The organism is Planctomycetaceae bacterium (assembly GCA_041398785.1).
Lineage (GTDB): Bacteria > Planctomycetota > Planctomycetia > Planctomycetales > Planctomycetaceae > JAWKUA01.
This window is the reverse complement of record JAWKUA010000015.1, coordinates 115,343-173,013: the sequence shown is the minus strand read 5'-3', so window position 1 is coordinate 173,013 and position 57,671 is coordinate 115,343. Positions and strand designations below refer to the sequence as shown.

Annotated in this window: 37 protein-coding genes (1 of these 37 cut by a window edge); 13 read left to right on the top strand and 24 right to left on the bottom strand. The window is 59.5% G+C overall.

Translation table 11 applies throughout. The features are described 5' to 3' along the window. Window positions 1–201 precede the first annotated feature (201 nt). The 17 genes from R3C19_17920 to R3C19_17840 form a co-directional block, all read right to left on the bottom strand. On the bottom strand, window positions 202–666 hold the full coding sequence (locus R3C19_17920) for a hypothetical protein (protein ID MEZ6062221.1): 465 nt from the start codon (window positions 664–666) through the stop codon (window positions 202–204). Between the two features lie 7 nt (window positions 667–673). Continuing rightward, window positions 674–2,305, bottom strand: coding sequence for an NADH-quinone oxidoreductase subunit N (locus R3C19_17915; protein ID MEZ6062220.1), 1,632 nt, complete (start codon window positions 2,303–2,305; stop codon window positions 674–676). Window positions 2,306–2,403: 98 nt separating this feature from the next. Further along, window positions 2,404–4,002, bottom strand: coding sequence for an NADH-quinone oxidoreductase subunit M (locus R3C19_17910; protein MEZ6062219.1), 1,599 nt, complete (start codon window positions 4,000–4,002; stop codon window positions 2,404–2,406). A gap of 133 nt (window positions 4,003–4,135) precedes the next feature. Further along, the gene (gene nuoL / locus R3C19_17905; protein ID MEZ6062218.1) at window positions 4,136–6,604 is read right to left on the bottom strand and encodes an NADH-quinone oxidoreductase subunit L; all 2,469 of its coding nucleotides are present in this window, start codon (window positions 6,602–6,604) and stop codon (window positions 4,136–4,138) included. Window positions 6,605–6,667: 63 nt separating this feature from the next. Next, complete coding sequence (nuoK, locus tag R3C19_17900; GenBank protein ID MEZ6062217.1) at window positions 6,668–6,976, bottom strand: NADH-quinone oxidoreductase subunit NuoK; 309 nt, start codon at window positions 6,974–6,976, stop codon at window positions 6,668–6,670. Between the two features lie 223 nt (window positions 6,977–7,199). Further along, window positions 7,200–7,814 (bottom strand): NADH-quinone oxidoreductase subunit J, encoded by a 615-nt coding sequence (locus R3C19_17895; protein ID MEZ6062216.1) that lies wholly within the window; start codon window positions 7,812–7,814, stop codon window positions 7,200–7,202. Continuing rightward, a complete protein-coding gene (locus R3C19_17890; protein MEZ6062215.1) occupies window positions 7,811–9,205 on the bottom strand; it encodes a complex I subunit 1 family protein in 1,395 nt (464 codons plus the stop codon). The genes R3C19_17895 and R3C19_17890 overlap by 4 nt, the downstream gene beginning before the upstream one ends. 211 nt (window positions 9,206–9,416) lie before the next feature. Continuing rightward, a complete protein-coding gene (locus R3C19_17885) occupies window positions 9,417–9,872 on the bottom strand; it encodes a biopolymer transporter ExbD (protein ID MEZ6062214.1) in 456 nt (151 codons plus the stop codon). Between the two features lie 128 nt (window positions 9,873–10,000). Continuing rightward, window positions 10,001–10,975 carry a DUF3500 domain-containing protein gene (locus R3C19_17880; GenBank protein ID MEZ6062213.1) on the bottom strand — a complete coding sequence of 325 codons (975 nt, stop codon included), beginning with the start codon at window positions 10,973–10,975 and terminating at the stop codon, window positions 10,001–10,003. A gap of 298 nt (window positions 10,976–11,273) precedes the next feature. Continuing rightward, on the bottom strand, window positions 11,274–16,706 hold the full coding sequence (locus R3C19_17875) for a hypothetical protein (GenBank protein MEZ6062212.1): 5,433 nt from the start codon (window positions 16,704–16,706) through the stop codon (window positions 11,274–11,276). 8 nt (window positions 16,707–16,714) lie between these two features. Further along, entirely contained in the window at window positions 16,715–18,256 is a 1,542-nt protein-coding gene (locus tag R3C19_17870) for a VIT domain-containing protein (GenBank protein MEZ6062211.1), read from the bottom strand. 457 nt (window positions 18,257–18,713) lie between these two features. Next, complete coding sequence (locus R3C19_17865; GenBank protein ID MEZ6062210.1) at window positions 18,714–19,331, bottom strand: sigma-70 family RNA polymerase sigma factor; 618 nt, start codon at window positions 19,329–19,331, stop codon at window positions 18,714–18,716. Window positions 19,332–19,507: 176 nt separating this feature from the next. Continuing rightward, the gene (locus R3C19_17860; GenBank protein ID MEZ6062209.1) at window positions 19,508–19,870 is read right to left on the bottom strand and encodes an aspartate 1-decarboxylase; all 363 of its coding nucleotides are present in this window, start codon (window positions 19,868–19,870) and stop codon (window positions 19,508–19,510) included. A 101-nt stretch (window positions 19,871–19,971) separates the two neighbouring features. After that, complete coding sequence (gene pheT, locus R3C19_17855) at window positions 19,972–21,993, bottom strand: phenylalanine--tRNA ligase subunit beta (protein MEZ6062208.1); 2,022 nt, start codon at window positions 21,991–21,993, stop codon at window positions 19,972–19,974. Between the two features lie 118 nt (window positions 21,994–22,111). After that, window positions 22,112–24,124 (bottom strand): DUF4340 domain-containing protein, encoded by a 2,013-nt coding sequence (locus tag R3C19_17850; GenBank protein ID MEZ6062207.1) that lies wholly within the window; start codon window positions 24,122–24,124, stop codon window positions 22,112–22,114. Between the two features lie 170 nt (window positions 24,125–24,294). Beyond that, window positions 24,295–27,051 carry a Gldg family protein gene (locus tag R3C19_17845; GenBank protein MEZ6062206.1) on the bottom strand — a complete coding sequence of 919 codons (2,757 nt, stop codon included), beginning with the start codon at window positions 27,049–27,051 and terminating at the stop codon, window positions 24,295–24,297. 112 nt (window positions 27,052–27,163) lie between these two features. Continuing rightward, a complete protein-coding gene (locus R3C19_17840; protein ID MEZ6062205.1) occupies window positions 27,164–27,904 on the bottom strand; it encodes an ABC transporter ATP-binding protein in 741 nt (246 codons plus the stop codon). A 263-nt stretch (window positions 27,905–28,167) separates the two neighbouring features. Here R3C19_17840 and R3C19_17835 point away from each other — a divergent pair, with 263 nt between their 5' ends. From R3C19_17835 to R3C19_17825, 3 genes are all read left to right on the top strand, one after another. Further along, window positions 28,168–28,890: a pyridoxine 5'-phosphate synthase gene (locus tag R3C19_17835; protein ID MEZ6062204.1), complete on the top strand. Its 723-nt coding sequence runs from the start codon at window positions 28,168–28,170 to the stop codon at window positions 28,888–28,890. 221 nt (window positions 28,891–29,111) lie between these two features. After that, window positions 29,112–30,587 carry a PAS domain S-box protein gene (locus R3C19_17830; GenBank protein ID MEZ6062203.1) on the top strand — a complete coding sequence of 492 codons (1,476 nt, stop codon included), beginning with the start codon at window positions 29,112–29,114 and terminating at the stop codon, window positions 30,585–30,587. Window positions 30,588–30,781: 194 nt separating this feature from the next. Beyond that, window positions 30,782–32,161 carry a sigma-54 dependent transcriptional regulator gene (locus R3C19_17825; GenBank protein ID MEZ6062202.1) on the top strand — a complete coding sequence of 460 codons (1,380 nt, stop codon included), beginning with the start codon at window positions 30,782–30,784 and terminating at the stop codon, window positions 32,159–32,161. Window positions 32,162–32,199: 38 nt separating this feature from the next. Here the strand turns inward: R3C19_17825 and R3C19_17820 are convergent, their stop codons facing one another. The 5 genes from R3C19_17820 to R3C19_17800 form a co-directional block, all read right to left on the bottom strand. Continuing rightward, window positions 32,200–33,972 carry an arylsulfatase gene (locus R3C19_17820; protein ID MEZ6062201.1) on the bottom strand — a complete coding sequence of 591 codons (1,773 nt, stop codon included), beginning with the start codon at window positions 33,970–33,972 and terminating at the stop codon, window positions 32,200–32,202. Between the two features lie 3 nt (window positions 33,973–33,975). Then, complete coding sequence (locus tag R3C19_17815; protein ID MEZ6062200.1) at window positions 33,976–35,136, bottom strand: family 16 glycoside hydrolase; 1,161 nt, start codon at window positions 35,134–35,136, stop codon at window positions 33,976–33,978. A 169-nt stretch (window positions 35,137–35,305) separates the two neighbouring features. Beyond that, window positions 35,306–35,644 (bottom strand): DUF1805 domain-containing protein, encoded by a 339-nt coding sequence (locus R3C19_17810; GenBank protein MEZ6062199.1) that lies wholly within the window; start codon window positions 35,642–35,644, stop codon window positions 35,306–35,308. A gap of 115 nt (window positions 35,645–35,759) precedes the next feature. After that, on the bottom strand, window positions 35,760–37,805 hold the full coding sequence (locus tag R3C19_17805) for a UvrD-helicase domain-containing protein (GenBank protein ID MEZ6062198.1): 2,046 nt from the start codon (window positions 37,803–37,805) through the stop codon (window positions 35,760–35,762). Window positions 37,806–37,990: 185 nt separating this feature from the next. After that, window positions 37,991–39,235 (bottom strand): VCBS repeat-containing protein, encoded by a 1,245-nt coding sequence (locus R3C19_17800; GenBank protein ID MEZ6062197.1) that lies wholly within the window; start codon window positions 39,233–39,235, stop codon window positions 37,991–37,993. A 127-nt stretch (window positions 39,236–39,362) separates the two neighbouring features. On the opposite strand from R3C19_17800, the gene R3C19_17795 reads away from it, so the two are divergent. After that, a complete protein-coding gene (locus R3C19_17795; protein ID MEZ6062196.1) occupies window positions 39,363–43,079 on the top strand; it encodes a glutamine synthetase adenylyltransferase in 3,717 nt (1,238 codons plus the stop codon). 44 nt (window positions 43,080–43,123) lie between these two features. Here the strand turns inward: R3C19_17795 and mazG are convergent, their stop codons facing one another. Next, a complete protein-coding gene (mazG, locus tag R3C19_17790) occupies window positions 43,124–44,071 on the bottom strand; it encodes a nucleoside triphosphate pyrophosphohydrolase (protein MEZ6062195.1) in 948 nt (315 codons plus the stop codon). 316 nt (window positions 44,072–44,387) lie between these two features. On the opposite strand from mazG, the gene R3C19_17785 reads away from it, so the two are divergent. The 9 genes from R3C19_17785 to R3C19_17745 all read left to right on the top strand — a co-directional run bounded on the left by R3C19_17785 (window position 44,388) and on the right by R3C19_17745 (window position 56,746). Continuing rightward, window positions 44,388–45,203: an alpha/beta hydrolase gene (locus tag R3C19_17785; GenBank protein MEZ6062194.1), complete on the top strand. Its 816-nt coding sequence runs from the start codon at window positions 44,388–44,390 to the stop codon at window positions 45,201–45,203. Between the two features lie 270 nt (window positions 45,204–45,473). Further along, window positions 45,474–49,274, top strand: coding sequence for a methionine synthase (gene metH / locus R3C19_17780; protein ID MEZ6062193.1), 3,801 nt, complete (start codon window positions 45,474–45,476; stop codon window positions 49,272–49,274). Between the two features lie 123 nt (window positions 49,275–49,397). Then, entirely contained in the window at window positions 49,398–49,850 is a 453-nt protein-coding gene (locus R3C19_17775) for a hypothetical protein (GenBank protein MEZ6062192.1), read from the top strand. A 378-nt stretch (window positions 49,851–50,228) separates the two neighbouring features. Further along, window positions 50,229–51,668, top strand: a complete 1,440-nt coding sequence (locus R3C19_17770; protein MEZ6062191.1) for a KamA family radical SAM protein — start codon at window positions 50,229–50,231, stop codon at window positions 51,666–51,668. A gap of 3 nt (window positions 51,669–51,671) precedes the next feature. Next, on the top strand, window positions 51,672–52,181 hold the full coding sequence (locus R3C19_17765; protein ID MEZ6062190.1) for a YkgJ family cysteine cluster protein: 510 nt from the start codon (window positions 51,672–51,674) through the stop codon (window positions 52,179–52,181). After that, a complete protein-coding gene (locus R3C19_17760; GenBank protein ID MEZ6062189.1) occupies window positions 52,166–53,188 on the top strand; it encodes a D-alanine--D-alanine ligase in 1,023 nt (340 codons plus the stop codon). Before R3C19_17765 ends, R3C19_17760 begins: the two co-directional genes overlap by 16 nt. 103 nt (window positions 53,189–53,291) lie before the next feature. After that, window positions 53,292–54,455 (top strand): hypothetical protein, encoded by a 1,164-nt coding sequence (locus R3C19_17755; protein ID MEZ6062188.1) that lies wholly within the window; start codon window positions 53,292–53,294, stop codon window positions 54,453–54,455. A 40-nt stretch (window positions 54,456–54,495) separates the two neighbouring features. Beyond that, complete coding sequence (locus tag R3C19_17750) at window positions 54,496–56,238, top strand: histone deacetylase family protein (protein MEZ6062187.1); 1,743 nt, start codon at window positions 54,496–54,498, stop codon at window positions 56,236–56,238. Next, window positions 56,228–56,746 (top strand): GNAT family N-acetyltransferase, encoded by a 519-nt coding sequence (locus R3C19_17745; protein ID MEZ6062186.1) that lies wholly within the window; start codon window positions 56,228–56,230, stop codon window positions 56,744–56,746. Before R3C19_17750 ends, R3C19_17745 begins: the two co-directional genes overlap by 11 nt. Window positions 56,747–56,782: 36 nt before the next feature. Here R3C19_17745 and R3C19_17740 read toward each other — a convergent pair whose 3' ends face one another. Continuing rightward, on the bottom strand, window positions 56,783–57,671 hold the 3' portion of the coding sequence (locus tag R3C19_17740) for a mercuric reductase (protein MEZ6062185.1). It continues 677 nt past the right edge of the window; the window shows 889 of its 1,566 coding nt (coding positions 678–1,566); its start codon lies off the right edge, out of view; its stop codon occupies window positions 56,783–56,785.

The following is a 57,671-nucleotide window of genomic DNA, read 5'->3' as shown; positions in this document are numbered from 1 at the left end:
CCGTCCGGAACCGCTCGTCGCCGATTTTGGGAGATCCAGCAGCTCACGAACGTCCCTGAAGCCGCGATCGGATCTGCCGAACCGGTGCCCATGGCTGACCGATCGGATGGAAGCACGGACCGACCGCGTGTGATGAACGACAGGGCAATCCGACGCTGAATCGCGGAACGGTCTGCGATACGGTCGTCCGCGACACGGTCTCTACGCCGATGCCGACGTTGCCGCTGATGGCGCCGAAAACTGCTGCTGCACGTCGCCGAGGGCTTTCCGGATTTCGCCTTCGTGAATCGCCACCTGGTTCAGGAGTTCTATCGCTTCGGTATCGCCTGCCTCACGCAGCGTCCGCATGGCCGAGTCCAGACGACCCTGAATCACTCCCTGGCTGTGTTTGAGCCCGTCCAGCATCGCCTGCAGCGAAATGAAGTGCATGTCCGTGTATTCTGTCGGGAATGAACCGAAATCCGTCGGCCATTCGCGTTCCAGCAGCAGATTTGCGACCAGGCTGACGTCCTGTCGCTGACGGGCGGCCAGCACTTCGACTTCGTCTCGGACCGCCCCGTGCGCTTCATCGACCCATGGCCAGCTTTCCGCAACATACTGCAGAAACCCGCGCGCCATCTGAATCAGGACGCCGTTCAAGATCGATTCACTGTGCGAGCTTGCCATGTCACCCTCAGAAACCGCGTGCCGTCACGGCCGGAAAGACGGAATTGGCCGCTTCTCCGGCGATTGCGCTAAGACCATCCGGCAGCCACGGTGCCATTCCCAGCAGCAACACAAACAGTGCCAGCAATACCACGTAAGAACCTTCCACCGCCGGCAGCGGAACTCTGCGAGCATCCGCCGGACGTTCATCCAGAAACATCGTCTTCAGGACCCGCAGGTAGTAGAACAGGCTGAACACGGTATTCAGACCGCCGAAGGCCAAAACCACATACATCGACCAGTGCAGTTCCCCCGCCTTGTAGAGCGACGCAAAAATCATCAGTTTTCCGACAAACCCGCCAAACGGTGGCATGCCGACAAGGCTGAACATGCAGATCATCATGCAGATGCAAAGCACCGGACTTTGAGACACAAGCCCCTTATAGCTGTCAATCTCTTCGCTGAACGTGTAGTTGCGGATCAGCGCCACAATCGCAAACGCACCCAGATTCATGAACAGATATACCGCCAGGTAATACAGCAATGCCCCGATACTTTTGTTGATGTCATCACCCAGCGCCGGAGCCTGTTCGCTGTTCTGCATGATCAGCATCGCGGCAACAGCCATCAGCATATAGCCCGCGTGTGCAATCGTTGAATAAGCGAGCAGCCGCTTGACGTTACTCTGCGAATAGGCGGCCAGGTTTCCGAACGTGGTTGTGATGATGGCAATCACTCCCAGGCCGATGCCAAATGCCGTCATCAGATGCGCGGTCGACGGGTTGCCGGACAGCGACACGCAGAATCTCACCAGCAACCCGAATGCGCCTGCTTTTGACGCCACGGAAAGAAAGCCGCCGACTTCCGCAGATGCTCCTTCAAAGGCATCCGGGCACCAGAAATGAAATGGTACCAGTGATAACTTGAAGGCCAGCCCGACCATGACCAGCATGACACCCAGGGTTACGGCTCGCACTTCGGCGTCCGCCAGACCGGCCACGCCACCCTCCGCGACAACGCGAAGTCGGTCGCTCAGAAGGCTCATGTCACCCGTGCCCAGGACACCGGCGACCAGGCTGATTCCATACAGCATGACGCCCGCCGCGCCGGCACCGTAGACGACGTACTTCAGAGCCGCTTCGCTGCTGGGCTTGCGTCCCTTCAGAAAACCGACCATGACATAACTGGGAACGCTGGCCATTTCGACTGCCAGGAACAGCATCAGCAGGTTGTTCGCGCTGGCCATCAGCATCATGCCGATCGTGGCGCCAAACAGCAGCGAATAGAAGTCCGGGCCGTCTTCGTTGTCCGGGATTCCGGTCAGTACCGTCAAGGCGATCGTCAGGATCAGGAACAACGAAAGAAAGATCCTGAAATAGACGCTGAACAGATCCTGCACCAGCAGTCCCGTGAAGAACTGCTGAGAGAATTCCGTCGGCTGGGCGGCAATGTGGCCGGACTGTGAGTACGCCGCCAGGGCAGCGGCCACCGCACCGCCGAGCGCCACGACATACGCAGGCAGAAACCGGTCAATACTGAACAGCCGGAACAAGAGCATCAGCACAATCGTGCCGCTGAGCCAGAGTTCCGTGCTGAAGAAACTCAGCGAGGAATCCGTCGTGTCGTGAATCAGTTGTTCAAGAAGCTGGGAGAACGCCATCGCGTTGTTACCGAGTAAAGGCCTGTGGTTCAGATGCCAGGCAGCGGCACGTCGCATTGTCCGGCATGCACGCCGGTGATGCGGATCCGGAGAAACACCTAACGGGATGCCTGCAACTGAGTGTTCGCCGCTCGTTCATATCCCTGTTGCATGGTTTCGACCAACTGAGCGGTTGACGGTTCCATCACATCGAACATCAGTCGCGGATAGACACCCAGGATGATTGCAAACGCCAGCAACACTGCGGCGACAGTCGCTTCACGACCGTTGATCGGCGTGATGGCTTCCGCATGAGGCCCCCGGTACTCCGGTCCCAGATAGACTCGCTGCAATGCCCACAGAATGTAGCCTGCCGTCAGAATCACACCGCTGGCCGCGACGATGGCCAGCAGTGGACTGTAGTTCCAGGCACTCAGCACAACAAAGATTTCGCCGATGAAACCGCACAGTCCGGGCAGCCCCAGTCCGGCAAAGAACAGGCCGGCCGCCAGTCCGCTGTACAGCGGCATCTTTGCCATCAGCCCGCCGAACTGGTTCAGATCACGATGGTGTACGCGATCGTAGATCACGCCCACCATAAAGAACATGCCGGCGGAGGAGACACCGTGAGCAATCATCTGAAACATCGCTCCGTTGATTCCCATCAGCCACATATTGCTGTTTTGGATGCCTCCCGTTGTTTCACTGATCTTCCAGACGGCAACACCGATCAGCACATAACCCATGTGACTGACCGAACTGTAAGCCACCAGTCTCTTGAAGTCCGTCTGCGCCAGCGCAGCGAAAGCTCCGTAAATGATACTAACGACGCCGATGCCGACCATTGCGTATGCCGCGTACTGGGCTCCATACGGACACAGCGGGAACGCGATGCGAATGATCCCGTAACCACCCATTTTCAGCAGCACACCCGCCAGAATCATGCTGATGGGAGTCGGAGCCTCGACGTGAGCATCCGGAAGCCAGGTATGCACCGGAAACGCGGGCAGCTTGATGGCGAAGCCGATGAACAGCAGCCAGAACGCTGTGACCTGCATTGTGGGACTCAGCAGTGTCCGCACCTCACCGCTTGTGCCCGCTGCAGCTTTCGCCAGTTCGATCAGATTAAAGCTGTGAACACCGCCGCCGCTGCCGAAGTAGAACATCAGCATGGCGATCAGCATCAGCACGCTGCCCGCCAGCGTGTACAGAAAGAACTTGATCGCCGCATATTCCTTGCGTGGTCCGCCCCAGACGCCGATCAGGAAGTACATCGGCAGCAGCATGACTTCCCAGAACACGTAGAACAGGAAGAAGTCCAGCGACAGAAACACGCCCAGCATTCCGCTTTCCAGCAGCAGAAACAGGATGAAATACCCCTTGTGCTGTTTGTTAATGCTCCACGAAGCAACGGCCGCCAGCATGCTGACGAAACTGGTCAGCACAACCAGCGGCAGGCTGATGCCGTCAACGCCAAGTCGGTAGTAGACATTCCACGTCGGAATCCAGTTAGCACTCACTTCGAACGCGATCCCCGACTTGTCCGGCAGTGCGACATACTGAAACCACAGGAAGACCGTCAGCACAAAGGTCGCAACTGTAACGCCCAGCGACCAGCCTCGGATCACTTCCACGTGCCGCTTGTCAAAGAATGCCAAAAGCAGCGCACCTAAGGCGGGCAGAAAGATAATGGCTGAAAGTAGAGTTGCTTGGTTCATTGTTGACCTACAGCCGTAAAGCTGACTCAGATTGAATGTTGTCTTCGGATCTCAGCGGGATTTCATCAAATTGCCGGTGTTGAGCCGGCATTTCACATTGCGTCGAGCGACAGGTGCCGGACACCAGCCGACTCTACCCCGGAAACGTTGTGAACAGGACGGCAAACAATGCAACGACGCCGACAACAATAAACATCACGTATTGACGAAGATTGCCGGTCTGAATGACCTTCAGAGACCGCCCGAACGAAAATGTCGCAGCCGCCAGCATGTTGACGAAACCGTCGATCAGCTTTTCGTCAAACAACCGGTCCCACTTCGAAACGAGCACCATCGCCTTGGCCGACCCATGCAGGATTCCGTCGAAAATCGTGCGATCGATCCACGCACAGAAAGCCCCCACCACATGAGCAGGCTTCATGAACAGTGCATCATACAGTTCGTCGAAATGCCACTTGTTGACCAAGAAGCCATGAACGCCGGACAACTGCCGCTTGATCTCCGCAACGTTCACGGCATTTGTCCCATAGAACACAAATGCCATCAAAGTTCCCGCAAAGGCAGCGATCAGCGCCCACGCTCCGGCATCGTCATGGACGGCCTGAACAGCAATGTGTCCCGGCATGACCAGCCCGGCCGTCGCCATTCCCGCAGCAACATGTGCCGGCTCGTCGCCGGTCAACAGACGAAACAGCTTGCCATGTTCGCCGCCAATCGCACAGAAAGCGGCAAAGACTGACAGCACCAGCAACGGTCCTGTCATCACCCACGGCGATTCATGGGCGTGGTCGTAAATATGCTGGTCTCGCGGCTTGCCGACAAACGTGTAGAACCACAGCCGGAACATGTAGAACGCCGTGATTCCGGCGGTCAACAGCGGGATAAAGAACAGCAGGAAGTGTCCGGGATTGGCCTTAATGAACGCCAGAGCCGTGGCCACGATGGCATCCTTCGAATGAAACCCCGAAAACGCAATCGAGGTCCCCGGAATCGCCAGTCCACTGATTGCAATCACCCCAACCAGCATCGTGATTGCTGTGACGGGCATCTTCTTCAGCAGCCCGCCCATTTTGGGCATTTCCTGTTCGTGATGACAGCCATGAATCACGCTGCCCGAACACAGGAACATAAGCGATTTGAAAAACGCGTGTGTAATCAGGTGGAACAGCCCGGCTCCCCAGCCGAACACGCCCAGTCCCAGCATCATGTAGCCAAGCTGACTGATCGTGGAATAGGCCAGCACCTTCTTGATGTCCGTCGCCACGACAGCAATGGTCGCCGCCAGAAACAGGGTGATGCAACCGACATATGCGATGACCAGCAGAACTTCCTGAGCGAACATCGGGAAGAATCGCCCGACAAGATAGACTCCTGCCGCAACCATCGTCGCCGAGTGAACCAGCGCGGACACAGGAGTCGGGCCTTCCATCGCGTCCGGCAGCCAGGTTTGCAGCGGAAACTGTGCACTCTTGCCGATACATCCGCCGAAGACGCCAAGCCCCGCGACGATCAGGAGTGAATACGGGATTGTCCGGTTGGAACCGCTTGCATCCTGCAGCGCATTTCCCGAGACATCGGTCAGCAGAACGTCGCCCGTTTCCGCGTCACGCAGGAATTGCCCATCGTCACCGCGATGAGCCATGCTGAACAGCCCCGGCTGCGTCGTTCCACCATCGACGATCGTGTCGCCGAAACGAAACGTGCCGAAGAACGTCCACAGCACCATCAGTCCGATCAGAAAACCAAAGTCGCCGACGCGGTTCATAATGAACGCTTTATTGGCGGCATTGCTGGCGGTTTTTCGTTCGGTGTAGAAACCGATCAGTAGGTAGCTGCAGATCCCGACCAGCTCCCAGAACACAAACACCTGAAAAATGTTGCCCGCCAGCACCAGGCCAAGCATCGAAAAACTGAACAGCGACAGAAAGGCAAAGAACCGGTAGAAGCGACCCGGCCGATGCACGTGCTTACCGTCAGACGTATGAGCCGAATGATCGACGTATTCGTCGGTCAGCTCATCACTCATGTAACCCATCGCAAACACGTGAATGCAGGTTGCAATCAGGGTCACCATCGTAAACATCACCAGCGTCAGGCTGTCGATGTAGTAATCAATGGAGACTTCCAGGCTGCCAAACGTCGCCAGCCGGTAGATCGTTCCTGAGTAGACAGTCCGGCCTTTGCCGCCGGTACCTTCCGACTCATGGGCATCGGAATCCGACGACTCACCTTCCGCCTGAGCAACCGTCAGGATCGCAGGCGATTCCGGCCGAACCGAAACGTGTTCATGCGGCGCTTCTTCGTGATGATGCCCATCGCCGCCATGGCCGTCACCGTTTTCGTGATCATCGCTGTCGTGAGCGCCGCCATGCTCATCATGAGAAAGCCAGCCACCTTCACCCCAGGCGTGATTCGCGTTGCCCCAGATCAACAGAGCAGAGGCACTGCACACGAACCCGGCTCCTATGCAGAACACCGCCAGCAGCGCCGCAGCTTTGCTGTGACGAGATCCCCAATAGCCGCCGAATATCTCAACCGCAAACCCAACCAGGGGCAGCAGCCACGCGATCATCAGCAGCCATTTCAGCGTTTCGCCGACCATTGCTTTTCCGGGATTTCGTAACCAGTTTCAAAGAACGGAATCAATACTCATTCAGCGCGGGGATCAGCCCTTCAGCTTGTTGCCTCGGTCCACATCGATCGTCAGGTGATTGTTGTAGAAGTTCAGAGCAATCGCTAACGCAACCGCCGCTTCGGCTGCCGCAAGCACGATCACGAACAGAGAAAAGACCTGACCATCCAGCCCCAGTGCCGTGTACTTCGAGAACGCAACAAAGTTGACATTCGCGCCGTTCAACACCAGCTCAACCCCCATCAGTACGCCGATGCCATTGCGCTTGGTGGCCATACAAACCACGCCACAGACAAACAGCACGGCTCCAACCAGCAGATAAGATGTGAGGTCGGGTTGCATACCTGGCGGCCCCCGGTGGGTGCTTAAGGTGATCAGAAACAGCCCGGACCGCAGCAGCCCGGCAAACTCAATTCCGCCAGCACTCGCTCAGCGGAAATAACCATTGAGAAGGCCTGAAAAAGGGACAATCGCCGACCGGATGCCACGACTTTCGAAATTGCCGCACATCTTCCCGGCACCAGCCCCGCCCTGCGGCTCCCCCTGTGACTCTTCAGACAAACGGTCAGCCGGACGCGGCATCCCGCCGTCGCTTTGCTCGTGCCAGGTATGCGGCACCGATCAGCACAACCAGCAAGTGAACGGAGGCGATTTCGAACGGCAACAAATATCCGGTACTCAGAGATTTCGATCCGCCTCCCAGATCCAGCTCCGGCCGCGCACCGAGCAGACTAAGCCCCAGTGGCCGCAGAGTGTTTCCTTCCGAGCCGCCCTGAAATTCCTGAACTTCGCCCGATCGACCAGACGACGCCAGAACACGGTTCTTTGTACCGGCCCAGTCGACGCCGCTGAGTGATGAAAAAACAACAAACAGAAACAACAACCCAACCAGCCCGGCGACAACCGTTTCGCCGGGAGACGTAACAATTTTCAAATACGGACCACTGGCCGTCAGCATCACGCCAAACACCAGCAGGACAAGAGTTCCGCCGACGTAAATCAAAAGCTGCGTCGCGCCCACGAAGTCAGCGTCAACAAGAAAGAAGAGTGCCGCCGTGCTGCCCAGCGCAATCACCAGCCAGAACGCCATACGAGCGACGCTTTGGCTGACAACAACCGCCACCGCACCAATGCAGGTGGCAACGGCGAATACGGTAAACAGCAGCGATTCCGCATTCATTGAACAGCCTCCCGCATCGTCAGCCCGACTCCGACCGACGGGACCGTACTGTGCCCACCGGCGGAATGCCCCGAATCCACATCGGGAGCATCGTGAGGATCCACGGGAGCACCGTGAGGATCCGCGGGAGCAATTCCGGATACAGGAGCCGGCGCCTGACCAACACCAGTGATTGCCGCGCGAGCCGCCTCAACACTGACTGCCAGCCGATCCCCGAGCGGATCAGCAAGCGTTGTCCGCTGCATGCCGACTCGAAGCATCAGCGGCCAGACAATCGCCCCCAGAAACAGAAAGCAACTGATCGGAATCAGGTATTTCAGACACGTGGTCATCACCTGATCGATTCGCAGGCGAGGAAGCGTCCAGCGAAGCCAGATCTGCACAAACACCAGCAACCCGGCCTTGGTCGCAAACACGAAGGCCCCAAGAACATTGGCCAGGTACCCAACGACCCACGCACTGCCGACACTATCAGCACCGGCACTCGTCGCCCGCGCGCCTGACAGCATTGCGTCCAAATGCGGGATTCCGGTTGCCCAGCCGCCCAGAAAGATCACGGATGCGACGCCGCAAACAACAAACATGCTGGCATATTCTCCCATGAAGAAGAACGACCATCTCATGCCGCTGTATTCCGTATGGAAGCCGCCAACCAGTTCGCTTTCCGCTTCAGCAAGGTCAAAGGGTGCTCGCTTGCAACTGGCCGTTGCCACGGTGAAGTACACAAAGAAGGCGATAAACGTAAACGGGTCGTGAAACACAAACCAGTTTTGAAACCCGCCAGACTGCATGTCACCGATTTCACCAAGATTCAGCGAACCAGCAGCAACGATCGGGACCAAAGCGCAGATCGCCAGCGGGATCTCGTAGCTGACCATCTGGGCGGCTTCCCGCATTCCGCCAAACAGCGACCACTTGGAGCCACTGGAGTATCCGGCCATGATGATGCCGAACACTTCCAGAGACAGGATCGCCACAAGAATGAACAGCCCGCAGTCCGCTGCGACGGCGACCCAGCCGTGGCTGAACGGAAGCACGGCAAAGGCCGCGAACGACGCCACACAGACAATATACGGAGCCGACCGAAACAGCAGGGAGTCAGCGGCGGGAGGGCACAGGTCCTCTTTTTGAATCAGCTTGATTCCGTCGGCCAGCGACTGCAGCCAGCCGAATTTGCCTCCCACACGGGTCGGTCCAAGCCGGTCCTGAATGCGCCCGGAAACCTTCCGTTCCAGCCAGATGAAGAAGAACGGACACAGCGAAAATACTGCAAACAGCAACGCCGCGTGAAGCACCGCCGCAGCGACAAACGCCCAGCCCTCGGGCAGCGATTCAACGTTCAGGCTCTCGAAGAAACCGACGAGAGTATTTGCGGCAAATGTGAGATTCATTTCCAAAACCACCGGCGGTTCGTCCGCACACGCCGGGCTACTGCCATGGTGAACCTGATGTGGGCTCAAAGCGGGTCAGACGACAACGGTCGGGAACTATGACAAAAGCAAAAGTCGACTGCAACCAACGCCAATCGGCTTTCGCAACACTGCGTTGACTTCCGCCGACTGGTCGAATCAACCGAGATTCGTTCCCGCTTTTGGGAAGGCGTCATCGGCGAACGGCGAACGAAATCACCTCAAACGACAGGCTCTGGCAGAGGTCGTACACGGCGATGAACTGCTGCGTCGGGACGGCGTCGTCGACGTCCAGAATGATGCGGGACCGTCGATCCAGGTCAGCCAGTCGGGCCAGCGTCGCGGTCAGTTCTCCAGGCCCGGAAACGATCCGGTCGTTCACTTCGATCCCGACTCTTCCCGCGCCATCCGGAGCCCGCAGACGAATCATGACCTCCGGCGACTTCCATTCGTCCGGGTCCGGTTCGGCGATCTCCACTTTGGAATCGGTCACTCCAGCGCGCAATTCGGCCGGCAGCAAGGCATCCGGCGTCTGGCCGATAGAGGCGCAGACGAAAAAGACCAGCAGCAGAAAGACAACGTCGATCATCGGCGTCATCGTTTCCGCATCCAGCGAACTTCGCCGGTTGTGATGGCTGGGAATCCGCATCCTTGAATCGCCCGGCAACGGCCGACAACATCGATGAACCCGAGACCGACGGGCCAGGCGACCGCAGGGCCGCCTGACCCGAACTATCGGGTTAATGGAACAGACTGTGAATCACAACCGGTGCGGGTCTACACGGCCTTCGCCTGTCCGATATTGATATAGGCATGCACGTGCGGAGCACCGCGGAAATGCCAGACGAACGCGGGCCCTTCGACTCGCCAGATGTCCCACGTGCCGTCGTTCTGCAGATCGTCCTGCTGATAGAACGCCATGTGCAGCTTTTCGACTCCGCCGGAATCCTTCACGATCTGCATCACTTCATCGATGTCTTCCTGGCGATAGGGAGCCAGCAGGACGGCCAGCGTTTTTTCGACCAGTTGCTTTTGATCGTCCTTCAGGTCACCCACGCTGATGCCCGGAAACGCGCCGCCATCGCCCTGGATCTGCACGGCGGCTTCAGCCGGAGCCTTCTTCAGCAGCGCTGCGGACCGCTGGTCGGTGTCCAGAGCCTGAAAGACCTCGTTGGCCTGCCGGGTCTGAGCGAAGTAGAGATTCTTTGACGGATCGCCTTCTTCACCGTGGCCGTATACGATGCCGCCGCCGAAAGCGGCTTTTTCCACGCTGTTTCCGTCGGCCCGCAGCGTCAGGTGGCGACCGGTCAGTTCAAATTCGAAATCGCCGTCGCCCGGCTTTCCGAAGACAGCGACGCTGTACTGGTCAAGCCCGCCGTTGTCATCCAGCGTCTGCAGTTCTACTGTCTTGAAGCCATCTTCGCTGGTAAGCCCCTTCACGATCTCACCGATCATCGCTCGCTGTTTGTCGCTGTAGAAGTCACTGCCGATTTCCAGATCGGTGATCAGCCAGTTCGCGTTGATCTTCTTGCGCAGATCATGATCGAAACCGAAACAGATCTTGCCGCGCTGCGCCTCCGACAGGGAATCGTAAAACTCCTTCACGACCGTTTCCGCCGCTGACGACGGCGTTGGTCCGGCGAACATTCCCGCCATCAGATTTCCGCCGCAGGTGGCAAGTGCGGCTCCGGCTCCCAGTACCTGAACAAATTCGCGACGAGAAACGGGCGACTTCGTGACGTGACGGCTCATGGCGGCAACCTTTCGTAAAGAATCGATCGGCAAGCGGAGGAGGAACACGGGCAAGCCCGCTGCAGTCGATGCCGGCCACTTCACGTGAGGAATCGGCAGCGACCCCGTGTATTCCCACAAGCCGATATGCTACCGCGATTCGCCGCAAATGAATACCTTCGGCCATCGAATCACCGGGCTGCGACAGGTCATGAAGGCTCTTGCGGCAACCGTAGCCCGCCGGGCCGGAAGTGCGATGGCGAATTCACACGATTCGAAAAATGGCGCCACACGCCGACGTGTCCGTGGATCTCACGCGTTACCGCCTCAGCCGGTTTCGAGCTTCGTCCACTGTCGACCGGAACCTCGGTTGCCAGTCTCCGTCGACGATTTTCCGCAGCAGTCGCGTTCCGTCCCCCGCGCGGCCGCTGTCGATCAGCATCTGAGCATGACTGAGCAGCAGTTCCGGATTCGTGCGTTCAAATTCGAACGCTCGCGTCCAGGCGATGTCGGCCAGAGCCACCTGGTTCTGCTGAGTCAGAGTCTGTGCCAGATTTCGCCACGGACTCGATTCGCCCGAACTGCCGGCCAGCGGTGTCGTCAGGTAGTCCCACGCCATGTCGTCACGGTTCAGCTTCGTCAGCAGTCGAGCGGTCGTATGGCAGCACACCGTGTCGTCGTCATCGATCGAACGCCACTGATCGGCAGCCCGCACGATTCGCAGCACAAGATCCTGCGGCGGCGGAAGGTCGAGCGTGGACGACGCGTCCAGCACGGCTTCAAACCGATTCAGCAAATCGGCGTAGTCTGCTCGCAGTGATTCCAGGTTGATGACATCCGGCCGGTTCTCGAAGTCGATCTGAATGGCATGCTCCAGCCGCTGCAGCGCAAGTTGCCTGTTGCCGGCGGCATCCGCCACGCGTGACGAGTACCGCCACAGCGCCGAAGAATTCTGCAGCGGTTCAAGTTCCATCACCGACGACAACAACCGGTCCGCTCCCGATCGACCAAGCTGCCGGAGTTGCTCAACCGCCAGCAGAGCGACGTCCGGCCGTCGCTTCGCGTCGAGCTGCCCGAGCACACGATCCAGCAGAGCATCTGCTGTTTCGATGTCGCCAAGCTGCCGAAGCTGCACCGACAGCAGGAAAGCCGTTCGCGGCAGAGTGACCGATGGTTGGGAGGGCGACACTGCCGCGGAGCCGCTGCGTTTCGGCAGCAGGATCTCGCCGAGTTCCGTCGTCAGCTTCGACCATGCGGCGTTGCCGTCGCCCATTCGGGAGGGCGAGGCTCCCGACGAGCCGCGGGCGCTGTTCGCGGCACCGATAAACAACTGCCGCATCTCCGGCTCAATCCGCGGCAGTGTTCCGGTGCGTGCCGTCGAAGTCAGAAGTTCGCCGTACAGCCGCCGAGCCTTCTTCATCTTTCCGGCTTGAAACAGCGTGCGGCAGCGTTCCTGGCGAGCGATCCAGCCCAACACGCGACTGCCTTCGAACCGTTCCGCCCCGGCGGCGAAATCGGCTCCGAACTTGTTGTGAGCCAGATTCTTTTCCACAACGCTCAACAAAGTCCAGCCCATCGCATCGGTGCGACAGCCACCGACGAAATTCAGCATGCGGTCCAGTTCGACCTGCACCTGAGCGTCCGTGCGGTCCTGCGTCGCCTGACCCGACTTCCACCGCAGGTACAGGTTGCGAGCCGTCGCCAGCCGCTGCACGAAGCCGTCTTCCGGCCCTTCGATTGCAAATTCGGTGGCATCCGAATTGTCCTGCTGCCAGCGAATCCACTGCCGAACAAACTGCCGCAGCGGCGAACCCTCTGGCGACGGCAGCAGGTTGACTTCGCGAGTCTGCCCGTCCGTTCCCTCGACCGCCTCGGTCTTCACCAGCAGATTCGGAAACCGGCTGAGCAGCACGTACAGGCCGTCCCGTTTGTCGCCCTGATCAAAGAATCGCTCGCGAATGACTTCGACGACTCGTTCTCCGTTGCCCGCCGCACTGTCCGCCAGCACCAGCGCCAACGCACGTTCTTCGGACCAGTTCGCGAAGTCTTCCGATTCCTGTTTGCTGTTCGCTGCTTCCTGTTCACTCTGCGCCAGCACGTGCTCGCCCGACCGGATCGGCAGCGGCAGCACGACGACGTCATCGAGTTCCGGTGTCAGATCCGGAGCATCGCAGCGTTCGCGCTTGAGTTCGACGGAAGCGATGACGTTGCCCTCGGCGTTGATGACATCGACGGTGCCGTTTTCCTCATATCGGATCGCCAGCAGAATCTCGCCGGAAGGTTGAACGACCAGTCGGCGTTCCATGAGCCGCCCGACGTCGCCGAAAACGAGGCGAAGTTCGACACTCGTAGTCGAGTCTCGGCGAGACTCGACATGCGCTCTGGCACTCGCTGCGTCAGCCCCGCCCACAGCACCACCCGGCGACTCGGTGCCTGTCTGATTTGCGGCAGAGTATCGATCGCTGGCTGAGTCTCGGCGAGACTCGCCTACATTCTCCTCGTTGCTCGCTTCTCGCTCCGCGATCCTCGCTGACACCGCCACCGTCCGTTCATCAATCGCAACGACATCCGCGTGACGAGCAAGCTCGTCCGCCGACGGCAGCAGCCACGGCACCAGTGCTTCGATTTCACGGCGATGGAACTTCGAAAAGTCTCGCTTCGCGGCCAGGCCGATTTCGTTGTAGAAGTGCAGCAACGTGTCGCCGTCGCACACCACCTGTTCGAGAAGTCCTTCGGAAACGGTTCGTTCATAAACATGCCGCCCCGTGCCGTCGACGAAAACCGTCAGTGAGTTGTCACCCGGCAGCGTCACTCGTTCCCAGCCCAGCGACCGAGCGCGATCGATGAGTTCGCGGGCCGTGGGGTCGATGTGGCCTGTCGTAGTCGAGTCTCGCCGAGACTCGACATTCTGTCCTGAACTTGCTGCCGCCAAACCGCCTGCCACGTCAACCGGCGTCGCGTTTTCTGTCTGGTTTGAGGCTGCGTCGCCAGCGGCGGCTGAGTCTCGGCGAGACGCGCCTGCGTCCATTAGCGCCAACACATCCGCACGCAGCGTGTTCAACCCCGGAGCGTGACTCATCAGGTCGCCGAAGAATCGTCGGTCGTTGCCGAATTCCGGATACGAGACCGCTGCGAACGCCGGCAGTTGAACACCGACTTCACGCCGCTGTCCAGGAGCGACGGACCACGGGTGAGCGTTGCCCATCGAACCGGCAACAGTCCCCGTCTCGGAAGCTGTTGTGGTCCCGCGGAAATCATGATCGACAACAAGATCCTGCAGCAGTTCCTGAATCATGCGCTCCGACACGTCCGACCGGAGTCGGATCGGGCGCACGTCTCTCAGTCCGAGGAGTTGTTCCTCTTCTCCCAACAGAAGCCGCGGCAGTTCGATTTGCCCAACTATCAGTTCTTCAACCGTTTGCAGACGATCCTGCTGAACTCTGAAGCGGCCGTCGAATCCGTCAATGACCGACTGCTCGTCAAACCGAAGCATCCACGTACTGTCATCCCAGTTCAGTTGCTGCGTTCCCCAACCAAAGTCGAAACGCGGCGTTTCCAGCAGTTCACGCTCGACCAGCGACATGCCCGACGGAACCGGCTGCTTTGGATAAAACGGCGCAAGCGAGAACGCAACGGACGTGTTCAGTGGGTCGTTCTGAAGATATTCCCAGCGTCGATTCCCACCGCCCAGGATCCAGTGTTGTCGATCGACACTCTCGCCAACTCTCGCGAGTCCTTCCGCAACGTTTTCGAAGGCTCCCTGTCGGAATTGAATGTCAAGATCCTCTAACCAGATAGTTTGCGGTCGAAACGCTCGGGCGGGGAAATCGTGCCGTATTGCCTCAGCGACACCGTCGACCATCATAGAACCTGAGTTGTCGAACAAACGGTACCCGAACACGTCATCCATCTGCCGCCAGCCACTGATTTCCGGTCGGGCAAACCACGTGCGAGCTTGCGGCGATGTCCCGGCAGTTTCGAATTCACCAAAGCTCAACGGCAGGTCATAGAAAAACAGGCCGTTTCCAAATCCATCAGCATTGGGTTGACCGGCGTCTTCGGGAAGGCGCATGTACAAGTTGATCTCTCCTGTCGGCGACGCGTCAAGCTGACTTCGCAGCAGACGCGTTGCATTTGTGCCGAACAGAACGTTTGGTGAAGGAAGCTTCGGAGTCAGAAAGACCGGCGGCACAATTCCGTTACCGTTCAGGTCACCATTTACAATGAAGCGACCATCCGAATCAACATCGTTGTCGAATACGAAATAGGCGTCGACGTCTCCGAGGTTGAAGTAGCTGTAGGCGCGTGATGACAGTTCGAACGGGTCATTGAGATTCCGCCCATTTCGTCCGAAACGTGTCTCTCCCGCAAAACTATCGAACTCGGTCGCTGCCACTGACGACCGGGTTCCGTCTGCAAAGATCACATACACGTTTGGGTACGAAACCACCTGCGGCTGAGGCAGCGATTGAATGGAACTCAGCAGTTTCTGAAGTTCCGTCTGAGGCACCTCGGCGGTTGTTTCGCTGCCCGCCCCGAACGGTTCATGAACGACCTGGATCTCTTCCGGGCACGGATACATCGCCCAGTGATCCTTGCGGCCTCGATCGATGTTGTACTGCGTGTACATCTCTTCGTTCTCAAGCACCAGCAGCGACGTGAAGGGACTCATCACATACATCGCCTTGCTGAGTTCGATGATGGCGGCCTGGTTCTCCGCCGCTCCTTCCGAGACCAGCCGATCAATCTCCAGCTTCGCCCACGTGCGAGGCAGATAGTCAGCCTGCTCCTCGACACCCTCAACGACAAGCGTCTGCTGCCACGGGCGACCGTTCAACAGTCCGGTGACCGTCACCTCATCGGGCAGCTCGCCATCTCTTGCCAGCCGAGCGACCGCGCAGACTTCTTCGCCGTGAACGATCGTGTCGCTGAAGTTGAGGAAGCGGAGATCCGTAGTCGAGTCGCGCCGGGACTCGACATACTGTCCTGGACCTGCTTCCAACGAACCGCGTGCCACGTCAAGCGGCGTCGCGTTACCGGTTTCCTTCGAGAACGTGTCACGCGCGGTGGCTGAGTCTCGGCGAGACTCGCCTACACGGACATCCAGCAGCCTTGGAGCATTCAGCACCGACGACAGCTCAAACGCGCGCCAGACGACTTCTTCGTCCGGATTGATCTGAGTGAAGTAGCCGCCGGTCTTTGAAGCCGCCTGTTTCATGAACGACTGCGACCAGCGCCGGCCGACGCCGACGCCGACGTACGCAGTTTTTTCCGGCAGTGCCTTCAGCAGAGCCGACTGATCCTGTTCGCCGAGTACCGGAATCGCAGAACCAACGTGAACCAGGACGTTTTCCCGCTTCGACGCCACGAACTCTTCACACGCCGCCAACGCCTTCTGGAAGTCCAACGCTCCGACGAGATGTGTTTCCTCAAGCTGCGGCAGAACCGTCGCGATGCTCTTTGCCGTGCAGCGTTGTGACTTCTCTGACAGCGGTGTCGCTTTCGTGTTTGCCGTAATCACGCTGAACGTGTCGTCGTGCTCGGCGTTGTCGAGCAGCGTGCGAATGATCTCAATCTGAGTGCGAGCCAGCAGCGGATCACGATCGGCGGACGCTTCGAAAAGAATGACCAGTTGCGTTTCGGCCGTTCCATTTTCACCGGCAGATCCGGCCGGAATCTCAGCATGAGAGTATTCGTGATCGTCGTGAACGCTGCGAGTCCATGCGGCCACGGAGTGCGGAGACCGCACCATCTTCCCCGTCATTCCCGCGCAGGCGGGAACAGTGCGGATCGGCTGGGTTCCCGCCTGCGCGGGAATGACGGGTCGCGCAGCGCGACGGCCCCACCCAGTTCCAGCACGATATCCCGTTCCATCGTGCTGTTCAGCTCAACGCCTACCAGCAACAAGTCGCCGTCGTCGGTTGAAGATTCCAACCTATGCGACGGGCTGTTCCAGTCGATGTTCGCTCCATCCTTCACGCGAATCGCGGTCGACCAGTCCCGCACGACGTCCATGCTGTGACCGGCCGGAAAACGGTAGTGCAGTTTTCCGTACGCCGCGGGCAGCCGCTGCGTGTAACTCAGGACGATGCGTTTTTCCTGGCGAGCTTCCAGCGGGAAGACTCGCATCTTGAACGTGCTGCCGTCGACCCATTCCAGCAGCGCCGGGTCTTTCATCTTCGACACGATCTGTTCGAACGTGTTGCGGGCGTGCTGGCGTTCGGCCATGCCGCCTTCCATCAGCTTGCCGTTCACGTACATCGCCAACCGCGACAACGACGCGTCGGGCGGCAGCGGAAAATGAAACGTGCCTTCCAGCCGCTGCGACGTGTGGTTGAAGTAAGTGTGGTCAATCGTCGTGCGAGCGAACCCATCTTCGATATGCACATCGACGTGATACTTGCGCAGGCTGAGCTTCGTTTCCTGACCGTTCGGATCAACGGTAATGATCGCTCCGCCGGCGTACTCACTGGCCGGCACGAATGTTCCGGCCGCGGCCGTGATGAGTTCGCGCGTCCAGTTGAGAGACTCGGAAGCTCGCGGCGCGGCGGTGAGGCGATAGTTGAGAGTTGAGAGTTGAGAGTCGAGAATATTCCTCGTTCCAGGGCTCAGCCCTGGAACGCGCTGCGTGGAAGGCTCCGTCTCTTGTTCCGTCCGTTCCACAGCGTCCGAAGCACCGGAGACGGAGCCTCCCGGCGGTGCGTTCCAGGGCAGAGCCGTGGAACGAGATGTGAGCAGTTGTCCGGCCATGATCGGCGATTCCAGATCGCTGACCTGCACGCTGCCCTGAGTGACCAGGACTTCTGTCGAATCGTTCGACGCAACGACGGAAAACTTTGTACCAAGCGCCGTGACGGTGCGCACAGGTGTCACGACTTCGAACTGAGCGGACTCGTCAGTCTGATCGAACTGCGGAACCACTTCGACGAAGACTTCGCCGCGAGTCACTTCGACTTGCCGCGGTGCAGAGACCTTAACGGATGCGTCCGTGTTTACATACAGCACCGAACCGTCCGGCAGAGTCACTCGACGCCGTTCGGTCGGTGAAGTTTCGATGGTGTCCCCGACGGCGACGCGATGAACTTCCGGCGCCGGCACGAATTTCGCCGTCAGCCATTCTCGCCGAATCTGCTGACGATCGGATTCCGCAGCAGCCACGCGCCGGGCTTGCCGGTCCTGCTGCTGAACAGATTCGTCCGAAGTTACCAGCAGCACACACAGCAGACTCAGCGCGGACACCAGCAGACAGGCGATCGCCCCGCGAGGATTTCCGCGGCGATCGCTGGCAGGAATGCGTTTCATGGTGATCTCCGGTGCGGGGGGTGTGAGAGTTGAAGCTTCGAAACCAGCGGCGGCACCGGGTTCCCGCCTGCGCGGGAATGACGCGGCGGGGGTTGTGCGGTCGGTCGTTATTGACTGCTGCACGTCCTGCAGAATGCGATCGACCTGTGTTTCGGTGAGTTCCGTGACCGGTTCAGATTCCAGCAGCCGCTCGATGTCGTCATCGCGCGCGACCGCGGGCCAAGCGATTCGCTGAGAAGGCGCTGCAGGTGTTCGTGTGGGTTGGTCATAACGTGACGTCTGTCAAACGACGAGTGGAATGAATTAGTCCCCGGTGATTCCACGCACTGTCGGTACGACGGCCGTCCAGGGCTGTCGCCGTCAGTACGACGGGACTCCGATCCCGTCGGTTTTCCGCACGAAGGCTTTCCAGGCCCGTCGCTTGTCGTCGCTGTCTCACGGCGAGACCGGAGTCCCGTCATACGCTGCGTCCGCGCCAGGGTGGATCGTGTCCTCGTGCGGCCAATTCTTTTCGAATCCGGTCGAGTGCCCGCTTGCGGTAGACTCGCACGGTGGAAGCCGGGATGTTCAATTCTTCGCCAAGGTGCTGACTCGACGCGGTTCCGTCCTTCGACGCCGCGTCGGCCAGGATGATCGTTCGCTGTGATTCGGGCAGTTCGGCCACAATGTCTCGCAGATCAAGCTGCAGCGGGGTGAGATCGCGGTTGTCAGCGGCGACCGGGCTGATCACAGCCGGATCCCCGTGACCGTTCGACGACGCGTTCACCGCTCCCGTCAGAGCAAACTCAGTGTTCACTTCCAGCAGCCGAGCCTTGTGCCAGCCGTGCTTCAGAACATCGCGAGCCGCGTTTTCGACGATCCGAAAGTACCAGACCTTCAGCGACGATTTCTGACTGTCGAACCGTCGGCGGTGTGTCCACAACCGAAACAGCCCGATTGATATCACGTCTTCGATGTCGGTTTCCCGCAGCACGTCCGCGTAACGGCGACTCATCACCGCCAGAATCACCGGCCCGAATGCGCGCAGGATGTCTTCCAGAACGTGCTCGTCATCGTTGAGCAGCCGTTGGGCCAAGTCTGCCTGTTCCGTGACCTGCATGCATTCGCGCCGAGCTGATGGCCGGTCGTCGCAATTTGTGTTTCCGCAGTTTATACGAAGACACGTTACAGGCGCGGCGAACTGGGGGCTGCGCGGCGGACACCGATGTGCGACCGGCTGCGGGGCGCGCAGTGAGTTCCGGGACGAGCGGCCTATTTCATGAGCTGACGGACGTGGCGGTTGGCCTGATCCACCAGGACGATTTTCGGCTGGTGAGAGGCTCGTTCGACTTCGCTGTATTCGGCGTAGCTGACGATGATGACCAGATCGCCGACGTTGACCAGCCGCGCGGCCGCTCCGTTCAGGCAGATGGTTCCCGATCCCGCTTCGCCGGCAATGGCGTACGTTGTCAGTCGGCTGCCGTTGGTGATATCCAGCACGTCGACCTGTTCAAAATCCACGATGTCGGCGGCAGCCATCAGGTCGGAATCGATACTGATACTGCCTTCGTAGTGCAGATCGGCTTCCGTCACCGTGGCTCGGTGGATCTTCGATTTCAGCAGAGTCCGTTTCATGGCGGAATTATACCGCGAGCGGGGCAAATTGAGGTATTCTGGCTCGCGGGAGTAAGAAGAGCGAAAAGTATCGGGATCCGCCGCGGCCAGTATGTAGCCGCCTATCGCAGTCGGGCATTGAGCGATCCTTCGCAGGCTGACACGATCTGCTTCACTTCGGCATCGACTTCTTCCGCCGTCAGCGTACGATCGGGGCTCATGAAGCGGCACGTTACGACGTACGACTTGTGGCCGGCATCGATCTGTTGACCACGATACTGACCGCTGAAGGAAACATCCTGCAGCAGCGACGTTCCGGCTTTGGTGACGACGGCGATCAATTCCGCCCAGCTAACGGATTCGGGCATGACGAAATTCAGATCCCGCGACACGGACGGAAACCGGGGCAGCGGCGAATACGTCCGTTTCGGTTCGAACAGTTCTTCCAGCAAACCGGCATCCAGTTCAGCAACTGCCACGGGATCCTGCAGGTCGACGCGATCGGCGACCTCTTGATCAAGTTCCCCGATCCATCCGAAGTGGCGACTGTTCAGCAGGATCACTGCGCCGCGTCCTTTGGCGAATTCCGCGAGGTCGACGGGTGCTGACGTGACAGTCGCTGACGGGGCAATTCGCTGCACCAGCGATTCCACGATTCCCTTGACCGTCAGAAAATCGCCGCCGGAAACCAGACCGATCATCGTCGGTTCTGCCTGGCGTTCCGGCAACTCCTTCGACGCAGACAGATAGACCTTCGCGACTTCAAACAATTCGGCGTTCAGCGTTCCGTGACGTTCGTTCTGGCGCCGGCAATGCAACAGGCTGGGGATCAGGCTTTGCCGAAGCTGGTTTTCGTGGCTGCGCGTTGAATGGCTGACAGCAACGGCCTGAGCTTCCGGATGCGGCCGGAACAACCGCTGCTGTTCCTCGCTGCAGAACGACAGCGTCAGAGCCTCAAAGTAGCCGCACGCGGTCAGGTGGTGACGAACGGCATCGCCGACATGTTCGCGAGTACTTTTCGTCGTTGCGACAACCGGCAGATCGGCGTCGTCGGGAATGCTGTCGTAACCGTGGATGCGCGCGATTTCTTCGATCAGGTCACATTCGCGCGAAAGGTCCAGACGCCAGCTCGGCGGTTCAAACACCGCCTGCGGGGCATCGTGACTCAGGCATTTCAGCCCGAGACTTTTCAGAATCTCCACGCAGCGCGCCACCGGAATGTCGACGCCCAGGATGCGGCGGATCTGAGCAAACCGCAGCGTGACAGGTTCGCTGGCTGCCGGCAGAGGTTCGCCGGCCGACACGGAGCCGCCCAGCAGTTCGCCGCCGGCCACCTGCAGAATCAATTCACAGCAGCGGCGCGAAGCCCAGTCCAGATTTCGTCGGTTCACGCGCCGTTCGAAGCGAAACGATGACGGACTGTGCAGCTTCAGGTTTCGCGCGGTGGCACGCACGGAAATCGGATCGAACGACGCGGTCTCGATCAGCACGTTAACGGTTGAATCCGAGATCTCCGTATCCAGACCACCCATCACACCCGCGACGGCCACGGCCCGCGAGGCATCGGCGATAACGCACATCTGGTCGGTCAGTTGGTATTCCTTCTGATCGATCGCCGTGATCTTTTCACCCGGAACCGCTCGACGAACGACAATGCGGCCTTCGCCGAGTTGGTCCAGATCGAACGCGTGCAGCGGCTGCCCGCATTCCAGCATCACGTAGTTGGTCACATCAACGACGTTGTTGACGCTGTTGATGTTCACAGCCGCCAGCCGATTCTTCAGCCAGTCCGGGCTGGGACCGATCTTGACGCCGCGAATCACGCGAGCATGATACTCGTGGCACAAATCAGGGCATTCAATCTTCACCGAAGTGGCGTCGCAGGCAGCCGCGCCGCTGCATGTGACGTGAGCTTCGGGAGTCTTCAGTTCGGTGCCGAACAGTACCGAAACTTCCCGAGCGATGCCGATGTGCCCAAGACAATCCGGTCGATTGCTGGTGACTTCCAGATCGATCGAAATATCGTCGTCGACAGCGGAATACTCTTCCAGATTCAGCCCGGACATCGTCAGCCGGTGCGTAAGTTCTTCGACCGGCATGTTCAGCGGAACGTAGTCCGCCAGCCAGTTTTTGCTGACAAGCATGGGATAGTTTCAGTGTTCGACGTTCAGTGTTCGGCGTCCAGGCGAGCTGCGCGACGTTAGTCCGCAGAGTTGCGACTTGAGATTTGAAATCTGAAATCTGCAGTTTGAGATCTCTCCTTCACTCCCCGTCCTTCGCTTCTTCCGCGACCTTTTTGCTGACGACATCCGTGCGCGTGACGCGGAACTTTTCGAAGCTGTCGGCGGTGATCACGTAATACCAGCCGGAGAATCGCCGGGACAGCTCGTCGGCTTTCTTCTTACCGTCTTCGATCTTCTTTTCGAACGATTTCAGATCCCGTTCATAGGCGGCCTGAGCGCCCTGATATTCGGCCATCGCCTTGTCATAGGCTTCCTGGGCGGCCTGCTTCGGGTCGACTACAGGCGCAGCGACAGCGGGTTCGGCATCCGGTGCCGCAGGCTGTTCGTCTGCTGACGGTACCGGATCGGGAGTCGTTTCGGTGGACGGCTGAGCGTCGTCCTGAGTCGTCGGCGCGGGATCGTCGCCCTCGGGTTGCTCGTCACTTTCGGGCGATTTTTCATCGTCTGCCGACGGTTGAGTTTCGTCGGTGGAGTCGGGTTCGTCAGCGGCTGTGTCCGGCGAATCCGTATCATCACCGGCCGGTGCGTCGGCCGCTTCGTCCTTCGCATCTTCGGCCGCTTCCTGCTGAGTCTCGTCGTCCTGTGGATCGGTGAACGGGTTGCAGGCGTCGTCCTGCGTTGCCGACTCCGGAACGTCGTCGCCGGAATTTTCGGTCGCTTCGTCTTCTGCGTCGGCATCATTGCCGGGAGCGTCTCCGGTCTCGCGCGGCGCATCGGCTGCCGGTTCTGCGTCGGCGTCGGACGGAGCGTCCCCGGCCGGTTCATCCAGGATCGCCGGCCGGTCGGGCATCACGGGAGCCTGTGGCTTTTCGCCGAGCAGTTTTTCGTTGAATTCGGCTTTGATCAGCAGATATCGGCGCGGGCCGGATTCATCATCACTGTCGGCACCGGCGGTTGCATCATCTGCGGAAGGGTCTTCGGCGCTGTTCTCTTCTTTGGAGTCGGCTGACTTTTCCTCTGCATCGGTTTCGGCGGTCAATCCGATTTCGATGTCCTTGCCGCTGCCTCGGGCAATTTCGCCGAAGTACAGCGTGTATTGGACACCCGACGAAACTCCGGCGATGAGTTCCCCTTCATTGGAATACAGCCTTTCATTGCCCTGGCGATCCGCGGCGATAAAGAATCCCTGCCGCTGCATTTCGGCTTCCAGCATCTGACGCAGCACGGGATTGACGCGCATGTCGTCGCTGAGTCCTTCAGGTTTCGGGCGGACGCCGACGATCTTCAACTGGTCCAGGTTGTTTGCGATCGCGGTTATCGGTGACAAAACGAGTTCTTCATCCGGCTGCAGGTCCGACAGGGTCCATTTTCCCGTGGACTTCAGGTCTTCCTTTGCGAAGTCCAGTTTTTCGCCGGGAACGATTACGCCTCGCTGTTCATCGATGGAGTACTTGTCGACGGTGATTTCCACAAAATCACCGGAATTGACTTTCAGCAGGTCCGGCTCAATCCAGTCACTGAACTTCGCGGACAAATCAATCGACAGCTTTGCCACGTACGTCGTCGACTTTTCCGGTTCACGCACGTAGTAGTAGCCGTCGCGGTTCGGCACTTTCTGGCCGACAATCAGATCGACCAGAGCGTTGCCGCTTGCGTCGCGCAGCGTGATTCTGGTGCCGCGCTCGTCGGCGGTTGCCGTTTGAGTGTCCGGCGCGGCGACTCCGAAGCTCTTCCAGTCGTCCTTGCTGCGGCTCTGCACGGCGACTTTCTTTACTCCGATCAGTGACGCGGCCGTGCGAGCCAGCCGTTCATCCGCTTCGGCCGGATAGTTATGGTGCGACGGAATCACCCACAACTGGTCGTCATTCTGTTTGACGGCGAACTGCTGAACTTCGTTCGTCGATTTTTCAAAGTCCGTAACGGTCAGTGCCGTTGCCTTCAGCGGATCATCAAACTTTGGAAAGATCGCTTCCCCGACTTCGGAAAATCCTTCCAGGTCACCGGGTTTGGAACCGTACCACGCCGACCCCGCAACCAGCGCGGAAACGGTGGCGACGGCGACGAAGATCAGAGTTCGAGTAGTGGCGTTCATGGCTCAACCTGTATTGGCGTGGTTGACGTGGCTGATATCGTGGTGATGGACTGGAATCTCTGCCCTGGAATACTGCGGGGCGATTCTGCCCTGAGGTTTTGCTGTGGCGCTGCTGGTCACACCGACCTGATCGTCACTGTCGGCGATGAAACATGGTTGCCCTTCCGGTGCTACCGGCGTCTTCGATCAGGTGTGATGGACTGCTGTTCGGCCAGGTTTCTCAGTCCCAGAAACAGCATTCCAAAGCACAGCGGCAGGACGGCGGGAAGGACGTACGCCACGATGCCGATCTGGCTTTCGACCCGGCGGATCTTCTGTCGCGTGTCGATGGCCACCTTTCGAACCCGGTTGTTCATCTCCGCTTCCAGTTCTTCGCGATCCAGATCCAGTTGCCGGTTCAGGTTTTCTTCCTTCTGACGAATCAACTGGTCTCTGGCCCGCGCGTCCAGGTCGGTGCGCTCTTGCAGTTCCTCAATTTCCTTTTCCAGTTCCTCGCGAGCTTCCTTCAGCCGATCTTCCATGGCATTGTTGGCGTCCTTTTCTTCCTTTGCGAGCTGATTGCGAAGGCCACGAGTCTGGCGTTCGACTTCGGTCAGCGTCCGCAGTCCGGCTCGCCGGGACCTCAGGTCGATCAGACCTTCATGTCCCGCCAGAACGTCTACGGCATTCAAGACAAAGGTCACGTTATCGAATTCGATGTCGATGAACTGACGATTTCGCAGCACGAAGAACTGGTCGCCGATCATGTCGGCGTCACCGCAAAAGACGACATTCAGCGGAGTTTCGTCGCCGTCATTCGTGATGTGGGCGGCCAGCACATGGGCAAAGTCATCTTCATAGCGGGCGTAATTTGAGATTTCTTTGGGCCTTGCCACCTGTCCGCCGGACATGAAATTAAACTGCATGTCGACGTACTCATCCCAGGCCAGCAGCCCGGACGTCTTTCCGTTGGTCAGCAGTAACGGGATGAAGTCCTGGTCCTTCTTTCGATCACGTTCCTGCAGCGTTCCTCCGTAGATTTCCACGACATTCTGAAGCTGTGACGTGATCGGACTGTCTTCATTGAAGGAACGGTCGCGTTCTTCGGAGTTGGAAACAAACAGGAAGGTGGGCGGAAGATAGGACAGTTCGCTGAAGGGGTTCGACGCATCGAATGCAATCTGACCGCTGTCCCATTTCACATCCAGCAGTCTCATCAGCGTCGTCAGTTCTCCGTTGTCCGCCTTTTGTTCCGGGCGGGACTGCTGCATGAACATGCCGCCGGGGCTGGGCTTCGGTAGTTTCGGACACAACTGCGTGTTGAACGTCGGGAACGGGTCGTCAAAGATCAGAACGGGTTTTCCGGATTGGACGTACTCCATGAAGTTGTCCATTTCCGGCTGAGTCAGAGTCGAAGGCATCACGGCCAGCAGTACATCGAACCCTTCGGCCGGCGGTTTTTCTGCGTCGTCTTCGTCGTCCGCTGCACTGTCCGCGTCTTCGCCTTCCGGCTTATCCACGACGATCCGGCGCAGCGGATTGACGAACTTGACGTCGTACTGTTTTTTCAGCTCCGCCACGATTTCCCAGTCGCGACCGCCGCTGTCAGGTTCCGCCATGACTCCCGCATCGGTCTGCAGCACCCCGATCGTCAGCCGCTTGTCCTGAGCGACGGTCTGGACCGAGCGGGTCAGTTCATATTCGATCGGCAGGCCTTTGCCGAAAAACGGAATCAGCACGTTGTCGGTGGTGCTCTGCACGACGGCTCCCAGGAACACATCGCTGTCTTCGGTCCGGCCTTCTTCCTGATACTGAATGCGAACCGGATTGATGCCCAGGCCGCGGGCTTCTTCGGCTTCGTTGCTGTAGGGTTCGACGTCGACGACGCGAACTTCCAGCGCGCCACCGCCGCGCAGGTCGTATTCGTGCAGCAGTCCCAGCAGTCGTCGGCGAGTTTCGCTGTAATCGCGGGGGACTTCAGGACTGACGAATGCCTGAATCGTGATCGGATTCTTAGCGTCCAGAGAATCCAGCGCTTCCTTCGTCGAATCTGACAGCGAAAACAGCCGTTCCAGCGTCATATCGGCCCGCGCGGGAAACAGCGTCGTCACCAGCAGCAGACTGACGAACGTGACGGCAAGGCAGATGGCCCGCACGGCAAACTGGCCGCCCATCGTGACCGTTCGTGACGCGTGCCAGCGGCGTTTCGAGATCACGACCAGGTTCAGGTACAGCATCAGGATCGTCAGCAGGACGAAATAGCAGACTCCCGAAAGCGACACGACGCCCAGAGTGAAGTCCCGCAGCTGGCCGGGCACACTGACGGCCTCCAGAGCTGTCTGCATCTGGTACAGGTTCCATTTGATGCCAAACAACTGAAGGAACCATTCCAGCGCGTCCGTCGTGCGTCCGATGAAGACCGGAACGCTGCAGAACACACTTCCCAGAACAAACGCCACGGTGGCATTGGACGTCAGTGCCGAAGCCAGCATCCCGATACTCAGCAGCGCGGCTCCCGCCAGCCAGTATCCGAAGTAGGTAGACGCCAGAGTCCGGCCGTCCGGATCACCCAGCCATTCCAGAATCATGACGTTGACGATCGAGAACAGCACCGCCACCGTGTAAACGCTGAGCACCGCGAGATACTTGCCCAGCAGGACTTCGGTATCGGTTGCAGGCAGCGTGAACAGCAGTTCGTCGGTTCCGAGTTTCTTTTCCTCAGCCCAGCACGTCATGGTGATGGCGGGCACCAGCGTCAGCAGCAAGTACGGGAACCACTGATTCAACTGCTCCAGATTTGCCTGATTGGCAGCGAAGAACAGCTCGTTAAAGGCAATCCGCGCGCAGACGACGCAGAACACGATGACAAACAGATAGCCGAGAACGCCGGAAAAGTAGCTTCGAAAGTTCCGTTTGGTTACGGCCAGAATCACGTTGCCGCGAATCATGGTTTGTCCTTGGGCAGAGCTGGGGGAACAGTAAACAGGGATTAACAAACAGTGGCTGGCGATTAGCGGCGCGTTCGGGTGACAGCTAACTGCTAACCGCCAATCGCTCCCGTCAGGCCGCCGTCAGTGATTTGAACTTCTCTTCCATTTCGACTTCGCTTGATCCAAGGTCGCTGGTGGGACCGTCGAAGACCATGCGGCCGGAGTTGATCAGAATCACGCGGTCACAGACGGCTCTGACTTCCTGCAGGATGTGTGTCGACAGCAGAATTGTCTTGGTCTTCGCCAGTTCCGTAATCAGGTCGCGAACACCATGCACCTGATTGGGGTCCAGTCCGCTGGTCGGTTCGTCCAGAATCAAAACGTCGGGGTCGTGCAGCATCGCGTGAGCCATACCGACTCGCTGTCGAAACCCGCGCGACAGCTTGGAAATCGGCTTGCGCCAGACTTCGCTCAGTGAGCATTTTTCGGCAACCCACGCCATGCGGCCGGACAATTGGCTGCGCGACAGCCCGCGGACTTCGCCGATATATTTCAGCATCCCTTCCGGAGTCATTTCGGAATACAGCGGACCATTTTCGGGCAGGTACCCAAGGTGCTCGCTGGCCCGGATTCGATCGGAGGCGACGTCGAAGCCGGCAATTCGAGCATCTCCCTGGCTGGGCGACAGATAGCCCGCCAGCATTTTCATCGTCGTGCTTTTTCCCGCGCCGTTCGGCCCCAGAAATGCACAGACCTGGCCGCGAGGAACGGAAAACGTCACGTCCTGGCAGGCCGAAAAGTCGCCGTAAAACTTGCTGAGACCCTTCGCCTCAATCATCGCGTCGGATTTGGCTTCAGACGGGGAATTCATCGGCGCTGTTTCAAACTGGCTGAAAGTGGAAGGACTGGGTCGGACACGACTGCCACCGCCCCGTCGAATTCATGGATTCGAACATACGACGGGCGCTGAGTCAGTGTTGGAAAAGTGCGAATTCAGGCAGCGACTCTCTGCCGATTCGGCAGCAGGCTGGGTAATTTAGCTGGCCAGCAAACAACATTCCAATGTGGAGGCGCCCCGGATCACAACCGCGTGACTCCGCCGCCGCCTGATCTCACACGACGAAAGCCCTTTCCATGCCGTTACTTGGAGTCAACATCGATCACGTCGCGACCGTCCGGCAGGCTCGCAGAACCATCGAGCCGGACCCGGTTCACGCGGCCGTTCTGGCGGAACTCGGCGGGGCGGACAGCATCACCGTGCATCTCAGGGAAGACCGGCGCCACATTCAGGATCGCGACGTTCGCGTGCTGAAGGAGATGCTGCGAGTCCCCATGAACCTGGAAATGGCGGTTGAACCGGAAATCATCAGGTTCGCCCTGGATGTTGTTCCCGCGCAGGCGACGCTGGTGCCGGAAAAGCGGGAAGAAATCACCACCGAAGGCGGCCTGGATGTCATCACGCACCGGGATCGCGTGCGTGAATGCGTCCTCGAACTGCGGAACCGGGGCATCTGCGTCAGTCTGTTTATTGATCCCAGCGTGATGCATGTGGAAACCGCCGTCGAATTGGGAGCCGACGCCGTCGAACTGCATACCGGAACCTACGCTGACGCCGCTTCCGCTCGCGACGCCGACGCTGAGTTTCACAAGTTGGCGGAAGCCGGAAGGTTCGCTGTGGAGCATGGGCTGCAGCTAAACATGGGACACGGCCTGACGTATCGCAACGTCCGGCGAATCGCATCCATCGCAAATCTGCACGAATTGAACATCGGCCACAGTATCGTCAGTCATGCCGTGATGGTTGGCTTCGAACGTGCCGTGCGGGAAATGAAAGCTCTGCTGCAGCCGGAACGCTGATGTTCGGGCCGAAAAACCTGGCTGCCGCGGACAGTGACAGCCGGGAATTACGGGCGGCGGACTCAAGTCGATGAAACGAACTCCGGTTCTGACACATCGTCGGAAAATCTTTCCGGCTCGCTGGCTTGCGGATCACATTTCGTCTGGTGATGCTGTCACACGGGCCGCAGTTCCGGCCGGCAACCGGCGACGTTCAGGTGTTGAGTAACAGAACCATAACCATGAGCACTGAAACTTCTGTCCATCGCGAAATCAGATTCACTGAGATCATCTGCAGCCCGGACGGAACAATCCGGGACTTTGCATTTGGCGGGCAGTTTCCCGCGTCCGACTGCGAACTGCGGCCCGGCGAGATGCTGGATGAGTCGGTGTTTCGTGTCGGCGACAGTCTGTTTGATCAGGTTGTTGCTGCGGACCGCGATTCGCTGCAGCACCGGTGGAAGTTGTGTCTGGTCCACGGTCAGTCGTTCGAATGCGAAGTGCGAGTCGGGCGCAGCCGCCGCGACGCCACGTGGGCTCTGCTGCAGGTGTCCGCCGATTCCGCGGCCGACGAGCATGATCGGCGAGTAACCGTTGCCGTGATTCCGATCGACAGATTTGTCCGGCAGCACCTGCGGCTGGCCGAACGGGCTCAAGCCGTATTCGATACCGCAGCCGACGCCATCATAACGATTGACGAACGGGGAGTTATCCAGGCCGCCAACAAGGCGGTTGAGCGGCTGTTTGGCCTGACCGTGAAGGAATTGATCGGGCAGAACGTCAGTGTCCTGATGCCGGATCCGTACCGTTCAGAACATGACGGGTACATTCAAAGGTACCTGCAGACAGGCGAGGAGAAGATCATCGGCGTCGGCCGAAAAGTGGTCGCTCGGCGAAAAGACGGCTCGGAGTTTCCTGTCCACCTGTCGGTCAGCAAGTTTTCGCTGGACGACGAGCGGCACTTCACCGGCATCATCCGCGACCTGTCGGACATCGAACAGGTCCAGCAGCAACTGCTGCAGTCGGAGCGTCTGGCGGCCATCGGCCAGATGGTCACCGGTCTGGCACACGAAAGCCGCAACGCGCTGCAGCGCGCTCAGGCGCACCTGGACATGCTGTCTCTTGACCTTCAGGACATGCCCGAACAGCTTGACCTGGCCCAGCGCACCAAAACGGCCCTGCAGGATCTGCACCGGCTTTATGAAGAGGTGCGAAGCTACGCGGCGCCGATTCAACTGGAGTATCGGGAATGCGACCTGAATTCGGTCTGGCAGAAGGAATGGCACAACCTGAAGACCGCCACCGGTGACTTCAAGATCGAACTCCACGAAGAGCACGAATGCGCGCACGCGGTGTGCGAATTTGACGTGCATCGGATGGAACAGGTGTTTCGCAACATTCTGGAAAACGCCATTTTCGCCTGTTCCGGACACGGTCGCATTGATGTGCGCTGCCGAGTCGTGGAACTAAACGGCCAGCCCGCCGTGTGTCTGGATTTCGAAGACAGCGGAAGCGGCCTGACCGACGACGTTTCACTCCGCCTGTTCGAACCGTTTTTTACCACCAAGCAGAAGGGCACCGGGCTGGGAATGGCGATCGTCAAACGCATCATCGAAGCCCACCGCGGACACATTTCCGCCACGACCGGAGCACACGGCGGAGCCCGGATTCGATTGATTCTGCCCAGAAAAGCGGCCGGTCGGAATGCCGTTCGCTAAGACGGTTGCGGAGACCGTCGCGCATCCCTGCGATTCTGAAAATCATGCCTGGGGTGTGCGAAATGGCCCATCTCTGTGCGGCATGGCGCACGCCGAATGGCCGCCGGGTGCCGGTGTCTGAGGATTTCGTCGGGATGTGACCGGGCTATGAAGCTTAAGCTCACTGACTGCGGGAAGCGTTGGCGGAACGTGCGATGACCACGGGTTCAAAATCGATCGACGTGCTCATTGTGGAAGACGACAACGACTTTCGCGATACCTGTGAACGATGGATGACGCGCAAGGGACACAACGCCGTCGCCGCGGCCAACGGGCATCAGGCGCTGGAAATTGCCGACCGCCAGCACTTCGACGTCGCGATCGTCGACATGAACATGCCCGGCATGACGGGGCTTGAAGTGCTCGATCGGCTGAAGACGGCTCAGCCGGATACAGAAGTCATGATTCTGACCGGGCAGGGAACCATCGACACCGCAGTCAGTGCGATGAAAATGGGAGCCTGCGACTACCTGACCAAGCCGTTTCCCCTGGACGAACTTGAACAGCGATGCTTCATGGCCTGGGACCGGGGCCGCATCAACAAAGAGAATCGGCAGCTGAAAGCGATCATCCAAAGGTCTCAGCCGCGCGTGAAGATCATCGGCGAATCGGCGCGCATGCGAGATGTGTTCCGGCTGATTGAACGTGTTGCTCCCACAGACAAACCGGTCCTGATTCAGGGTGAAAGCGGGACCGGTAAGGAACTGGTCGCGCGAGCTCTGCAGCAGCAAAGTCAGCGGGCCAGCGGACCCTTCGTGACGATCAACTGTGCGGCCTTGCCGGAACAGTTGGTGGAGAGTGAACTGTTTGGGCACCGAAAGGGAGCATTCACGGGAGCCAACGAAGACCGGGCCGGACTGTTTGAAGTCGCGGACGGCGGCACACTGTTCATCGACGAAATCGGTGAACTTCCGGGAGCCCTGCAGCCGAAGATGCTGCGGGCGCTGGAAGACGGCTCCATTCGCCGTGTGGGATCACACCGGGAACGAAAAGTCAACGTCCGGCTGATCGCGGCGACAAACCGGAATCTGGCGGACGAAGTTGCCGCCGGCCGCTTTCGCGAAGACCTGTTCTATCGCATCAACGTCATGTCGCTGGAACTTCCTGCGCTGAGAAACCGCGAAGGTGACGTCTGGCTGCTGATCCGGCAAATCCTGGGTGACAACTGGACCATCACCGACGAAGCCAAGAACGCACTGGTGTCCTATCACTGGCCCGGAAACGTGCGGCAACTGAAGAACGCTCTGGAACGGGCACAGATCCTGGCGGAAGGCAACGAAATCACAATCGATGATCTGCCGTCGGAAATCATCTTCTCGTGCCCCGATTCCGCCGTGCAAAGCAGTTCCTCGGAGCCGGTCGACATCGCCGCTGCCTGCCATTCCACAAAACTGGAAGACCTGGAACGGGCGCACATCATCAAGATCCTGAAGCGCGAAAACGGCAACAAAGCCAGCGCCGCGCGAGTGCTGGGGATCCATCGCCGAAAGCTGTACCGCCTGTTGGAACGCTACCACATCGGCGAAAGCAGCTAATCCGGATGCGACCGGTCATTGCGTAACGTTCGACGACGCTATTTCCGGGCGACGTACACGTAGTAGGCTCCGTAGACCTGCTCATCAGCTGTCAGAAACGTCGCCGTCAGTCGAGTCTTTCCGGCTCGCAGGCGCAAATTGAAAACCGCTTCCACCGCTCCCGGTTCAACGACCGCCGATTTTGAGACGTCGCCGATCCGCAGCGTGGCCTTCACAACCGGAATCGCCTTGCCAGCCGTTGCCCGGTAGGGCCGGACTCCCGGCACGTCGGCTCCCGGATCGAGCGGTGCATCGATCGGCACGCCGGTCGTCTCCGGCCAGCGGCGAAGGCGGATTTCGTAGTCGCCGTCTTCGACAATCTGCACGTTCCAGAATCCGGTGTTATCTTCGCCATTCAATCCCTGGCGGATGTGAGCCTGATTCCACGGCGTGGAACTGGTCGTGATCCAGTCGTGCGATGTCAGCCGCGCGGGGTTATCCGCCGGGTGGCCCAGATGGATGGCCGTTTCATCCGCGAAGGTCGGCTGCAATTCGTCCCACCATGCGTCATAGAACGATCGCAGACGTTCGACGACATTCGGATGCCCGGACGCGACGTCGTTTTGCTGACCGGGATCGAGCTTAATTTCATACAGCTCCCGGCCGTTGACCAGCCGCCAGTCCGATGTCATGACGGAACTTTTTCGCCATTTGACGGGATCCTTCACTCGCTGAGAATCGGTCACCAGAATTCGGTCGGGCCAGTCGACCGCAGCATCCCGCAGCAATGGAACGATACTGCGTCCGTCGAACCGGATACGGTCCGGAACCGCCACGTCGCACAGTTCCATCAGCGTCGGCAATACATCGACATGAGCGGTGATCGGCTGCACGTTGCGACCACCGGACAGCTCCCCATCCGGCCAGAAAATGAAAAACGGCACGCGGTGGCCGCCATCGTACTCGCTTCCCTTGCCGTCTTTCATTCCCGCGTTAAACAGCTTCCAGCCGGAGGAACTGCCGTTGTCGGTTGTGAAAACGAAAATCGTGTTTTCCGTCAGCCCCTCTTCGTTCAGAAACGTACGCAGCCTTCCGACGTTGTCATCGATGTTGGCAATCATGCCGAAGAAATTCCGCAGGCTGACGTCCTTAATCTGAGCGTATCGTTCGCTCGCGTCTTCCGGCGAATGCATGGGACCGTGGGGAGCGTTCGTGGCGATATACGCCAGAAACGGCGTGTTCCGTTCCTTTGAGTCCCGCATGAACTTCATCGCGTAATCGAAGAACACATCGGTGCAGAAACCGGTCACGGGTTGCGGCGTTCCGTTGTGCCAGTAGCTGCCGTCGAAGTAGGCGTTGTCCCAGAAATCGGGTGTCTGGCCGACTCCGCCGCCACCGTGCCGCATGACCTCACCAAAGCCGCGATCCTCCGGCCGATAGGGATAATTGTCGCCCAGATGCCACTTGCCGAACATTCCGGTAGCGTAGCCGGCGTCTGCAAAGATCTGACCCATCGTGACTTCGTTTTCCCGAAGCATCGATCGGCCCATGATCGTGTGCCAGACACCCGTGCGATTCGTCCAGTGCCCGGTCACAAAAGCCGAACGTGTCGGCGAACATGTGGGAGCCACGTGATAGTCCGCCAGACGAACCGATTCGGAATGCAGCCGGTCAATGTGCGGAGTCTTCAACACCGGATTGCCGTGACACGACAGATCGCCGTACCCCTGATCGTCGGTGATCACGATCACCACATTCGGTCGGTCTCCGGCGGACGCGAACCCTGTCGGCAGCAACAGCAGCAGGGCGATGGAGATCTTCGACGATGACATGGACTATGGCTTTCCCGGCAACTCTCGAACGTAGATGTTGGCAAATTCCGTCGGCCCGAAAGCGCTCAGAGACAAAGACCCCGAAGCGGTCGGGGGAACGCTGATTTCACCGCAGTCGACGTCGTGTCCGTTGACAGTCAGCGTCAGATGGTCGCCCGCAATGCTCCCTTCAAGGCGGTTCCACTGACCCGCTTCCTGCAAATGTTCCCGGACTGACTTCTGGTCGGTGAGACTGATCTGAACAGCGCCGTCATCGTTGTCGCGCAACCACAGCACGGCTTCGCTGTCCGGCTTCTTCAGCCTGACATCGACGACGAATCCGAAGTCCCGATATTCGGCCGTCGTGCTCAATGTTGAGCCGGGGCCGCCTTCCGTGCCGTCGAAGGACAACACCCAGTCGCTGGATTTCCAGTGATCCGCGTCGTCCGTCTTCCAGCCGGAAAGATCCAGGCCCGTATAGATCGACCGATAGCCGCGATTGGCGATGGCCACGTGTTCGGCCGGCACGTCGCCGCCAGGCAGTTCCCGAATGCGGATGTTGCGATAGTCAACAACACCGCCTTCCGATTCCAGACAGATGTACCCTTTGCGAGGACTGCAGTCTCGCCCGCTGGTGACCTGCCGGCCGTTGACTTCCAGCTTCAGAGTGCCGTCGATTCCTGTAATGCGGTAGTGGTTCCATTCGGGGCTGGGTTTGGAACGTTCTTCCGTGGGGAATGCACGCGAACCGCCGCGTCCGTTGTCGGGCGTCATCGTGGCTCCGTGAATCGGGAAGATGTCACCGTGAGTCGTATGGTGCTGACTCTGCCCGTAGGCGTTTTCCAGAACCTGAACTTCAATGCCGCGGTGAAACGGAACGCCGCGAGCCGTAATGTCGTCGGCCCAGATAAACACGCCCGCATTGCCGCGAGGAACCATGTGCCGCCATTCCAGTTCCAGCACGAAGTTCTGATACATCTTTTCCGTGCGAATCTCTCCGATCGGTCGCCCCGTGCATTTCAGCATTCCGTCTTCGACCGACCAGGTCTGCGGCGGTGTATTAACCAGAACCCAGCCGTCGAGATTCGTTCCGTTGAACAGCGGACGAAAGCCATCCGGCGATTCGTCCGCGAGACTCGTCGCGGAAGCCGCCAGCAACGCCGCGACCACTATCACGTTCTTCATGGTGAAACGCCTTTCCTGCTGAATCAAATCGGCCGCCGCCGCGATCGAAGAAGTCACGGCGCCGGAATCTTCCACGGACGGTCGTCTGCCGTTCAGGTTATCGGGGTCCGTGCAGCACGTCCATCACCGCGCCGAGTTGCGATTGGCGCAGTCCGGAGGCGCGAATGCGCTATTGGTCGGAATCCGCCTGCAGCATTCGTCGCAGAGCTTCCAGTCCCGTCATTCCCGGCGCGATTCCCAATTGTTCAGCGGCGCCGCTGACGGCCACGATACGTGCTTCGTAAAGGTCCTCCGGCTCGCGCAGCGGATGATCGGGAGTCCCCCGCGCAATCGCGAACGCCATTCCGAATTTGTTGGCACATTCAATATCGTAGATGCCGCAGCCGACGACTCCGCGTGAAGTGTGAATCGCGCAGTATTGTCCGCCGTTCCAGGCATAGGACGCTCCGACAGCCGTGCCGAAGTCCGTTGTCAGTTCCCGATGTTCGGCTTTGGGCAGATTTGGCATCGCGAGAATCCTCCTTCATGGCGTCGGAAAACCGGGACAGAAACCCGGTCGGTCGTCCGCATCGCACGGACTGACAACGACCGGAACCGAGATGATCGCCATCCTTCCGGCGGACTCAAAAAGGCGGATCATCGTTGTCATGAGGAATTCGAATAGTCATTGGTTCACGCGGCGAAGGCGGTGTCTGCGATTCTTCGTCATCGCCCACGTGTTCTTCCTGCAGGACGGTCCCGGGGTCCTTCTGCATTTCGAACAGGAATCGCGAACAATTCGAATCGCGGCGTTTGCCCCATTTCATGCGGGACTTCGCGCGCGTCAGTGTCAGGTAGTCCATCGCACGCGTGACTCCAACGTAGGCCAGCCGGCGTTCTTCCGCGATATCCTTTTCCAGATTGCTTTCGACGCTGCGTTTGTGAGGCAGCAGCCCTTCTTCCATGCCGACCAGGTAGACTCTCGGGAATTCCAGTCCCTTGGCCGAATGCAGCGTCATCAGAGTCACAACGTCGGGGTTTTCTCCCGAATCCGTTTCGTCGTCGCGGTCCATCAGCGCAGTGGTTTCCAGGAAACCGGCCAGAGTCGGGTTGTCTTCGCGTTCCACATATTGCCCCATGGAATTGACGAAGTCCTGCAGCACGGACTTGCGAATTTCCTGCTGAGATTCGTCCTTGTAGTGTCGTTCGATTTCGGCGTCATAGTTGACTTCCTGCAGCAGCCGGCGAGCGATCTGCGCCATGTTCGCCGGCTGATCGCGCATCGCTGCCTGGTAGCGTCCCAGCAGAATTCGAAAGTCCCGCAGCGCGACGGATGCCTTTTGAGGAATCGCTCCGGACGCGACGGCATCCGGCAGCACGTCCCACAGGCTTTCGCCCCGCGAAACGGCCAGAGCGATCAGCTTTTCGGTGGTGGTTTCGCCGATGCCCCGAGCCGGCGTGTTGATGATGCGCAGCAGCGACACTTCATCCTTTGGCATCGCCAGCGCTTTCATGTAGGCCAGAGCGTCGCGGATTTCCTTTCGGTCGAAGAATGACTGACCGCCGACAAGCCGATACGGAACATTCAGCCGCCGCAGTTCCGTTTCGAAAAGTCGCGGCTGCTCATTGGTGCGAAACAAAATCGCCACATCCTTCGGCCGGACTCCCAGTTCGCTGATCAGGTAGGCGATTTCCCGAACGACGTTTTCCGCTTCTTCCGTTTCATCCTTGTAGGCAAGAATCCGAATCGGCGAACCCTGGTGCTTGTGAGCAATCAGCTTCTTGTCATGCCGGTGGCGATTGTGCTTCACCAGTCGATTGGCAACTTCCACGATGCGGTCGGTGCAGCGATAGTTGTTCTCCAGACGAACCGTTTTCGTGCCTGGGAAGTGCCCGCCGAAGTTCAGGATGTGTTCGACCTCCGCGCCGCGCCAGCCGTAGATGGACTGGTCATCGTCGCCGACAACGCAGATATTGCCGTGAGCGGCGACAAGCCTTTCGACAAGTTCAAACTGGACGGCGTTGGTGTCCTGGTATTCGTCAATCTGAACATGATCGAACCGCGACTGGTGCTTCTGCAGGACATCCGGATGTTCACGAAACAGCCGCGAAGTCAGCAGCAGCAGGTCGTCGAAGTCGACGGCTCCCGTTGACCGCAGTTGCTTCTGGTATCTGCGATATCCCATGGCGGCCAGAAAGTCGAAGTCCGATTCCGCATAGTCGCCGGCCTGGTCTTCGGTGACACCGGCCATCTTCCAGCGGCTGACACGGTTCAGCAGATCACCGGGTTTCATGGCCTTGTCGCCCAGCCGGATTTCCCGCAGAGCCGTACGGGCCGCCGATTCCTGATCGCCGCGGTCGTAGATCGCAAAGCCCTTCGGATAGCCCAGAGAATCGATGTTTTCGCGCAGAACCCGCACGCAATACGCGTGAAACGTGGACACGGTCGGTTTCTGCTGCAGTCGCCGGCCGATCAGCGCGAACGCGCGTGCGCGCATTTCGCGAGCGGCCTTGTTCGTGAAGGTGACCGACAGAATGCGGTCGGGCCGAATTCCGCTGGCGATCAGGTTCGCCATGCGGTAGGTGATCACGCGAGTCTTCCCGGTCCCCGCTCCCGCAAGCACAAGCAGCGGCCCGGAAAGCGTAGTCACAGCGTCGCGCTGAGGGGCGTTAAGTCCGGCGAGGTTCACGTGAACGATGGGCGATTTGTGCGACGGGTCGGATGAGCGAGAAACGGGAAGCTGAGTGTGCAGTGGTCAGCGGTCAGTCGTCAGTCGTCAGTCGTCAGTATGCAGTTTTGAGATTTGAGATCTGAGATTTGAGATCTGAGATCTGAGATCTGAGATTTGAGATTTCAGATCTCGACGTCGCTCCGCTATTTCTGCAGCAGTACGTTTACACCTTTCTTGTTGGACAGCACGATGTCCGGCTTTCCGTCATTGTTCATGTCGTGAATTTCGAACTGAGTGCCGACGCCGGTTCCTCGCCCGGCGACGATTTCGTGAGCGGCGATGGACGGTGCCTGGCCTTTTGTCCGCTTGACTTCGTACCAGTACATCACAACCGGATCATGTCCGCCGGGGTCGGCACCGTTGTGAGCGAAGAATCGTTTGCCGGTGACGTAATCAAGCTGCCCGTCGCCGTTGATGTCGACCGTTTCCATCGCGTGAGTCTGCGAGTACGACTTGTCGACGGTATGCAGCGTCCACGGTCCGTCGCCGTTGTTTTCTGCCCACCAGACTCCGTAGGTATGCGCGGAACTGAGAAACAGATCGGCGTCTCCGTCCTGATCCAGATCGTCGACGTAGATGTTGGCCGAATGGGGCAGCGGCTGTTCGGCTCCGTCCACCAGAATGCGAATCGTGTGAAACTTCCAGGTGCCCGACTCCTTCAGATCGCCGGGCGACTGCCACCAGCCGTGAGGAATGACGATGTCGGTGTGACCGTCGCCGTTCATGTCTCCGGCTCCCAGACCGTGGTAGTACTTAAACGTGCCGTTATCCAGACCGCGGTTGGGGTTGTCGGCGGCTTCAGCGCTCGGCAGGCTGACGGCGTGAAAGGGAAATTTCCCGTTTACGCCGTCGGCGGGCGGAACAGTCACCAGACCGATCTGTGCTTCCGGCTGAGAACCCAGGATGAACTCCGGCACACCGTCGCCGTTCAAATCTTCGAAGTCCGGTGATTCGTTGCAGACACTGGTCCAGATCACGGATTCCTGCCAGTGAACGTCGGAGTCACCGGGATTTCGGTACCAGTGAAAGGGATCGCCGGGAAAACCGATGATGACCGCGTCCTGCCAGCCATCGTGATCAAAGTCCCAGGCAAAATTCACAAAGCTGTTGCTGTAACCCTGTCCGGCGACGAAATCACCCGGCTGACGCACTTCGTGAAGCTTCCACTTCTGAGCGTTTGCGTGATCTGCGGAATCGGCGGCCGGAGCTTCGTACCAGACGTCGCCGGCAATCACGTCGGGAGTTCCGTCCCTGTTGAAATCGGCGGCGGCGACACCTTCGGAGCGGAATCGTTCGTCCAGCTTGATGCGGACCCAGTTGCCGTCTTCATCGGCAAATGAACAAGACACGGTGACGGCGGCAATCAGGCAGGTCAGCAGATTTTTCATTGCAGTGGCGCTCGCGACAGGCGTTTTCAGGTTGGATTTCGGAAGCGAAAACCTGGTGGGAACAGCCGCAGCATAACCTACGATACGGGGAAGAAAAACGAACCGCCCGTTCGAGTTCACGCGTTGCATGCTGCCGCCGTTTCACAATCTGATTGAGTCAGAATTCGCGCCGAACTGCCGGCTGATGGCTGCTGCGGGATTTGCCAGGCCGGACGCCGCCGTGAAGTGTCTGATGCGGCTGAGGGTCGCGTCTGATGCCGGACGCCGCAAGCCGGTCGATTCGCAGCAGCGGACTGTTCCGGCATGGTTCAGGACGCTGAAACGAATTCTGTCGGAGGCTCCTCATCCCGAAATCGTGCTCAACACGCTGGACCAGTTCGTTCGAAACGCCCGGCCGCCGCAGAATCCGCTGCTGCTGTTTGAAAGGTCGCCGCGATCACTGGATCTGTTGTCGCGGCTGGCCTGCGGAAGCCCGTTCCTGACGCAGATTCTGCTGGCCGACCCGGCGGCACTGGAATCGCTCGCGTCGCGGCAGCGCACCGCCGACATGAAGCCTCGCGAACAGTTTCTGGAAGAAGCCGATGCCGCCATCGCCGACCAGCCGACGCTGATTGCCCGACTGTCAGAACTGAGGCGGTATCAGAAGTCGGAACTGCTGCGCATCGGAGTCTGCGATGCCTTCGGACTGCTGGATCTGAAGGTCGTCACGCTGCAGATTTCGCTGCTGGCCGACGCGATGGTTCAGGTGTGTCTGCGGCTGGCCTGCGAACAGCACAACGTCGCAGCCTCACCGTTCAGCGTACTGGCACTGGGAAAACACGGCGGCGAGGAACTGAACTACAGCTCGGACATCGACCTGGTGCTGATCGGAGACAGCGATTCCGGCACTGCGCAGAAGATCGCACGGTCGATGGTGGACGGACTGGCCGGCAACCTTCCGACCGGTTTTCTGTATCGCGTCGATCTTCGGCTGAGACCCTGGGGAGTCGCCGGTCCTCTGGTCAGTACGCCGGAAGCGTTTCATCGTTACCTGCTTGAGGACGCTCAGCTTTGGGAACGTCAGGCTCTGCTGAAAGCCCGCGTCGTGGCCGGCAATCCGGAACCCGGAACCCGGCTGCTGAAAACGATCGCGCCGCAGCTTTTCACCGCGTCACCGGAACAGGTCCGCAATAGTATTCAGACCATGAAGGAACGCATCGAAATCGATCTGCAGCGTTCCGGCAGGCTCAATACGGAAGTGAAACTCGGAGCCGGCTCGATTCGCGACATCGAATTCTTCGTCCAGTCGCTGCAGTTGATTCACGGTCATCGGCATCCGGAGCTGCTGTCGCCGAATACGCTCGACGCACTGGTTCGGCTGACGGAAGGCGGGCTGATCGATGCGGCCGTCTACCGACAACTACGGGAAGGCTACATCTTTCTCCGAGCCGTGGAACACGCGCTGCAGTTGCTGCACAACCAACAGACTCACCAGCTTCCAGCGCAGACCGAACAGCGCGAATGGCTGGCGCGGCGACTCGACTATCCCGACGGAACAACGCTGCTGAATCGTTTCGGTGAGCACCGCAGGGCCGTTCGATCGGTTTTTGAGAACCACTTTCAGCCAGTCGACCGGCCGGAAAATTCGCGGCCTCTCATTCGGCAGCAACCCGGATCACCGCCAGCGGCGACGGGCACGGAACTCAGTCCGGAGGAACACGGCGGCGGGCAGATTCCCGCGGCGCGGCAGGCTCTGGTCGACCGGATGTTTGCCGATCTGCAGCAGGGCAGGCGGATTCGCGTCGCCGCGGTACCGGCCGACGCGGATTCCGGCGAGGGAACAACAGGACTGGTCGTGTGCTGTCACGACGTCACCGGACTGCTGTCAATGGTCTGTGGCGTGCTGTTTGCCGAAGCGGTCGACATTCGCCGTGGAGAAGTATGCAGCGGTGTGGTGCAAAGCGGCAGCGGTCTTCGAATTCCTCCCGAACGGTTCTTGGCAGTCCTGCAGGTGCGATTGTCCGAAAAAGAACGGTCCGGCTGCCGAAAGCCCCTGGCCGAACGGCTGGAGTCCCGGCTGTCGGAGTTGCTGATTCGACAGCAGTCCGGCGAAATGGACGGCATTCGCGAAGAACTGCTGGAAGCGTTCTGCGGGCGAGTTCGTGCGCTGTCGTCCGGCGCTGCAACGACGGCCGCGCCGCCGGCCGCCGACGTGAAGGTTTCCATGCATGAACGGCAGCCCGGCGGCCACACGATTATCGAAATCGCCGGACATGACATCTTCGGGTTTCTGTTCGAACTGTCGAACGCCCTGGCAATCTGCCGCTTCAGAATTCGTCGAGCGGAGATCGAAACGAACCGCGACCAGGTGCGCGACGTGCTGCATGTCACCGAGGTTGACGGCAGCCCTGTTCAGGGACCAAAGCGGCTGGAAGAACTGCGAACCGCCGTCACGCTGATCATGCAGTTCACGCACTGGCTTCCGTCCAACAGCGACCCGGCATTCGCATTGCTGAAGTTTCGTGATCTGCTGCAGAAGCTGCTGGCCGATTCGGACAATTCCGATGACGTGGCCTCGCTGTACCAGCCGCGCGTGCTGCGAGCCGTCGGTCGCGTGCTGGGAATGAGCCGTTTTCTGTGGGACGATTTTCTGCAGGGACACCATTCCGATCTGTTTCCGCTGCTGGCCAACACCGATGAACTCCGCAGACCGTTAAGCCGCGATATGCTCGCCGATGAACTTGCCGAACGGCTGAAGACATCGCAGTCGCCGGCGGAGACGTTGAACACGTTCAAGGATCGGCACCTGTTTCGAATCGATCTGCGTCATGTGCTGGGCCACTGCCGACCGTTCGGTGCGTTTTCCGAAGAGGTCACGGAGCTGGCCGAGGTTGTCGTGTCGGCGGCCGTGACGCTGGCGCGAGACGAACTTGTCGCCAGGCACGGAACGCCGCGGACAACCGGGGGCAACAACTGTGATTTCTGTCTGGCGGCTCTGGGAAAATTCGGTGGCGTGGAAATGGGCTTCGCTTCGGATATCGAAGTCCTTCTGATCTATTCCGAACACGGCCGGACGTCCGGCGACAATTCCGTGTCGGCCGCAACATTCTTCGAACGGCTGATGAAGCGCGTCACGGAAATCATCGTCGCTCGCCGCGCCGGCATTTTTCAGATCGACCTCCGGATGCGACCGTACGGTCAGGCCGGTTCCGCCGCCGTGCAACTGGACGAATTCTGTCAGTACTACGCGCCGGAAGGAGACGCGTGGCCCTTTGAACGGCAGGCTCTGGTCAAACTGCGGTGCCTGCCGGCGGAAGACCGTTTCTCGCAAACGGTCGCCGATCGGTGTGCCGCCGCGATCTACGGTTTCCCGGCCTTCGACTTCGACGCGATGCGCGGAATGCGAGAACGACAGACGCGGCAGCTTGTGCGGGGAGGAACCGTCAACGCAAAGCTCAGCGAAGGCGGGCTGGTCGATCTGGAATACGCGGTGCAGGCGCTGCAACTGACGTTCGGTCGCGCTCGGCCGGAATTGCGCACATCGAATACGCTGCGAGCCCTGCAGGCCGCGCTAACCGCTGAGCTGATTTCGTCGGCCGAACACAAGGCCGCCGTTGACGCCTATGTGTTTCTCCGGGAACTCATCGACTGCCTGCGCATGGTCCGCGGCAATGCACTCGACCTGACCGTCCCGGCCGCCGAAACCAGCGACTATCGCCACCTGATTCGCCGGATGGAAATCGTTCACGGTACGCAATTCACGATGGAACGGCTGGAAGCTCAGATGCAGGCCGTCAAACGATTCGCCGCGACGGTGGAACACATCTGCGCCGCCGGAGCAGCTCCCGCATCCGACCGCCGGTGATTCGTGTTTCTTAACCGGAGGGCCGGCGGCATCCGATTCCGAATCTATCGGGACTCCAGAGCCTTCGCTTTCTGGTAGGCGTCTTCCATCTCCGCCAGCGTGGCGTCTTCCATGGACTTGCCGGCTGCTTTCATTGCCGCTTCAATCGCCTGAAACCGGCGGGAAAACTTCGCATTGCTTTTCCGCAGCGCTTCTTCCGGATTGATGCCCCAGCGGCGAGCGATATTGGCCAGCACAAACAACACGTCTCCCAATTCGCCTTCGACCTTTTCCCGCTTTCGATCGCAGGGAATATGTTCGTCGGGCACGACCGGCGGCTCGATGCCGGCCGGAACGTGCGGGATCTGCCCGCCGTCGAAAAGTTCGTGAGCGAACTCGCTGAGTTCTTCGTTCAGCTTGTCAAACAGCATGTGTCGATCGGGAAAGTCGTAGCCCACGGAAGCCGCGCGCGCCGCGATCCGCGCCGCCCGCGCCAACTGCGGCAGCGCAGCCGGAATGCCGTCCAGACAGGATTTGCGATGCTGCTTTTCCGCGGCCTTGACCGTTCGCCAGTGCTGTTTGACGTCGTCGGTCGTCTCGGCATTTTCGTTACCAAAGACATGCGGATGACGGCGAATCATCTTGTCGGCGATCTGTGTCACAACGTCGACCAGATCGAACCGTCGTTCATCAGCGGCAATCTGAGAATCCAGCACCACCTGCAGCAGCACGTCGCCAAGTTCTTCCTGAATGGCGTCGTTGTCGTCGGCGTCGATGGCTTCCAGAAGTTCGTACGTTTCTTCCAGCGTGTACGGCTTGATGGTGGCCATCGTCTGCTGCCGATCCCACGGACAGCCGCCCGGAGCCCTCAACCGCGCGATGGTGTCGCACAGCCGCTGAAACTCGGGCAGCAGCCGAGCGAAATCCGGCGGCTGGCCGCCTTCCGTCGAATTTGACAACTCGCCCGGACCGGCGGAATCTGCAGAACGGGTCAATTCTCTGGCAATCGTCATGGAAACACGCCTCTGGCTGATTCTAGCTGATACGTCCGTAGACATCCGGTTTTTATCAGGACTAACCGGAGAATACAGACCGCCACAAGGGAACCACGGGCGTATTTCATCGCCGGTCCCGCGCTGCCGACCGCGCAAGCTGTGCTTGACGTGTCTTCACTGTTTCCAGGATCGTTCCGAGATGCCTGACTTGCGAGATCGTCGGACAAATCCGCTTCCGATGCGATAGGTACGGTTGCAAAGGAACGGCGGCAGGTTTTTTTTCGCCGTTTGCCCTGATCGGCTCGCGCCTGTTGCCTCACGGGAGGCTGAACTCATGCCCAGAACCGCATCGGTGTTGCTGCTTCTGCTGTCGTCCGGTTGTGCGTCGCTGGGATCGTACTCGCCACTTCACCAGCTGGAACAGGCACTCGTCTACCAACCGGAAACGCTGCCCGACACTGGTTTAGAAAAGCTGCCGGCGCGCGTCGAAGAAGTTTGGATCGACGGTGATACGGGCGTCAGACTGAACGGCTGGTTCGTCGAAGCGGATCGTCCGCGCGGAGTCCTGTTGTACTGCCACGGCAACGGAGGAAGCGTCAGGAGCTGGGGGCCGGTTGCCGTGGAACTGCAGCGAAAGCATCAGTTGTCAGTCCTGGTATTCGACTATCGAGGCTTTGGTCGCAGCACGGGTACGCCATCCGAAGAGGGTATCGTCGCGGATGCTCGGGCGGCGAGAAGATGGCTTGCGGATCGAATGGGAGTTTCGGAGCAGGACATCATCCTGATGGGCCGATCGCTTGGTGGCGCGGTTGCCATCCAACTGGCTGCGGAAGACGGCTGCAGAGGTCTGGTTCTGCAAAGCACGTTCAAGTCGCTTCCCAGTGTCGCCAGACGGAGCGCGTGGTGGCTGCTTCCGGATCTGAATATGCAGAATCGGTTTCCGTCAATCGATCGAATCCCGCGCTATCAGGGACGCGTACTCATCAGCCACGGAGATGCCGACAGACTGATTCCTGATTCCCACGGCCGAAAGCTGTACGAGGCCGCTCCCGGCCCGAAGGAATACATTTCCATTCCGGGCGGCGACCACAACTGCGAATCGACCGAAGAATTCGCGCACGCGCTGGATCGGCTTGTGGAACAGACCTGACCACCGAATTCATAGACGGTCAGTGGTGAACTCGTCGCTCTGCGGTCTCGCTCGGAAAGGCGGAGCCTTCCTGGAAGTGCGTTTCAGGGCGGAAGCACTGAAACGAGACGAATGCCCAAACCCCGAGCGCAATCTCCTTTGAGGATGTTCCCGAAACACCGAATCCGGCTGTGGCCGGGAATCGCGGGTTTCGACCCCTCTACGCCACGTCTAGAATGCCCGGCCGCTGCCCACCTCTCAACCCGCAACTCTCAGCCCTCAACTTCCTCCATGCCTGACATCCGCGAACTGCTTGACGAACGCATACTGGTCATCGATGGCTCGATGGGCGCGCTCATCATGGCCAACAACCCGGACGAAGCGGGATACCGGGGCGAGCGTTTCAAAGACCATCACATCGACGTCCGCAACGCGACCGACCTACTGGTGCTGACGCAGCCTGACCTGATCGCCGGCATTCACCGGCAGTATCTGGAAGCCGGGGCCGACATCATCGAAACGGATACCTTCAACGCCACGATTGTCGGGCTGAAGGAATTCGAGCTTTCGCATCTGACTCACGAAATCAACAAAACCGGTGCCGAACTGGCTCGTTCCATCGCCGACGAATTCACGGCGAGAAATTCGAAGAAGCCACGATTCGTCGCGGGCAGCATCGGGCCGACGAACGTGCAGCTTTCGATGAACGCGGACGCTCCCGGAACACGGCCGATCAGCTTCGACGACATGGTCGAATCGTATGCCGAGCAGGTCCGCGGCCTGCTGGACGGCGGCGTCGACCTGCTGCTGCCGGAAACCAGCTTCGACACGCTGAACATGAAATCGTGTCTGTTCGCGATTTCGAAAGTGTTCGAAGAACGCGGCGAAGAAGTGCCGGTGATGATTTCCGGCACGATCTTTCAGGGCGGAGTCACGCTGCTCGGCCAGCATGTGGAAGCGTTCTACACGGCGGTCGAACACTTCCCGTCTGTCAGCGTCGGCTTCAACTGCGGTCTGGGACCGCAACAGGTGAAGCCGTACCTGCACACGCTTTCCGACATGGCGACACGCTACGTGTCCTGCTATCCGAACGCCGGAATGCCCGACGGCATGGGTGGTTTCGACAGCAGCGCCGCGGAATTCACGGAAGCACTCCACGGAATCGCGAAGGCTGGCCTGGTCAATATTGTCGGAGGTTGCTGTGGCACCAATCCGGAGTACATCCGACTCACGGCCGAAGCCGTCGCCGGTCTGAAGCCGCGCAAAATTCCGACGGGCACCGGCTGGTCGACGTATTCCGGATTCGACTTTCTGGAACTGCGTCCGGATTCCAACTTCCTGAACGTCGGCGAACGTACCAACGTCACCGGTTCGCGCCGCTTTGCTCGTCTGATTCGCGAAGAAAAATACGACGAAGCGATCGAAGTTGCTCGCGATCAGGTTGACGGCGGTGCTCAGGTGATCGACGTCAACCTGGACGAAGGTCTGCTGGACGGCCCGCGCTGCATGGAAAAATACCTGTGGCTGCTGCACGACGAAAACATCCGTGTGCCGATCATGATCGACAGCAGCGACTGGAACGTCATCGAAGCCGGCCTGAAGTGCGTCCACGGCAAGGGCATCGTTAACAGCATCAGCCTGAAGGAAGGCAAAGAAAAATTTCTGCAACAGGCCCGCCTGATCCGCCGCTACGGAGCCGCCGCCGTCGTCATGGCGTTTGACGAAACCGGTCAGGCCGTCGAGTGCGAAAACAAACTTCGCATCTGCAAGCGAGCTTACAAGCTGCTGACCGAACAGGCTGGCTTTCCGCCTCAGGACATCATCTTCGACGCCAACATTCTGACGGTCGGTACTGGCATGGAAGAACATGCCAACTACGCCGTGGAATTCATCGAAGCCGTTCGCCGCATCAAGCAGGAATGTCCCGGTGCGAAGACGTCCGGTGGAGTCAGCAACGTCAGCTTTTCGTTTCGCGGCAATAACGTCGTTCGTGAAGCGATGAACGCCGCGTTTTTGTATCACGCCATCGCTGCCGGGCTGGACATGGGCATCGTCAATCCGGAACAGTTGGAAGTCTACGATGAGATCGATAAGGAGCTTCTGGTCTACATCGAAGACGTTCTGCTGAATCGTCGCCCCGACGCAACGGAGCGGCTGATCGATTACGCCGAAACCGTCAAAGCCAAAGCCGGCGGCGAAAAGAAAACGCTGGAATGGCGCAGCGGCACCGTCGAAGAACGCCTGAAGCATGCACTGCTGAAGGGTCTCACGGACTTCGTCGACGAAGATACAGAAGAAGCGCGTCAGAAGTACGGTCGACCGCTGAACGTGATTCAGGGACCGCTGATGGACGGCATGAATGTCGTCGGCGAACTGTTCGGCGCGGGCAAGATGTTTCTTCCCCAGGTCGTGAAGTCGGCTCGCGTGATGAAGAAGTCCGTCGCGTGGCTGGAACCGTTCATGGAAGCGGAAAAGGCGGCCAAACTGCGAGGCGACGATCTTTCGATTCAGTTCACCGACAACGGCCTGTTCAAGGGAACGCGTGACGAAGCCGTCGGTCTTGCCAATGAAGCCGAGAAGTCCATCGATTCGGCAGTCGTCGAACAAAGCAATCGCGGCACGTTCCTGATCGCCACTGTCAAAGGCGACGTTCACGACATCGGCAAGAACATCGTGGCCGTCGTGCTGCGGTGCAACAACTTCAAGGTCGTTGACCTCGGTGTCATGGTGCCGTGCGAAAGGATTCTGGAAGAAGCGAAGAAATGCAACGCTGACATCATCGGACTCAGCGGCCTGATTACTCCGTCGCTGGAAGAAATGATTGTGGTGGCTCGCACGATGCAGGAACAGGGCTGGACGCTGCCGCTGCTGATCGGCGGAGCCACCACGAGCGCGAAGCACACGGCCGTGAAGATCGCTCCGGCGTACGATGAGCCGGTCGTTCACGTCGGCGACGCGTCTCTTTCGGTCGGTGTCGTCGAAGCGCTGCTTGATCCGGATGCGAAACCGGCTTTCGTCGAAACGACCCGGGCCGCCCAGGAAAAAGCTCGAGCCGCGTTCGGCCAGCGTCAGCAGGCGAAGCTGGTTCCCTACGCCGACGCGCTGGCGAATCGCTTCACCGTGGATTGGTCGAACTACAAGCCGCCGAAGCCGGAATTCCTCGGCACGCGAGTCATCGAAAATCTGCCGCTGGAAGAACTGGTGCCGTTCATCGACTGGTCGCCGTTTTTCAGCTCGTGGCAGTTGATCGGCAAGTATCCGAAAATCTTGCAGGACGAAGTGATCGGCGAAGAAGCCCGCAAGCTGTTCGCGGACGCTCAGACGGAACTGGCTGCTCTGCTGAACGGCGGCCTGCTGACGGCCCGCGGCGTCTACGGATTCTGGCCCGCCAACAGCGACGGCGACGACATCGTGTTGTGGACCGATGAGACTCGCACGACCGAACGGATGCGGTTCCCGATGCTGCGTCAGCAATGGGAACGCGTGGGGCAGAAGGATTTTCGCAGCCTGGCGGACTACGTGGCACCCCGGAATAGCGACAAGGCAGATCAGACAGATCCGTCCGATCCGACCAATCCTGACTTCATCGGCGCTTTCGCAGTCACGGCTGGCCACGGCTGCGACGAACTGGTGAAGTCCATCGAAGCCGACGGCGATGATTACCGAGCGATCATGGTGAAAGCCCTGGCCGACCGCTTTGCCGAAGCCTTCGCCGAATACCTGCACGCCAGAGTCCGCCGCGAATGGGGTTTCGGTTGCGAGGAAGGGCTGTCCAATGAAGAACTCATTGGAGAGAAGTACAGAGGCATTCGTCCAGCGTTTGGCTACCCGGCGTGTCCCGATCACCTGCCGAAGGGACGTCTTTGGATGCTTCTGGACGCCGAAAACGCGACGGGCATGACTCTGACTGAAAGCTTTGCCATGTGGCCGGCGGCGTCGGTCAGCGGCCTCTATTTCAGCCTGCCCGAATCGCGATACTTCAGCGTTGACCGGATCACAAAGGATCAGGTAGAAAGCTACGCCGCTCGCATGATGATGTCCGTCAGAGAAATCGAACGCTGGCTGGCTCCGAATCTGGGTTATGAGCCATGACCATCGAAAAAGTCGTCAACCGAATTCGAATCGAAGAGGCTCCAAAGGACCGGGCCTACTGGCTGACTCGCCCACCCGCAGAACGCATCGCGGCGCTCGAAGCGATCCGCCGCGAGTACAACGATGCCCATTATGGACCTGGCACCCGACTTCAAAGAGTTTGTTGCATTATTAAACAAGCATGAAGTTCGGTATCTGGTTGTCGGCGGCTACGCGGTCGCGTTCCACGGTCATCCGAGGTACACGAAGGACTTGGATGTCTGGCTGGACGCGACAGCCGATAACGCGACTCGCGTGCTGAACGCGCTGGATGAATTTGGGTTCGGGGAACTGCAGCTTGCCGTAGATGATTTTCTGGTCCCCGGTTTTGTCATCCAGCTCGGCCGCCCCCCGAATCGAATCGACATGCTGACCAGCTTGAAGGGCGTTGATTTTTCTGAGTGCTATGAACGCCGAGTGGCGTGTCGTGCGGGTGAGATTGAGACCGACTTTCTTGACCTGGAGAGTCTGAAACGCAACAAGCGAGCAGTCGGGCGGCTGCAGGATCAGGCTGACCTGGATGAGCTCATCGAGTGAACGCGTCCGGACACCGCAGGCCACGGTGCGTCGACGCAGTGTTGCGGTCGTGCCGCAGTGATCCCGTAACCGCGTTCAGATTCAAGCGAGAGAGTCTCTGAATGGAGATGCCATGATTCCAGTCCGAACTGGTCGGCGATCGGCACTCGACATCCCGGTTCATGGTGCCTGTCAATGATGATTCACCGGTCCGCTGATCGGTTGTGCGCCGGGTTTCGGGGTGCCGGGAAGTGTCGAAATCTGGAAAGATTTCGGTAGACCTTGGGATTGACAATTCTTTAATTCCTGGTCGAATCCCGCACCTGTCGGATGTTGGCAACGGATCGCCTTCGCGAAAACCGTCAGCCGGGCTTTTGGGAACTCTTTTGGAAGCCTTGAATGCACAATGATGGTGTTGACCTCGGTCATGCTGACGACGTTTCTGCAAGCTGCGAAGACGAGCCTCCGGGATCGCAACTGACCGCAGCCGCAATTCACTTTGACGCTCAAAGATTCGAAATCGAAACGGTTGGTGGCCGGACCGTTTCTCCCCGCAAATCCGGCCGACGCAAAGTCACGCTCAAAGGCGACGCTCGCCTGTCCGCCGCCGCACTCGCCGAGCCGCGGCACGAAAGTCTTTCGATACTTTCGGTTCACGACCCCGCTGTCGTCGCACCCGTCCGCAAGTCGCCGCCGCGAAGGCGCATCGCCGTCAATCCCCGGACCAGGGCGTTTCGCAAACGCTTCTTCCCCGACGTGACCGAACGCCAGTGGAACGACTGGCGGTGGCAGTCGCAGCACCGCATCCGCCGGCTGGAACAGTTCGAGCGGATGGTGACGCTGTCCGATGACGAACGGAATGCGCTGATCCGCGGCGGCACGCTGCTGCCTGTCGGCGTCAGTCCGTATTACATGAGCCTGCTGGACCCGGACAATCCGCTGCACGCGCTGCGTCGAACCGTGATTCCCACGACCGATGAATTCATCCGCACGCCGGGTGAAGCCGACGATCCGCTGGGCGAAGACGGGCACAGTCCGGTCCCCGGCCTGGTGCATCGCTATCCGGATCGCGTGTTGCTGCTGCCGCTGGATTTCTGTTCGACGTATTGCCGCTACTGCACTCGGTCTCGCGTCGTCGGTCACGGCGAAATGGTGCCCAACGAACGTCGGCTGGAAGTCATCTTTCAGTATCTCGAACAGGCCACGCAGGTTCGCGACGTGCTGATTTCCGGCGGCGATGCTCTGGCGCTCAGCGATGACAAGCTGGACTGGATTCTGTCACGGCTGCGATCCATTCCGCACATCGAATTCGTTCGCATCGGAACGAAGATGCCGGCCGTATTGCCGCAGCGCATCACGGATGCTCTGGTGCGAACGCTTCGGCGGTATCACCCGCTGTGGATGAGCCTGCATTTTCTGCATCCGGAAGAATGCACGCCGGAATCGCGGGTTGCCTGTGAGCGGCTGGCCGACGCCGGCATCCCGCTTGGTTCGCAGACGGTGCTGCTGCGAGGCGTCAACGACAGCGTGGACACGATGAAGCAGTTGGTACACCGGCTGCTGCTGATGCGAGTCCGTCCGTATTACCTGTACCAGTGCGACCCGATCAGCGGGTCAGAACACTTCCGGACACCGGTCAGCAAGGGGCTGGAAATCATCGAAGGACTGCGCGGCCATACAACCGGCTATGCCGTGCCGAATTATGTGATCGATGCTCCCGGCGGCGGCGGCAAGATTCCGCTGCAGCCGGATTACACTCGGGGACGCGACGGCGACTGGCTGCTGTTGCGCAACTTCGAAGGCCGCGAATTCCGTTATCGCGACCCGCTGGAGGTCTGAGCGATGGCGGCGGAAGAATTTCTCTGCGTTCGCTGTGCGCGCTACATGAAGACGTGTTGCCAGACCTGCGACATCTACGCGACTCCCGGCGACGTCGAACGGATCGCTGAGTACACCGGAACAAGTGGTTTCACGGAATTCCGAACTCCCGATGATCCCCGGTACCTGGATCAGGATGACGACCCCGTCTGGCGCGATCACGTATTTCGCGGCGACGGAAGTCGTCGTGTGCTGAAGCGTCAGGCCACCGGCGACTGCACCTTTCTGGGCGAAAACGGCTGTCGGCTGCCGCTGGAAATTCGGCCGCTGATCTGCCGGCTGTATCCCTTCGACTACGACGCCGATGACCTGCGGGACGGTCTGTCCGAAGGCTGTCCGGTGGAACTGCTTCGGCCCGGCCAGGGGTTGCTGCAGGCTCTGGAAATGAACTCTGCTGACGCGCGGCGGTGGCATCAGCAGTTGTACCAGGAAATCCGCCGCGAAACAGGTGAGCACACATGCACATCGGCCTGACCTACGACCTGCGCGACGAATACCTGGCGGCCGGGTACTCCGACGAAGAAACGGCTGAGTTTGATCGCGCGGACACGATCGACTCGATCGCCGACGCACTACTGGCGCTGGGGCACGACGTGGACCGCATCGGGCACGTCCGGCAGCTTGTGCCGCGACTGGCCGCCGGCGACCGCTGGGATCTGGTGTTCAATATCTGTGAGGGCTTGAAAGGCACCGGGCGGGAAGCTCAGGTGCCCGCGATCCTGGACGCCTACGAAATCCCGTACACGTTCGCGGACCCCTGCGTGATGTGTGTGTGTCTGGACAAGGCCGTCACCAAAAGCGTCGTGCGAAATGCGGGCCTGCCGACTCCAGGATTCGCCGTGATCGCCAACGCCGACGACGTTGCTCAACTGCCGCCGCTGCGATATCCGCTGTTCGCCAAGCCCATCGCGGAAGGTACCGGCAAGGGCGTCACGGCGGCGTCCCGAGTGAATGACAGCCGCCAGTTGAATATCGTCGCACAGCAGTTGCTGGAACAGTTCCATCAGCCGGTACTGGTGGAAGAGTTCCTGCCGGGCCGCGAGTTCACCGTCGGAATTCTGGGCACCGGCCGCAATTCGGCCTGCCTGGGCACGCTGGAAATCGTGCTGCTGGAAAACGCCGAAGCCGACGTCTACTCGTACATCAATAAGGAACGCTGCGAAGAACTGGTCGAATACCGGCTGGTCCGTGCCGCCGACGATGAACAGGTGCGGATGGCCGAACAGATCGCGCTGGCGGCCTGGAACGTGCTCGGGTGCCGGGACGGCGGACGAATCGATCTGCGCTGCGACGCGGACGGTCAGCCCCAGTTTCTGGAAGCGAATCCGCTGGCCGGACTGCATCCTTTTCATTCCGATCTGCCCATGCTGGCGACAGCGCTGGATATCAGCTACGACGAACTCATTGAGAAGATCGTGCTGTCCGCATCGGAACGCTGCGACAGCAAACCGGCCCGGCTGCTGACCGGTTCGCGGCGATAACGCGGGGAACTCGAACCATCGAACAGCGCCAAGTACCCGCCGTGGCATCCGGTACTGCCTTCGTTCAGATTTCCCGTCCGGCCGATCTGTCAGAAAGTCCAGCGTGCGAGTTGTCGTGCTTCACAATGCCGTCAGCGCCGATTCGGCGGTTGACGAACAGGATGTCCTGACGCAGCGAGACGCCGTAATGCACGCACTGCGCGCGCTGGGACACGACGCCACCAGTCTCGGCTGCACGCTGAATCTCGAAGACACGCGCCGGGAACTCATCGACCGCCGGCCGGACGTCGTCTTCAATCTGGTCGAATCGCTGGCGGGCACGGATCGACTGATGCCGGCCGCCACGCTGCTGCTGGATTCGCTCGATATCCCGTACACCGGCGCCCACACCGGGGCGATACTGGCGGTTTCCGGAAAAACGGACGCAAAGCAGCGGCTTGTTCAGGCGGGCCTGCCGACTCCCGCATGGTTCGATTCCCGCGCGAACGATTCTTCAAAGACGGGCGAGAAATCGAATCCCGCCGATACGGCCGAGTTCCCGTCACGCTGGATTCTGAAGCCCGTCTGGGAACATGCATCCATTGGCATGGACGACGATGCCGTCGTGGACGTTCGAAACGCGGATGCACTGAGGTCACTGTGCCGACAGCGGGAGCGGCAATTCGGCCGTTCCTATTTCGCAGAACAATACATCGACGGCCGGGAGTTCAACCTGTCAATGCTCGCAGGCCAGGTGCTGCCAGCTGCTGAAATCGACTTTTCCGCGTTTCCGCCGGCGAAGCCCAGAATTGTCGGGCACCAGGCGAAGTGGGAACAGGACTCGTTTGAGTATCAGCAGACGCCTCGCACGTTTCATTTTCCCGACAGCGACCGGCCGCTGCTGGACGCGTTGGATCGCAATGCCTGCCGCTGCTGGGAGCTATTCGGATTGAACGGCTTTGCTCGAGTGGACTTCCGAGTGGACGAATCGGGTCGCCCGTGGGTTCTTGAAGTGAACGTGAACCCCTGCCTGTCTCCCGACGCCGGCTTTGCGGCAGCCCTGGAACAGAACGGGATTGGCTTCGATACCGCCGTTCAGCGGATCATCGACCAGGCCCTTTTGCCGGGTGCCGCGACGACAGCAGGCGACTGGCCGGACAACCGCGCCGCGGGACTGTTCATTCCGGCAGGTTCGACCTGCCGAACAGCAGTCGGTTCGGACTCACGATTCGGCGACGCGGAATCCCCGGCACGATCGGCTTCAACGCGGGGTTCAGGGTCCCGGTAACGCTGTTGCCCGGCGACCGGGCAGGAAAAGACTGCTTCTCATGTTTCGCATCCGCCGAATTCACGATGACGTTCTGCCGGTCAACAAGTCGGCGCTGAGCGAAGTGCGGCAGATCTTTGTGGAACAGTTCCCGGACGCTTCGACAAGCGACATTGATCCGCTGGCGGAGCGGCTGCGCAATCCTTTTCGCAAGCGGTTTCGGACGATCCTGCTGGTCGCGGAAAACTCCCGCAACCACGTCGTCGGCTTTGCGATCGTGCTGCATGAACCGGAAATCGGATTCTGCTATCTCGACTTTCTGGCTTCGGGAAAAGACGTACCGGGGCGGGGCATCGGTGCGGCACTGTACGAATACGTCCGGGACGAAGCCGCAGCGCTGGGAAATCACGGACTGTTCTTCGAGTGCCTTCCCGACGATCCGGATCGCTGCGCCGACCCGGCAATCCGCAAACTGAACGCCGCTCGACTGAAGTTCTACGAACAATATGGCGCTCGGCCGATCATCGGAACGTCGTATGAACGGCCCGTTCCCGGCGGTGATTCGGACAATCTGCCGCACCTGGTCTGGGACTGCCTGGACCGCGAAGCATCGCTGTCACGGAAGTTCGCCAGGCTGGTCGTCAGAGCGATCCTGGAACGGAAATACAGCGATCTTTGTCCTCCCGAGTATGTTCGGAAGGTGGTAAATTCCTTCCACGACGATCCCGTGCGGCTGCGCGAGCCCCGGTATTTCAAGTCAGCCTCGGATCGCAGACCGGCGATCGCTCACGGTCCGGAACTGATCGCCGTGACAATCAACGACCGGCATGACATTCACCACATCCGGGAACGCGGGTATGTGGAGGCACCGGTTCGCATCAATGCCATCCGCAGCGAACTCGAGGCCAGCGGGATTATCGAAACAATTCCCGTGAAGGAACACTCGATGCAGCAGATTCTTGAAGTCCACGACGCGGATTTCGTGGAATATCTGCGAGCAGCCTGCCATAACGCTCCCGAAGGCAAGTCGATTTACCCGTACGTGTTTCCGATCCGCAATGCCACGCGGCCTCCGTGCGAACTGACTGTTCGCGCTGGCTACTATTGCATCGACACCTTCACACCGATCAATCGCAATGCTTTTCCGGCCGCCAGGCGAGCGGTCGACTGCGTTCTGTCTGCGGCCGACGCATTGCTGGACGGACGCCGGATCGCCTACGCACTGGTTCGGCCGCCGGGACATCACGCGGAACGGCGATCGTTCGGCGGATTCTGTTACTTCAGCAACTCAGCGATCGGAGCAAACTACCTGAGTCAGCACGGACGGGTGGCGATTGTTGACATCGACTACCACCACGGCAACGGCCAACAGGACATCTTTTACGAACGAAGTGATGTGTTGACGATCTCAATTCACGGCGATCCGGATTTCGCCTACCCATATTTCACGGGGTTTGCCGATGAGCGAGGCTCCGGAGCAGGCGAGGGATTCAATCTGAACATCGTACTGCCAGAAGCGCAGGACGGAGCGCAGTACATCAAAGCGCTGCGGCAGGCGATTGACGCAGTTCGACGATTCGACCCGGCGTTTCTGGTAATCGCACTGGGTCTGGATCCCGCGAAGGGCGACCCGACCGGGACGTGGTCGCTTTCCCGCAGCGACTTCGAAGCCAATGGACGTCTTCTGGGTGAACTGAAACTTCCGACACTGGTCGTTCAGGAAGGCGGATACCGAACTCGAACGCTGGGAAAGAACGCTCGCGGCTTCTTTCAGGGACTGGTTGCAGGTGTCCATGCTCACTGAACAACGGCAGCCGCCATCGCCGCCACCGGTGCTTCGCGATACCGTCACGATCACCGACCGCCACGCTGTGCGCAGAATCGTTGACAGCACACATTTCTTTCGCGACGACGAAACGGCCGTCGCCGTGGAACTTGTGGACGAGTATCTGGCGAAGGGAGAACGGTCGGGCTACCGCTTCGTCTTTGCGGAAATCGACGGCACAGTCGTCGGCTACGCCTGCTTCGGCCCCATCGCCTGCACGATCGGCAGCTTCGATCTGTACTGGATCGCCGTTGATCCGAAGCACCAGGGATGCGGTCTGGGACGAATTCTGATGGCCGAGACCGAGCGGCGGATTCGCGACTGCGGCGGCCGGCAGATCTACATCGAAACGTCCGGCCGACCGGATTACCTGCCGACGCGGGTCTTTTACGAACGCTGCGGCTACACGGTCGCGTGCGTGCTGCCGGATTTCTACGAACAGGGCGACGACAAAGTGGTGTGGAACAAAGTCTGCCGCGCTTCGTAGCACGCGGTGCCGAGAGGCGTTGTTCGGTCGAGCGCTCTATCGCGTGAAGCTCAGCCATTTGCCAAGCAGCGATTTGACGAGCGGGGTCAGCCGCGTTCGATTGTATTCGTCGCCAAGCCTGCGGATCGCTTCGGCCTGAGTCGGATAGGGGTGAATCGCGCTGCCGATCGCGGACAGTCCGACTCCTTTCGACAGACGCAGCACCGTCTTCCATTTCGGGACGCGGGCGTTCAGCGTCATCGCCAGAGACAACTCGCCGATCATGTCGCCCGCGTTCTCCGCTACGATGGTGGCTCCGACAATTTCGTCAGTTCCCCGGCGCACGTGAGCCCGCGCGAAGCCGCGAGTTTCGCCGTCCAGGATGGCTCGATCGACTTTTTCCAGCGGCACTTCAAACGTATCGATGTCGATGCCTTTCTGCCGCGCCTGATCGGACGTCAGGCCAACGTGCGCGAGTTCCGGGGACGTGTAGGTACACCAGGGAATCGTCAGCGAACTCAGCTTCGACCGCCCGAAGAACAACGCATTGCCGATCACCGCACGTGCCATGAAGTCCGCCGCGTGAGTGAACTTGAATTGCGAACACACGTCTCCGGCCGCGAAGATCGCTGGATTCGTCGTCTGCAGACGATCGTTCACCGTGACACCCGCGCGGATGTCAAATTCGACTCCGGCGGCTTCCAGTCCCATGCCTTCGACGTTGGGAGCGCGGCCGATGCCGATCAGCACCTTATCGACGACGCATTGGTGTTCGCGCCCGTCCTGCCGGTAGCAGACGCTCGTTTCGTTCCCGCGCTGCTGCATGCGAGTCGTTTCCGCATTCAGCAGGATTCGAACTCCGTCGTCGCACAGAGCCTGCTGGACAATCCGGGCTGCATCGGCTTCTTCTCTGGGCAGGATGTGCGGCCCGCGCTCGATCTGTGTG

Bases quoted from the DNA above. Each gene is read 5' to 3' on its own strand.
- R3C19_17750 (MEZ6062187.1), top strand. From the start codon at position 54,496: ATGTTTCGCATCCGCCGAATTCACGATGACGTTCTGCCGGTCAACAAG.
- R3C19_17895 (MEZ6062216.1), bottom strand. From the start codon at position 7,814: ATGAATGCGGAATCGCTGCTGTTTACCGTATTCGCCGTTGCCACCTGC.
- metH (MEZ6062193.1), top strand. From the start codon at position 45,474: ATGCCTGACATCCGCGAACTGCTTGACGAACGCATACTGGTCATCGAT.
- R3C19_17795 (MEZ6062196.1), top strand. From the start codon at position 39,363: ATGCTGCCGCCGTTTCACAATCTGATTGAGTCAGAATTCGCGCCGAAC.
- R3C19_17910 (MEZ6062219.1), bottom strand. From the start codon at position 4,002: ATGAACCAAGCAACTCTACTTTCAGCCATTATCTTTCTGCCCGCCTTA.
- R3C19_17850 (MEZ6062207.1), bottom strand. From the start codon at position 24,124: ATGAACGCCACTACTCGAACTCTGATCTTCGTCGCCGTCGCCACCGTT.
- nuoK (MEZ6062217.1), bottom strand. From the start codon at position 6,976: ATGCAACCCGACCTCACATCTTATCTGCTGGTTGGAGCCGTGCTGTTT.
- R3C19_17815 (MEZ6062200.1), bottom strand. From the start codon at position 35,136: ATGAAGAACGTGATAGTGGTCGCGGCGTTGCTGGCGGCTTCCGCGACG.
- R3C19_17915 (MEZ6062220.1), bottom strand. From the start codon at position 2,305: ATGGCGTTCTCCCAGCTTCTTGAACAACTGATTCACGACACGACGGAT.
- nuoL (MEZ6062218.1), bottom strand. From the start codon at position 6,604: ATGGTCGGCGAAACGCTGAAATGGCTGCTGATGATCGCGTGGCTGCTG.
- R3C19_17800 (MEZ6062197.1), bottom strand. From the start codon at position 39,235: ATGAAAAATCTGCTGACCTGCCTGATTGCCGCCGTCACCGTGTCTTGT.
- R3C19_17775 (MEZ6062192.1), top strand. From the start codon at position 49,398: ATGCCCATTATGGACCTGGCACCCGACTTCAAAGAGTTTGTTGCATTA.
- R3C19_17840 (MEZ6062205.1), bottom strand. From the start codon at position 27,904: ATGAATTCCCCGTCTGAAGCCAAATCCGACGCGATGATTGAGGCGAAG.
- R3C19_17810 (MEZ6062199.1), bottom strand. From the start codon at position 35,644: ATGCCAAATCTGCCCAAAGCCGAACATCGGGAACTGACAACGGACTTC.
- R3C19_17875 (MEZ6062212.1), bottom strand. From the start codon at position 16,706: ATGGTGCGGTCTCCGCACTCCGTGGCCGCATGGACTCGCAGCGTTCAC.
- R3C19_17880 (MEZ6062213.1), bottom strand. From the start codon at position 10,975: ATGAGCCGTCACGTCACGAAGTCGCCCGTTTCTCGTCGCGAATTTGTT.
- R3C19_17765 (MEZ6062190.1), top strand. From the start codon at position 51,672: ATGGCGGCGGAAGAATTTCTCTGCGTTCGCTGTGCGCGCTACATGAAG.
- R3C19_17885 (MEZ6062214.1), bottom strand. From the start codon at position 9,872: ATGCGGATTCCCAGCCATCACAACCGGCGAAGTTCGCTGGATGCGGAA.
- mazG (MEZ6062195.1), bottom strand. From the start codon at position 44,071: ATGACGATTGCCAGAGAATTGACCCGTTCTGCAGATTCCGCCGGTCCG.
- R3C19_17845 (MEZ6062206.1), bottom strand. From the start codon at position 27,051: ATGATTCGCGGCAACGTGATTCTGGCCGTAACCAAACGGAACTTTCGA.
- R3C19_17920 (MEZ6062221.1), bottom strand. From the start codon at position 666: ATGGCAAGCTCGCACAGTGAATCGATCTTGAACGGCGTCCTGATTCAG.
- R3C19_17835 (MEZ6062204.1), top strand. From the start codon at position 28,168: ATGCCGTTACTTGGAGTCAACATCGATCACGTCGCGACCGTCCGGCAG.
- R3C19_17785 (MEZ6062194.1), top strand. From the start codon at position 44,388: ATGCCCAGAACCGCATCGGTGTTGCTGCTTCTGCTGTCGTCCGGTTGT.
- R3C19_17860 (MEZ6062209.1), bottom strand. From the start codon at position 19,870: ATGAAACGGACTCTGCTGAAATCGAAGATCCACCGAGCCACGGTGACG.
- R3C19_17760 (MEZ6062189.1), top strand. From the start codon at position 52,166: ATGCACATCGGCCTGACCTACGACCTGCGCGACGAATACCTGGCGGCC.
- R3C19_17820 (MEZ6062201.1), bottom strand. From the start codon at position 33,972: ATGTCATCGTCGAAGATCTCCATCGCCCTGCTGCTGTTGCTGCCGACA.
- R3C19_17830 (MEZ6062203.1), top strand. From the start codon at position 29,112: ATGAGCACTGAAACTTCTGTCCATCGCGAAATCAGATTCACTGAGATC.
- R3C19_17870 (MEZ6062211.1), bottom strand. From the start codon at position 18,256: ATGAAACGCATTCCTGCCAGCGATCGCCGCGGAAATCCTCGCGGGGCG.
- pheT (MEZ6062208.1), bottom strand. From the start codon at position 21,993: ATGCTTGTCAGCAAAAACTGGCTGGCGGACTACGTTCCGCTGAACATG.
- R3C19_17770 (MEZ6062191.1), top strand. From the start codon at position 50,229: ATGCACAATGATGGTGTTGACCTCGGTCATGCTGACGACGTTTCTGCA.
- R3C19_17890 (MEZ6062215.1), bottom strand. From the start codon at position 9,205: ATGAATCTCACATTTGCCGCAAATACTCTCGTCGGTTTCTTCGAGAGC.
- R3C19_17745 (MEZ6062186.1), top strand. From the start codon at position 56,228: ATGCTCACTGAACAACGGCAGCCGCCATCGCCGCCACCGGTGCTTCGC.
- R3C19_17825 (MEZ6062202.1), top strand. From the start codon at position 30,782: ATGACCACGGGTTCAAAATCGATCGACGTGCTCATTGTGGAAGACGAC.